Below are 47,068 nucleotides of genomic sequence, written 5' to 3' on the forward strand. Positions count from 1 at the left end.
AGCCTCCTCGGCCCCTGCGGCTCCCGATTCGCTCGGATCTCGAAGTCCATCGCACCCCTTCAGCTGGGGTGTTGCGACGACCGTTAGAACCCAAGGGGTGCCACGGGGGTCCCCGTTTCGCCGCCCTCCTTCTGGCGCTGCCGGTGGACCGTGTGCAGACCATAGACCTCGATGCCGACACTGTCACCCGGTTTGACGAGAAAAGACATGTTTGGGACCGTCAGCCGGGTGCCATCCGCGTGCCCTGAGGCCGGTGCAGAAGAAGCCCGGCCCCGCCGGATCCCAGCGCACCATAGGGGAGTTCGCGGCCATGATTGCGGCATCCGCGGGGGTGCTGGCCACTCTCACCCGGGCGAGTACGGCGCGGCTCCTGCGGTGCCGATGGTGGTGGGGAGGGCGGTGTCGAAGACCAGCCGCCCGCCCGGCTTGTTGAGGACGGGGCCGGTAGGAAGCCCCAGGTCCGGGGCTGTGGCGGGGTGGACGGTGAGGCGGGGGTAGCCGCGGTTGCGCAGGTGCCGATCCCAGTGGCGGATGGCGGCGGCCATCCGCTCGGCCAGGGCGGGGCCGCGCTCGCCGATGGCGTGGACGGTGAATTCGGCCCCGCCTTCGGTGGGTTCGGGGACGAGGTAGGCGAGCGAGCCGTAGGCGATGAGCGCCGGGGTGGTGTGGCCGCCGGGCAGCCGGGTCAGGCCGGACGGCTCCTGGTCCTGGAGCAGGCTGCACCCGCCGTGCCCGTGGAAGGTCGTCAGCAGGTGCAGGTGCAGCGAGTCGTACGGCTCGCCGGATCTGATCCGTACGCCGGTGCGCTGCTCATGTCCGGCTCCGCGCAGGGCCTGCGCCAGGCCAGCGGTGTCGGGGACGGGGCCGTCGGCGTGCCACAGCAGTACGTCGGCGGCGAGGCGGGTGTGAGGGATCGGGCCGGCGGTGGTGTCGGGGACAAAACCGCAGGAGACCCAGTCGCCAACGCTGAACAGGGTGTCGCTGCGCCGCTGCAGGGCGATGGACCAGGTGAAGGTGTGGACGTTGAGCGGCAGGACCAGGCGGCCGCCGTCGGCGAGTTGCTCGTGCCAGGCGGGGGCGAGGTCGCGGGCGGCGTGGGTGACGACGATCGCGTCGAACCCGCCGCGCGGCACCAGGTGGGCGGGTGCTCCGTGGTTGCCGTCGCCCAGCAGGGCGGTGACGCCGGTGGTGCCGGTCTCGGCGAGGGCCCGGCGGGTGCGGTGGACGACATGTGGGTCGAGGTCGACGGTGACGACGTGACCGGACGGTCCGATGAGGTGGGCGAGGTAGGCGGCGTTGCAGCCGCCGCTCCCAACCTCCAGCACCCGCGCGCCGGGGCCGACCGCGGCCTGCGCGAGCATCAGGGCCTGCATGTCCGCCGCCGAGACGGAGCTGGTCGCCTGTCCCTGCGTGCCGCGGCGGGTGACGTAGGCGCGGTCGGAGGCGTAGGCAGCGTCAAGGCTGGCCTCGGGTAGGAAGCGGTGCCGCGTGACGGTGCGCAGCGCGTCGAGGACCTCGGCAGGCAGGTGCGGGTGGGCGGCGGCGACCTGTTTGGTCATCGCGGTGCGGCGCCGGGCGGCCTGCGGGCTCTCGCCCGGCACGGCCGGTGCCGGGGCGTCGTGCGGGTAGGACGAGATGGCGGGCAGGCGGTTCACCGTGCCGGGCCACACCGTGTTCAGGGCCTGCGCGGCGGGTGCGAACACCGGCCCGAGGCAGTCCAGGGCGTGCAGGTCGAACCACTCCCACCTGGTGAACTTCCCCGGTTCCAGCACCGTCGGGGTGCCGGTGACGTCGAAGGCACGCACTGCCGCGGTGATCCGCGGCACCCGCTGGGCGTGGTCGACCAGGATGGCGACGACCGCGGCGCCGTCGGCCTGCAGCCCGGTCTCCTCGGCGAGTTCGCGCACCGCGGCCTCCTCCAGGCTCTCGGCCCGCGCCCCGCCGGCGCCGTCCTCCACCGTGTCGATCTTGCCGCCGGGCAGCTCCCACATGCCCCGGGTCGACCAGCCGAGCAGGACTTGGCCGCGGCTGTTGGTGACGACGGCCAGCGCACCGGCGACCGCGACGTTGCCGGTGGCCGGCGTGCTGCGCTCGGTGGCGACGGTGTCCCGGCACGGGCCGCGCAGGACCAGGACGGCGAGGTTCCCGGCGTTGACGCGTTGCACGTCCGTCCAGCCGGAGGTCAGGGCGGCGATCTCGTCGTCGGCGAGGGCGATGTGCCGCTTCTCGGCGGGGGTGGTGTCGGCGAGCGGGGTGGTGATCAGCAGGGTTCCGTCGGGGGTCAGCAGTCGGCCGAGCCGGTGCAGGGCGTTCGCCCTGCTGTGCAGGAAGGCCACGGACAGGCGCATCGTGACCAGGTCGTAGGGCGTGTCACCGAGGAGTTGCTGCAGGTCGGCGTCCTCGATGTCCGCCTCCAGCCACCGCACCGCGACGTCAGGGTGGGCAGTCCGGGCGCGCTCCAGCGCGGCCGCGGACAGGTCGAGGGCGTCCACCGCGTAACCGGCCAGCGCGAGGTGCGCGCCGAGGTCGCCCAGGCCGCAGCCCACCTCCAGGGCCCGGCCGCCACCGGCGGGGACTGGCGCGTACTCAGTGAGCGCGGCCGCTTCCTGCGGACCTAACGGGCTGTAAGAGACGCCGGCCTCGTAGTTCTCGTTCCAGTGGGCGGCGGTCGACTGGGGGACAGTCATGGATCTCCGTGAGGGTGCGTCGGGCAGAAGCAACAGGGATCGAGCGGTTGGCGGCGCGGGAAGGCCCAGTGCTCAGAACAGGGCGTCCTGTTCCGCGGGCGGAGGGCGTTTGGGCTGTAGTCCGGCGGCAGTGTCCAGGTCGCGCAGGGTGCTCCACTGCCCGGCGGCATTCCCGTTGGTGAGCAGGCGCTCCAGCAGCAGGGCGGTGACGGTGACGTCCGGCATCGCCCGGTGGCGGTCAGCTGGTCGGGCGATGCCGTAGTGGGCCAGGAGGTTGTCCAGGCTGTACGAGCCCAGGCCGGGGGTGAGGGCCTTGGCGAGGCGGATCGTGTCGAGCAGGGGCGTGGCGGCCAGGGTGGGGCAGTGTGCGGCCTGACGGGCAATCATCCCGGCCTCGGTGGGCGCGTGGTGGGCCACCAGCCGGTAGGGCGGTGCACTCAGGTGCGCGTCCAGGCGGGCCATGACGACGGCGGACGGGTCCGCACGGGCAAGCATCTGGGCGGTGATGCCGGTCTGTGCGGCGTTGCGGGCGGTGACCGGGACGTCGGTGGGCGGCCGGATCAGGGACTCGAACCGGCCGACCTCCACCAGGCGCCCGTCTTCGGGACGTAGCGCGAGCGCGGCGACCTCGGTCGGCTCCGCCGGCCGCCCGGTGGGGGTGAGCCCTTCGAAGTCGATGACGACCAGCGTCAGGCCGCTGAGGGACGGATCGCGGAGCAGGCCCGTCACGTCGTGCCCTCTTGTCGTGCCGCCGCCCTGGCCGTGGTGCGGAGTCGGGCGAGGGTCCGCAGGCCGCGCTCCAGGACTTCGGGATCGCCTGTCGCGGCGCCGTACCGGATACCGGACACCGCGTCCAGGGCCTCCAGCACCGTCAGGTACTCGAGTTCCGCAGCCGTGAAGGGGCGGCCGTAGCCGGCGGTCAGCGCCTCCAGCAGGTCCGGGCGGCCTGCCCAGACGTCGGCCAGGCGGACGAAGTCGCGGACGGCCGGGCCTGGTTGGGCGCGCTCGAAGTCGATCACGTACAACTCGCCCGACCCGTCGAGCAACAGGTTCCGCAGCTGCAGGTCCCCGTGGGTGAACACCGTCTCGGGTTCCTGCAGCAGTTCGGCGCAGGCCGCCAGGGCACGGACGAAGTCCGCGTCGCCGGGCGCCAGGTAGGCGCGGGCGGCGTCCAGGTGCCGTTCGACCTTCTCCAGCGCGTCGTGCAAGGTGTTGTCGAACCCGGTGGAAGGCCGACGGTGGATTGCGGCGGCGAGAGCCCCGATCCGGCGGAAGACTGCGCGCTGCTGCTCGGGCGGGTGAACGGCGCCGTGCAGGGAGCGGCCAGGCAGCGCAGTGACGACGACGGTCCACAGGTCGGCGTCGGCCGCCACCAGCCGGGGCGCCGCCGCCCCGAGGCCAGGCACCCAACTGCGGTGGGCGCCCACCTCGCGCTGGTGGAAGCGCGCACCCCGATGGACCTTCACGTACCACTGGCCGCCCTCGGTCCCGATGGCGCGCCACACCCGGCTGCCCGGCCGGGCCCAGGAGACATCCGTCCAGGAGGCGATGCGGCCGACCGCCCGCTCGGCGAACTCCCGCACCGCCGGGCCGGGACCGTCCGCATCGGCGCCGGTGTCGGTGGAGGGCAGGGTGTGCAGCCGGTCGGCCGCCGGGTCGAACGCAACCGCGTCGCCCGGCTCCTGGAAGTGGACGGCGAAGTGGCGGCCGTCGCGGTAGGCATCCAGGGCGGCCCGGCAGTAGGCCACCACCTCCGCCGGAAGGTCGGCGAGCGGGTACCACCCCATGGCGTCGCACAGGTCGGGCTCCATGATGGCCGGCTCCCCGCGCCAGCGCCGGACCTCGAACACCAGGCCGATCCGCGCTGCGCCGCCGGGAGACCTGTGATGGACGGTGACGGCGTGCCGCACGTCGGTCCGGTCGATGAGGATGCCGGTCTCCTCGTCCCCCTCACGGAGCAGGGCCTGCACGGCGTCCTCGTGGGGTCCGTCGATGTGTCCGGAGGGGAGGTGGAGGAGTCCTGTGGCGTAGACGGCTCCGGAGCGCCTGGACAGCAGGACCTCGGGGCCGTCGGGGCCGTCGCGGCGCAGGAGCAGGTGGACGTCGATGGGCTCCTGGTGGCGGGTCGGTGCGGGTGCGAGCCAGGAGGCGGCCTCGTTCAGACGGTTCGGGTTGAGGGGGATGAGGGCAGGGTCGTCGCGGTGGCCGTCCAGGGCGGTGACGAGGATGCCGACCTCGGCCGGGTCGCCGTGGTCGAGGGCGGCGACGTGGCTGCCGCAGCGGGAACAGAAGCCGCGCCGGGTCTTGCCGGGGTGGGTGTCGTACCAGGTGGGCTCGCCGTGCTCACCGGTCCAGGACAGGCCCGTGACTGGGAACGATGTCCACCACTGGAACGGGCTGCCGGAGCGGCGCGCACAGTGGGCGCAGCCGCAGACGTGGGGGTCGTCCGGTTCGCCTGCCACGGTGAACCGGAGCGCCCCGCACAGGCAGCCGCCGGTGCGCACCGCAGTGTCGGCGGTGGGATCGGGCAGGTCGAGGTGCTGCATGGGACGGTCCTCCTGGGGCGGTGGTGGTGTTTCCCTGCGTTCGAGGCGGCACTCGGGCCGGCTGGGGCGGGCTCGGTGCTGATGGCGCGCAGCGCGGCGGTGGGAGCTTTCGGTGACGGATAGTCAGCGGGGTGCTGTTCTCGGAGCGTTGTCGGTCGTCCCAGGTACGAGGGGCGCCGGAGCCTGATCGGTGGCCTGGCGCGGCAGCAGGCCGGTGGTGCGCTGCGCGGTGAGCAGGACGGCCGCGAGGGTGCCGGCCTCGGTGATCCGCCCGTTGGCGCACATGGCCACCGCGTCCTCCAGCGGGACCCAGCGCAGTTCCATGTCGGCTTCGCTGGCCTCCCGTTGGTGATCGCCGACGGTCAAGCCGGTGGCGAGGTAGAGGTGTTCACGGGTCCGCGCACCGGCGGGCATCCGCCACATCGTCGTCAGCGGCTCGATCCGGGCGGCGCGGATGCCGGCCTCCTCCAGCAGTTCGCGCCGCGCGGCCTCCGCCGAGTCCTCGCCCGCCCCGCACCCGCCGCCGGGGCACATCAGCAGCCGCAGGCCGCACACGTAGACGTTCTCCTCCACCAGAGCCACGCGGCCCCGGCCGTCGAGGGCCAGGACGCGCACCCCGTCGACCGACTCGGTGTACTCGTAGGTCCCCGGACTGCCGTCGGCCCGCTGGACCGTGTCGCGGCGCACCACCACCCGCAGTCCGCGGTAGACCTCGGTCGACGACTTCGTAGTCCAGCCTTCGATCATGTCGTCTGCTCTTTCTTCTTCCGGTCGTGTTGCAGAGGCAGGGGGTGGTTCGGTGTTCGGCGCGCGGGGTGGGGGTGCAGAGGTAGGGGCGGTGCTGCCGTCGAAGACGACGACGCCCTCCTCGCGGCGGGCTGTCCGGTACCGACGGCGTGCAGCAAGGCCGCGGCGCGCTTCGGCGGTGGGGGCCCCGGTGGCGGGCGGTGACGGCCCGTCACCGCCCGTTCGCTTCCGGACCGCCATCGGCTGACCGGGGTTCGAGGAGTGCCGGCGTCCGGTCGGCGACCTGACGCGGCGCGAGGCGCGTGGTGTCGACGACCTCGGTGTCGGCGGCGAGCCAGGTGGCGAACGCCTCGGTGTAGCCGGGCAGTTGCCTGTAGCGTCGATGCGGGCGGCGACTGTTTCAGGGGCGGCGTGGAGCAGCAGGTGGCTCAGGGGGATGCCTGCGGCGCGGACGGCGTCGTGGATATCGGCGGCGTAGGTGCGGTGCAGCAGCGTCTTCGGGACGAGTACCTGGTGGCCGTCGTTCTCGTGGTGGCAGTGGGTGGCGAGTTGGGCGGCCAGGGGGCGCCATGCCGGGTTGTCCGGGAAGTCGCGGTACTTGTCGGGGAAGACCTGGCGCAGGATGAAGCCGATCTGCTCCAGGTCGGCGACGACGGTGCCGGGCAGCTCATCGCGGAGGATGGTCTTGCCGGCATCGAACACCCCGTTGATCCAGCCGATCACCGAAGGCTCCCTTCGTCGCCGACTGCTGGAGAGGACGGTTCGGGGCGCGGGCTGGGGAGCCGGGTGGCGTATTGCCGGGCCTGGAGGAGGTAGGCGGCGCGGTAACTGCCCGCGGCCAGCTGGTCGTCGTCGGCGCCGGCGGCCATGAGTTCCTGGTGGGTGCCCTGTTCGACGAGGCGGCCGTCCTTGAGGACGTAGATGAGGTCCGCGGAGGCGCTGGCGGCCAGGCGGTGGGTGATCAGCAGCACGGTCGCCCCCTGGTCCGCGAGGCGGCGCAGGTTGTCGAAGGCCCGCACCTCCGCGGCCGGGTCGAGTGCGCTGGTCGGCTCGTCGGCGATGACCAGGAACGGGCGCCGGCCGTCGGTGCCGGACGTGGTGGTCCGCAGGTAGGTGCGGGCGGTGCCGATCCGCTGCCACTGGCCGCCGGAGAAGTCGACCCCTCCTTCGAAACCCCTTGCCGCCAGGGTGTCCCAGCCCCGGTCCTGTTTGTGGAGCAGGGCCTCCATCCCGGCGAACTCGGCCGCCTCGGCGAGGGCCCGGGCGTCGTCGTGGTGGTCGGGGCGGCCGGTGGTGACGATCGCCCGCAGGGTGAGAGGCCAGCGGAAGAAGTCCTGCGGGAGCAGCACGGTGGAGGCGAACTGCTGCGCGCGGTCGGCGGTCGCGGTGTCGACGTCGTCCCAGCGGATGGTGCCGCTGTCCGGCTGGTACAGCCCGCACAGCAGCCGGGCCAGGGTGGATTTGCCCGCGCCGTTGTCGCCGACCAGGGCCACGATCTTGCCGGTGGGCACGACCAGGCTGACCTTGTCCAGCGACGGAGTGGTGCGGCCGGAGTAGGTGAAGGAGACGTCCTCGACGTGGATCGCCGCAGGGCGTTCGGGCAGGTCGGCGCCGCCGGAGGGGATGGCGAGCGTCTCGGCCTCGGTGGCGAGGGTCTGCAGGTCGCCGACGTAGAGCGCTTCCTCGAAGAGCTGGTTGACGCTGCTCAGGAGACCGACGACGTTCGCGGCACCGGTGCGCACCGCGACGACGGCGGTGCCGGCGGCGGCGAGCGTCAGATGCCCGGTGGACACCAGCAGGCCGAGCAGGCCGAAGGTGGCGGTGAAGGCGAGGCCGGAAGCGGCCGCCGCGGCGATCTTGGTGCGGGCTCCGGCCGAGGCCAGGCGGGCCTGCTCGGCGTCCGAGGCCAGGGCCATCTGCTCGAAGTGGTGAAGCAGGAACGAGCCGACGCCGTGCACTCGGATCTCGGCACCCGTGTGGGTCTGGGTGAGGAGCTGGGCGATGACCTGGGAGGCCCGCAGGTGCTGGATCCAGGCCATCACCGAGTTGCGCCGCCGCCTGGCGGTGACGGCCGCGCCCCACGCGCGGGGGGCCGCGATCAGCACGAGCAGCGGCAGCAGCACCGGGGACAAGGTGAACAGCACGCCACCGGTGGCGGCCATGGACAGCAGGGTGCCGAGCACCGCGACGGACTCGTTGGTCAGCCGGTGGACCGACTGGATGCCGAACCGGGCGGATTCCAGCAGCCGGTTGAACGCCGGATCTTCCAGGGAGGCCATCTCCACCCGCTGGGCCCGCTCCAGCAAGGCGACGGTCGCCGTGCGCTGAATGCGGGGACTGAGCCGGTCCGACCCCCAGGAGGACACAACCGCGAGGACGGCACCGGCACCGGCAGTGGCGCCGGCCGTCAGCACGGAGGGCAGGACCGCGCGCAGCGCACCGGACTCCCCGGCGGAGGCGAACAGGTGCCCCAGGGCGGCGTTGACGGCGACCAGGGACAGCGCCGCCGCACCGGCGCGGCCGACCTCGGCGAACACCACCCCCGCCAGCGCCGTGCGGTCGGCCTGCCAGGCCAACTGCCACGCCAGGCGCAGCATCCCCGGGATCTGCCGCACGACCGTCCACAGGCCCGCTTGCGCGCTGGCCTCCTCGTGACGGACGAACCCGCCGTCGTAGCGCATCGGCCCGCCGAACAGCAGCTGCTCGCTCGGGGACGATCCGTCCGCCGCGGCCGCCTTGTGCCGGGTCCGCTTCACGCCGCCCCTCCTGCGGCCGCGGGCCGGGCGGCGGCCGCCGCCAAGGGCCGGCGAAGCGTCAGGTAGTGGGCAGCCGGGTCGAAGTCGAGTTTCTCGTACAGCGGCAGCAGCTGACGGGCGAGCGCAGCGGCCGGCAACTCGTTTCCGGCCGGACCGCCGGGCAGGTCACACTCGCCCTTCGTGCCGCGATCGAGGATCAGCAGCAGCCCCTCGGCATTGCGCAGCTGGGCGTGGACTCCGAGCTGAGGGGCCGCAGGAGCCTCCGGCAGCTCGCGGACCCCGGTGGCCGGGCCGTGCTCGGCCTGCTGCTTGGCGTGCGTGGCGGGGTGTTCGTCGGTGGTGGACACCGGTCTCCTCCTCGAAGGCGGACGGGTGGTGGAAGGGCGGCGGTGCGGGTCAGGAACGGAACGGATGAGCAGCCATGCGGCCGAGGGCGAGGCGTCCGCGCTCCTGCAGGTCCACTCGGCCCTCGCGCAGGCCGGTGCACAGGTAGGAGGCGCCGAGGCGGACCGTCAGCAGCAACAGCAGCCGCTCCTCCACGACGTCGAGCGGTCGGCCGTAGCCGGTGAAGAAGGCGTCCCGCAGATCGGGGTGCTCGGGCCACAGTGCCCCCAGCAACCAGACGAACTCCTCGACGGCCAGGCCGTAGCGGGTCTGCTCGAAGTCGATCAGGGCGTGCCGGCCGGTGGCGGTGTCGATCAGCCAGTTGCGGGTCGCGTAGTCGCCGTGCAGGAAGAGCAGTGGCAGTCGGTCGGCCAGGTCGGGGGTCTGGGTGGCCGCGGCGCCGACGAGGGCGAGCACGTCGTTCGGCACCCGCCCGGCCAGCGCCTCCCGGCACTCGGCGGCCTCCCGCGCGTACGCGCCCATCGCCGCGCGCACCGCCACCCGGTGGGCGGCGCTGCCCGCGTCCGAGCGGTCGTGCCAGTGCCGCAGCAGCCGCCCGGCGTCCTCGTGCAGCCTGAGTTCCGCGCCCCGTTCCAGCGGCAGGTCGCGTACGACGCGGCCGGGCAATGCCGTGCTGAGGAGCGCGCGCAGCCTCGGCTCGCTCGCCAGCAGCCGGGGCACTTGTCGCTCGGGCAGGAAGCGCGCGGCGTAGGCGTGGCCGGCGACCTCCCGGGCGAACATGTCGTCGTCCGGGCTGATCTTGAGGAACGCGGCGCCGCCGTCTGGGCTGCTGATGCGCCACACCCGCGAGGTGGCCCTGGGCCAGGAGCAGTCGGCCGCCGTGGCCGGGCCGGGCAGGTGCTCGGCGAGCCAGGCGAGCAGGTCGGGCGGCGGGGAGTGGGTCATCGAGGCGGGTCTCCGAACGGGACGAGCCGGGAGTGCGGCGGGGGCGGGCCGGTTTCAGCGGACGACGTGGACGGGCACGCCGGTGCGGACCGCGTCCAGGACGGTGAGGGTGAGCTGCGCGCGTCGGGGGTCGTTCAGCGCGGCGAGTTCGTCGCGGGTCAGGAGGACGACCTCGGTGTGCTCGGCCGTATCGAGGCGGATCCCGGCGACCTGCTCGGGGGTCAGCGTGCCGCCGTGGAAGGCGAAGCCGACCTTGGCGGGCCAGCCGCCCCTGGGCTGTTCGAACACGGTGGCCAGCAGTGGCAGCCGCTCCGGGTCGGGCGGCAGGAGGATGCCGGTCTCCTCGTAGCACTCGCGTACCGCGGTGTGCAGCGGACTCGGGTCGGTGAACTCGACGTCGCCGCCTGCCCATTGGAGGCCCTTGGCCGGGTCGGTGGCGCGCAGCAGCACGGCCTTGCCGTCCTCGGTGGTGAAGAAGACGGAGCCCCACATCGGGGCGGCGGGGATGGTGGGCAGGTAGGCGGGCAGCGGCCGGTGCCCGGGCAGCGCGGGCGGCGGCGCGGTGTGACGGCGGATCAGCTGCGCGTCGTGGGCGGCGATCGGTGCTGGCAGGTCGGCGGGCAGGGCCCAGGCGTGCCGGTCGTGCTCGGGCGACAGCCGCACCTCGCGGGAGTGGTCGAGGTGGGCGGCGATCACGAAGGCGCGGGTGCGGGCGCCGCGCGAGTTGGTGTAGTCCTCGTGCCCGAGGTGGGCGGTGACGCGGACGCCGGTGAGGCCTGCCTCCTCGCCCAGCTCGCGCAGCCCGGCCGCGACGAGGTCCTCGTCCGGTCCGATTCCCCCGCCGGGCAGCTCCCACAGCCCGGCCTGCAGGGTGTTGGGCGCGCGGCGCAGCAGCAGGACCCGCCCGGACGGGTCGGTGAGCATGACGCTGGTGGAGGTGCGCTCGATGCCGTCCGCCCGGGCCCGGGCCAGCGGGTCGAACAGCGGGTGGGCGTCGGTGGTCATGGGGTGCTCCAGGCGAGGGGGATCGGTCCGGCGGGGTCCGGGTCGGTAAAGCCGAGGTCGCGGTAGAGCCGTTCTCCGTCGGGGGACGCGGTGAGGTGGACCTGCCCGCAGCCGACGTCGGCGAGCCACTGTCGGGCGGCGGCGACCGCCTGTCGGGCGTGGCCGCGGCGGCGGTGGGCGGGGTCGGTGGCGACGGAGGCGATGACCCCGATGTACGGCGCCTGGCCCGGGCGGGGCAGACAGTGGTCGTACTGGGCGGCCGCGCACGACACCACGGTGCCCTCGCCGCCGTCGACGACGAACGCCGCGAACGCGCCCTGTTCGGTGAGGCGTTCGCGGAACCAGGCGGCGCAGGTCTTCTCCCACCCGGGCGGCGTGGCGACGTTCGCGGAGTGCAGCATCACCAGGCGCAGGCGCGCCAGTTCCTCGGCGTCCGCCGCGACCGCCCGGCGCACCGGTCCGGCGGTGGGCGGGGTGCGGGGTGCGGGTGGCCGGGCGGCGGTCTGGGCGGCGGCGTGCTCCTGGATGAGGCGGCGGGTGGAGTCGCGCAGATTCAGGCGGTGCAGGTCGTCGGGGTGGAACCAGTGCAGCAGGACGCCTTCGCGCAGGCCGGCGTCGTCGGGGTGGCCGTTCCAGCGGGCGGTGAAGATCTGGATCGGGACGGCCAGGCCGTGGCGGTCGGTGGTCCATTCGACGGTCAGCGGCTCGACCGCGCCAAGGTGCAACCCGGGGGCTTCCTCGGCGAGTTCGCGCCGCAGTGTCGCCTCGATCGTGGCGTCTCCCGCCTCCTGGCCGCCCCCGAGCAGGCTCCACTCACCGGGCGCCCAGATGCCGGGGTGGTTGTCGCGCAGGTGCAGCAGGTACGCGCCGCGGCCGTCGTGGACGAGCGCGGAGGCGTTCACGGGCTCCGGCCGTCCGGTCAGGCCCGCCGCGAGCAGCTTGGCGCGCAGCTCGGGCGAGGAGACTTCGGCCAGCGGGCGCCACTCGGCCCCGGTGACCTCGTCCTGCTGGAGGTCCACGGGCGGCGGATCGCCGTCGGCGAGGTGGAAGACGAAGCGGAAGTCGTAGTGCTGGTGGGCGACTTCGCCCTTGGCTGGGTTCGCGTCGATGTCGTTGACGTCGATGTCGACGGGCGCGTCCAGCAGGCGGGGTGCGAGGCAGAGCGCTCCGGCCGGGATCCCGGCTTCCTCGGCGACCTCTCGGATCGCGGTCCCCAGCAGGGTCTTGTCGGTGGCCTCGCCGTGTCCGCCCGGGCACAGGACCAGTCCGGTGGCCCGGTGGTGGATGTGCAGGACGTGCAGGTCGCGGTCGGCGACGACGCCGCTGCAGGTGACGTGCGCGGGCAGGGTGGCACGGTCGGTGGGGTCGGGGACGGTGGCCAGCAGGTCCAGCAACGGCTGGAGGCGGGCGTGTTCGCCGGGGTGGCGCTGGAGGTAGGCGCGGGTGGTGGCGGCGATGTCCGCGGGGGTAGCAGCCAATCGGGGCTCCGTATCCGGTGTCACGGGCGGGTCCGGCCATGCGGGTCGGAACGGCAAGTCTCAGCGTTTGACGGCGTGTTGGGGGTTCGGTGGGAGTGGCCAGGGGTCTGATGCTCGGGGATCGGGCGGGCGTCGTTCAAGTGGGTTGCCTCCGGGCGCGCCTGGGTCGAAGGGGACGTTTTCGAGCACCCGGGCGGCGCTGTTCACTGCGGCGTCCAGTTGCCTGCGGGTGCCCTCGGGCAGGGTGCCGCTGCCCAACGCGCAGGCGGCGAGAGCCTGTTCGAGGGCGGCTGTTCGATCTTCGTCCAGAGCGCTGCAGGTGGCGGGGTGGGCGAGGAGGCCGCGCAGGGCGTAGCCGTCGCCGGATTCATCCGTTCGACTGATGGCAGCTCGGACGAGGTTTCGGGGCTGCGGCGGTCGGTGGTGTCGAGGACGGTGAGGCCGAGGCGGGTGGTGAACACCGCGAGACCGCCGCCCGGTTCGAGGGCGGCCCACAGGCCGGCGGCGTGTTCGGCGCTGTTCTGGTCGCCGGGGCGGCACAGGGCGGTGAGGGCGGCGGTGACAGCGCTCTCCCATGGGTCGCCGGGTTCTGTGTCGCGCAGGAGTGCGAGGACGGCGGGGTGGTTGCCGGTGATGGCTGCGGCGAGACGGCGGTCTGGCGGCCGTCGAGGTCGAACTCGTTGCCGATGGCGGCCGTGGCGGCCTTGGTCTCGACCGTGATCGTCTGGGCCATGAGTTCCTCCTGTGGGTTTTCCCCGTGCGGGACCTGGTGTCGGGGCGCGGGATGCGCCCCGCATCGCCAGGAGTCGGTGAGCCCGGGGTCGATCGCAGGGCCGCCCGGTGGGCTTGTGGACGGGCAGCCGCCCGGCCGTTGTCGCCGTCAGCCACGTCCCGCCGGCGCGGAGGCGGGGGCTGGCCAGGGGGCCGGGAATCCGGGGTCCAGGCCGAGCGAGCAGTGAGCCTGCCCGAGTGCCCGGAGCAGGAGCCGTTCCCCGGTGAAGCCGGTACGGCCGTGCAGGAGACGGTGGTTGTCCAGCACGAGGCCTTGTCCGCAGGCCAGGCGCATGCGGATGGTGTGGCGCTCCACGGCGCGGTGCAGGGCGGGCAGGTGAGCTTCGGCCTCCGGCGAGAATCGGGCCAGTTCGTCCTGGCGCAGCCGCAGACGCCATCGCCCCTCGGGCAGGTGTTCCAGGACGGGGGCGAAGTGTCCGTCCGATCCGCCAAAGTAAGCGGCCCGGGGCGCCGAGAGGGCCTCCAGAGCTGCCGGGTGGAAAGTGGCCAGTTCGGCGAGTACGGCGCGGCCGTCCACCACCAGGCTCTCGCCGCCCTCCTCGGCTGCCCGCGCGCAGGCCAGCAGCATCAGCCGCGGCGGCCGGGGCAGCTGGGCGCACTCGGTGTGCAGCGCGAGGTCGCCGCGTCCGAGGCCGGCGAATCCCACCCGGCCCTCGTGGCGGCCGGTGTCGCGGATGACGGTCAGCCCGTCCGGATCGGCATCGCGATGGTGCCACAGCGCGGGCATCAACAGCGCGGCTGTGTCGAGCACATCGCTGCGACCGCCGAGGCGGCCGAGCCGCACCAGGCCGTGCTCGCGCAGCACGGACGCGGCCCGCTCCGACCCGTCGGCGCCCAGGGCACCGAGGGTGAACTCTTCGTCCGCGGTGGGCAGCGCGGTGCGGGAAGACGACATGGAGGATCCCCCTTGTGAGAACGGGCGGACGGGAGAGGACACACTGTGGCGGGTGCACCCGCCACGAGTGAAGTGACAGATTGTCAAAGCCCGATCCCTGCGCTGTGCGAGCGTGCGTCGGCAGCCGGCTGCTACGTTCGACGGGCCCGTGCCCGTCCGTGCGCCGTGGAAGTAGAGATGACCGGACCCTCTGAACTGCCTTATGTCCCGCCAACTTTCCCGATTTCGATCAAGGGCGTCGTCCTCGACCCACAGCAGCGGGTGCTGCTGCTGAAGAACGAACGCCAGGAGTGGGAGCTGCCCGGCGGAAAGCTGGAAGGAACAGAGACCCCCGAACAGCGGGTGGAGACCGAGATCCGCGAGGAGAGCGGCTGGACGGCCACAGCCGGCGCGCTGCTGGACGTGTGGATGTACGAGCCGATCCCCGGTCGCAAGGTCTTCATCGTCACCTACGGCTGCACAGCCACCGACGCCCACCGGCCACCGGTCGTCAGCCACGAGCACAAGGAAGCCGCGCTCTTCCACCGCGACGAGGTGCCCGGCCTGGTCATGCCCCAGGGCTACAAGGACTCCATCGCCCGCTGGTACGAACTCCAGGACCAGGCCTGACCGGTGGCGCGCCGAGACCCGCACGGCGGCATCCGCTGGCACTGGACCACCCCGCGCGCCCAGGACATCCTGCGCCGCCGCAGCCTGCCCGAGATCCTCGTCTTCTACCGGCAGTTGAACGGCCTCCCGCAGGAGGAACTCGGCACCCTCCTCGGCTACTCCACCAGCTACATCTCCCGCGTGGAGACCGGAAGCCGCACCATCACCGACATCGGCGCGCTGCGGCACATCGCTCAGTGCCTCGGCCTGCCACCCCACGTCTTCGGCATCACCGACGACGCCGACGGAGACCACCACGCCATGATCCAGTTCGGTGAGAGCGTCCTGCGCCTGGCCGAGATCGCCCGCCAAGCCGGACAGGCCGCCGCCGCCGTCGACGAACTGTGGCCCCTCGTCGCCCGCCTCGAAGCCCGCACCGCAGACGGACACACCGACAGCGACGTCCTACGGCTGCTCGCCCGCGCCCGCGTCGGCCTCGGCGTCGCCCTCGGCCACGTCCTGCCCGAAGAACGCCTCGCCACCGCAGCCCGCTGGACCGGCAGAGGCGTCGCCATCGCTCGCCGACTCGACGATCGGACCCTGCACGCCCACGCCCTGCGCCACCACGGCAACGAACTGCGCAAGGCCGGCCTGCACCACGCCGCCCTGGAACGCCTCGGCCGCGCCCGCGACCTCTCCCGCACCCCCGACGACCGTGCCGCAGCCGTCATCCTCCTCGCCCGCGCCGCCGGAACCGCCGGCGCAACGACCGTATTCGACGACGCGGTCGCCGAGAGCCGACGCCTCCTCGACACCGCCAACGTCACCCCGCTGTTCTCCGAATTCACCCTCCACGAAGTACAACTGCGCGGCCTCGCCGCGACCGGCCGAGTGCCACGCGCCGTCGACCTCCTCGAACACGCACCCACCCCAGGACTCCAGACCAGCCCGCAGTGGCGCATCATCTCCGCAATCACCGCAGGCCAAGTCCTGCTGCGCCGCGGCGACCGGGACGCAGCCGGCGAACAGCTGCGCGCGGCCCTGCACGGCGCCGAACTGCACCGCCTGCCGCATCAGGTCCAGCGGGTCATCCGCGCCAGCGACAGACTCCCCGACATTCGCGAGCAGGCACAGGGCGCCCTCAATCGGCTCCGGGCGGACATAGCGGCCTGACGCAGCGCGGGCCCGTGACGGTCTGCCCCTGGAATTGCGCATCGGGCGCTCGGCGCAGTCGTTCTGGTGAACCGGCGGCCAATAAGGCCAATTCGAACCAACACGACTGTGGCCATCGGCGCCGCAGGTCCGGCTGGAAGTGACCCGCGTCTGCCTGCAGGACGCGGTCGAACTTGGAGCGCCTGCGGTCCTGGGGCCCGTCCGACACGCGCACCTGACTGCCGGGCCGGCACCGGACCGATTCCCCACCGACGAGACTGTGGCGGCCACCGCGCTGAGCGATACGGGGTTCGCGGGCCTTGCCGAGCTCAAGAACGGAGCGCCCTCCACACGCGGCACCCGCAGTCGGGAAACCTGGAGGCTGAGGAGTCCACGCAGGCCGCCATGCTGCGGCCACCCGACAGTGGGGCGCCGGTTGCCGAGCAGGCCCGCCTCCCAGGACCGCGAATGCGAAGTCGACGGCGACAACATCCAGCAGAAGCGGGCCGTGAGGACGAAGGGCCGAAGAATGTGCACCGCCCGCCAGGCCCTACCCCAAGAGGAATTCATCTGATTTAGCACATACTGTTCGGATGCCCTCTTCTGGCCCCAGGGTGCGTCTCGGGAGGGAGGTATCGATCCGTTTCGGACAGTGCCGAAGCGATCCACAGTCGGCTTGCCGAACTCGCCGCTCTAACGGCCAGCGGCCGGGTGATCGATCTCGGGTGCGGCACCGGGCCCACGCTCCTCGCGCTGAGCCGCCTCGCGCCGGCTGTTCGTCCACGGCGAAGGCCTCACCCGCGAAGGGCTCGCCGTGGCCACTGCCCGAATGTGTGACCAGGCGCTCTCCTGGTCCGACCGCACTAAATATCCCGCCCCCCTGCACGCGGCACTCCAGATGGACCTCGACCACCCGAACCTTCGCCGCTCGGCCCCTCGGGAGTACGAAGACCGCGCGATCCTCGCCGAGGCAGTGGACGGCATCGACCTGGCCGACGACAACTGACCAGTGGCCCGCCGCCTATCGCGCAGTCGGACGGCTCGGTTGCGCGAGCAGGCTGTCGAGGGACAGCCCCGACTCCTCGGTGTCGAGCAGAGCGGCGCCCAAGGCGCTGTCGGAGTTCGAGACGAGTTGCTCCGCGACCAGGTGCGGGACGAGCAGCGCCACCCTCCCGGCAGTCCAGTCAGCGGCTACCTGGTAGGTGGCGACAACTCCCGCTTCCCACTGGCTCAAGGGATCTTGGCTACAGCGGGCGTAGCTGTCGAACGATGTCGGTGGAATCGACACAGCGACCAGCCGACGGCGCGCGGACCGATGAGCGGCGACGACGGCGCGCGCCTGCGCGCACCAGAAGCCGACCAGGTCGTCGAGCGCGGCGTAGGCTTCGTCGCGGCCCTTGCGACGTCGGCCAAAGGCGTGGTGCAAGGCCAGCGACGCGGAAGTGGAGCTGCCCTCCAGCGCTTGCCACGACCGCGATGCGTCCTCGGCCCACTCGCTCCACGCACCGCGCAGCACCGAGGCGGCCTGATCGCCCAGGCCCGAGAAGCCCTCCTCCGAGCCGAGCCCGTCGGGCATCTTGAGCAGGGGGACGGCCGCCGAATCGAGCAGAGCACCGGGAGGAAGAAGCGCAGCGAAAGCACGCCGCTCGGACTCGATCACGGCAGCGAGCGCATCCTGGATCGGCCCCGCCCACTCGGCAAGCCAGGGATGAGCCGCCACGGCTGAACTGCTCTCCAACATGAGACCGTGCAGGTGCCGCCAGTGCCCGTGGTGGCGCTCGCGGATGAAACGGGCGCGCTCGTACCGCTCCTGATCCGCCCGGTCGTACTCGTCCTCCAGGGGGTAGTCGCCTTGGAGGAGCGCGGCGGCGGCGTCTGCTTCCTCGGAGGGGTCGAAGTCCACGTCGGGGTGGTGATCGGGCTCGGTGTACGAGGTCGCCTGCAGCACGTCCCGAACCGCGCGGGTGAACGCGACCAGGGGGTGGTCGGTAGCTATCCGCCACGAGCATGTGCCGCACAACTTTCCTACTGCCTCGCCCAGTTCCACCGTCACCGCTTCGACGGCACGGGAGGAGCGGAGCGATCCGCAGTTCTCCTCCCCGTGGAGCTTCCCGCTCCCGGACGAGGCCGTGAAGCACTCGAGCGACATGCTCGCCAGGGGACCCAGGGGGGTGTTCGCGTCGAGGACTCGGCCGGCATCCAGGCGGTAGCTGCGGGGGCTCAGGGACATGGGCGAAGACTAGCGAACGGATCCGACGGCCTGGCCGGCGCGCACTCAGAGAAGTCTGTAACGCGCGCAGGTCGGCCCCTATCCGGCTCGTCGGGATAGCTCGTCGGTGAGGGAACGCCCGCACTCTTGGTATGCCGAGGACGGCTCCTCTCCGGTCGGCCGGTGCGACAGGTCTCGGTCGTTCTGCCGACTGCGGTCGAAAGCGGAGAAGACAAGGGTGGAGATGGCGACGGCCGCGAAGGCCGTGGCGATCGGCCCGATGTGCGGGTGGCTGCCGCAGCGGCTTTCGCGGCCTGTGCGCGGACACGGGCAGCATTGGTCCGGACACGGAATCCTGTTCCTGCTGGTTACTGTCGGATGTGTGTTGACGGGGACGAGCGAGATGCCCACCACCTGCGCGTGAAGTCGTCCTCCATGTTGCGGCCCTTTGGGACCTGATGGATGGTCAAAGACAGTGCATGCTCCCGGCCTTGCCGGTCACCTGGAGCGGTGCGGGAAGCTCGACGGGCGGGTAGGGCGCGGCACCGCGCAAGGCGTCTGCGCCGTGGTGGCTGCAGCCACGCGGCGGTGGTCAGGGGCGTTCCCGGCCACACCCACAGGTTCCTGCGGTCGTGGGCGGGCTGGTCGTCCAACTGGATCTGCTGGCCGGCGAACTCCTCTATGCTCTGCGGGCCCGGGCCTTGGATACGGCGGCTGCTCGGACGCTTGCGAGGGTGGCGAACAGGTTCGGGGTGAAATGAGTGGGTGCATTCGGCGAATGCCCGGCTGCGCCTACTGATCTTTTTGATGTTGGGCGGGCGTTGATGGACGAACAGCAGTCATACCGGGCCACGGCGATCGGAGCCGGCCTGCGTGCCTTGCGACGCCAGCGTGGAGTGAGCCTGAAGAACCTGGCGCAGCAGACCGGGATCTCGCAGGGTTACCTGAGCATGATCGAGAACGGCAAGCGGCTGCTTGACAGCACGGTGCTCATCGACTCGATCGCTGACGCCTTACGGATCTCTCCGGCCGAGTTGACCGGCCAGCCGGTCGCGCCGATGGACCCGAGCGCTGGCGGCGCGCACGCCATGATCCCCGCACTCAGGCTCGCGCTCATGGGACTGTCAGTCCCGACCGCATCGGGGGACCGACTGCCAGACGACCCCGTCCAGTTGCTGACGGCCCGGGTCGCGCGGGCCAACAATCTGTACCACGCCTCCGAGTACGGCACGCTCGCCGCCGAACTACCGACGCTGCTGTCGGACTTGCGGACGGCGGCCGACACCCGGCACGGCTGCGTGCGCCAGCGACTGCTGCAGTTGCTGGCTGGCACCTACCACCCGGCCTGTGTGCTGCTGCTGAAGTACCTCGGCTACCCCGATCTGGCCTACGTCGCGGTCACGCGCGCCGCCGAGGTGATTGCCGAACTCGAGGATGCGCAGTACGGGGCCTTGTCGGACTTCTTTACCGCGCACGTGCTGCTGGCGGCCGGCAGCCCCCAGCAGGCCCTCGCGCACACGGCGAGAGCCATCTCCGTTCTCGAGGGGCAACTGGGAAGTGGCCGCGCCCCGCAGGCGCTGCTGGGTGAACTGCACCTGATCTCGGCCACTGCCATCACCCGGGACAAGAGCCGTCCGGGCGAGGCGCGGCGCTTCGACGCCGAGACCCACCTCGCGGAGGCCCGGCGGTTGGCCCAGTTCACCGGCGAGACCCGGGACTGGCACCTCAACTTCGGGCTCACCAATGTCGCCATCCACCACGTGAGCCTGAACGCCGCCCTTGACCGGTACGGCGCCGCCGTGCGCGCTGGGGACGCGCTGAACCCCGAGGTGATCACCGCGCCGGGACGCCGCATGGTCTACCACGCCGACCTGGGCCGGTCCCTGGCGCGTCTACGCGGCCGGGAAGGCGACGCCACCCGCGAGTTGCTGCTGGCCGAGCAGGTCGCGCCGCAGCGGCTGCGGGTGGACCCGTTGGTGCGGGACTGCGTCACGTACCTCCTCAGACGGCCGGTGCCCTCTCACACCCGTCGTGATCTGCGGGGCCTGGCCCACCGGGTCGGCGCCCCGCACTGAACCTGGATCGAGTCGGGGCGGGAGCGGAGTGCACCCGGTCGTGGGTTCACCACGGTGAACCCCGGGCGTGAACGAATGACTACGTTCAGTTCCTGCACTTGTGGGGGTCGGACGGGTCGGGGCGGTCTTCCCGCGCCGCCGATCTCCTAGGGGTTTGTGACGGCTGCGCCGCGCTTCCGGTCCGCGCGCACGCCAGGCTGGCCGACCGGGGAACGAGGGGGACTTCCATGTCCGAGCACGCGCTCGACCCGGTGGTGCAGATGCCCTATCTGCGCCGACGGATCGGTGACTTGTCCCTGCGGCTGCGCACCTCCGGGACCCAGATCAGGCCGGCCGAGCCGCGGTTCACCGACTACGACAGTATCCGGCTGCCCGACGGTGAGCTGGTCGGCCGTAAGAAGGTCATCATCATGTCCGGCGGCTGCAGCGTGCCGACGTGCACGATGTGCCCCTTTACCAACTTCAACAACTACGGCATCGACGGCGGCACGTCTGGCGAGAGCTTGCTGGACCAGGTGCGGCGCACGCTGGCCCGGACCGAGGACGAGCCAGCGTACGACGTGCTCAGCCTTTACAACGACGGCTCGTTCTTCGCGCCGCGTGAGATCCCCCGCAACGTCCAGGTGGAGATCGCCCGGCTGGTCGCGTCGGCCGGGGTGAAGCGCCTCGTGGTCGAGTCGCTGCCGCAGTTCGTCACCGCTGCGGTGCTGGCCCCGTTCGTGAAGGCACTGGGCGATGTCCGGCTGGAGATCGGGATCGGTCTGCAGTCCGCCGATGAGCTGGTGCGCGAGACGCTGGTGAACACCCGCATCTCCCAGAAGTCCTTCGAGCGCGCGCTCGCGGTGATGTCCGACCTCGGAGTCGACCCGAAGATCTACCTGATGATCAAGCCCCCGTTCGTGAGCGAGGGCGAGGCGGTGACCGACGTCGTGGAGTCGGTGGACTATCTGACCGGGCTTGGCGTGCGCGGGGTGACGTTGTGTCCGACGCGGGTGTCGCGCAACACGGTGGCGTGGGAGCTGTGGCAGGCCGGCCAGTACACGCCGCCGAATCTGTGGACGGTGGTGGAGGCGGTCCGCCGCGTCCACGAACGGCTCGCGGTGCGTGTCGCGTGCGTGAACCTGCGCGGCACGGACTTCGAGTCCGTCTTCCCCGACGCCTGCCCGGCCTGCGCGGACGGGGTGGTCGACGCGTTGATGCGGTTCGGAGAGAGCGGAGCGGCGGCCGACCTGCCTGCGGACTGCTCCTGCCGTCCGCCTTTGGAGGTTACCGCGCTCGATCGCGCCGTCATCACCGCCCGCGCGGCGCAGCAGCTGAACGTCCTGGAGCGCGCCGGTGTCTGACCCAACCACCGCGGACGACTCGGCCCCTGACGCCTTACCACCGCTGCACGCGGCAGGCGGCTTCGACACCGAGCCGTTCGCCGTCTTGGAGGAGGGCCATCGCCGGTACGGTCCGGTGTTCCGGATGCGGGTCGACGGCGTGGAGACCGTGCTGGTCGGCACCTGGGCGGGGCTGGGCGAGTTGTTCGCGGCCGAGCGCGGCCGTTTGGAGGTGCTCAACACCCCGCTGGTGCATGACCTGTTCGGCCGTGCCCTGTTCGACCTCACCGGCAATGGGCATAGCGAGGCCCGACGCCGGCTACGCCCCGCGCTTTCCGGACGGGCACTGCCCGCCTACGTGCCGGCCCTGCTGGAGGTGATCGCCCCGGTCACCGACCGGTGGGCGCAGGCCGGCACCGGGGATCTCCACCATGAGATGCGGGAGCTCACCGGGACGATGAGCGCCCGCGTCCTGCTCGGCATCGCCCCCTGGGAAGCGGACGCGGCGGTGTTCGCCTCCGCCTTCGAGACGTTCGTCGCAGCGACCACGGCGCCGCCGGGACCGGCCCGATTCACTGCTGTTCGGTACTGGGCCGGACGATCGGCGCGCCAGCGTCTGCACGCGCTGTTTGCCCGGCGGGCCCGGATGTCCGCTGGGGGAGTGCCCGAGGGTTCGGCGCTGCCGGGACTGGTTTCCGCCTTCGCGGACGCCCCGCGCCAGGCGGGGCCGCTGGCGGACCATCTGCTGGCGCTGCTGATCGCCGCCCGGGAGACGACGGCAAGTCTGGTCACCTGGTGCCTGATAGGGCTGGCCGACGACTGGGAGCACGCCCGGCTCGCGGCGGCAGAGGCCCGCGCGGTCGCGGCCGAGCCGCAGCTGCTGGTGGCCCGTGAGGCGCTGCCGGTGCTGACGTCCGTGCTCGCCGAGACCCTGCGCCTGCACGCGCCGAACCTGCTGTCGATGCGGCAGGCGGTCTGCCCCGTGGCGCTGGGCGGCCACCGGATCGAGCCGGGCACGCGGGTCGCGTACTCCCCGTCCGCCGGGCATTTCGACCCCGACACCTTCCCTGAGCCCGATGTCTTCCGACCGCAACGCTTCCTGGCCGGGCTGGCGAGCCGGTCGAGGCTGCGGGCGTTCGGCGGGGGCGCACACGCGTGCCTGGGGCGGCCGCTCGCCGAGCTGATGGCACTCGCCGTCATGGCCTGCGCCCTGGACCGCGGGCAGCCGCAGCTGCCCGCCGGCCCGCCGACGCGGATCAGTTACCGGCCCGCCAAGGCCCCCATTGACCCACTGCCGTTCGCCCTGGACCAGGAGCCCACTTCGTGACCCGCACCCCGCCAGAGGCACTCGCCGTTCTGCGGCAGGCCGCCGCCCAGCACGCGGCCGCCCGACACCGGCTGCACTTGGTGCCCAGCGAGAACCGGCTGTCGTTGGCCGCCCGCCTCCCGCACCTGATGGACGCCGCCGTCCGCTACGCCTTCCCCGGCCCCGAGGACGGTGACGAGAACTGGGCGTGGCCGGGCCGTACGGACCTCGTCGCCGTCGAACGCACCGCCGCGGCGCTCCTCGGTGCGCAGCTGGGCGCGGAGTTCCTGAACCTCAAGCCGGTTTCCGGGGTCTCCGCGCTGACAGTCGCGCTTTCCGCCCTCGCCGGCTCCGGTGCGAGCGTTTTCAACCTTGCGGAGCGGGACGGCGGCCACGGCTCGACCCGCTTCATCGGCACCCGCCTGGGCCTGCGCATGAAGGACCTTCCCGTCGACCCGGCCACCTGCACCCTCGACCTGGACGCCCTCGCTCGCGCACTCGGCGCCGGGCCGCGTCCGGAGCTGGTGTACCTGGACGCGTTCATGTGCCTGTTCCCGTTCGATCTGCCGGGACTTCGCGAGGTTGTCGGCCGGCAGGCGGTGATCCACTACGACGCCTCGCACACCCTGGGCCTGATTGCCAGCGGCGCCTGGCAGAACCCTCTGACCGAGGGCGCCGACACCTTGGGCGGCTCCACCCACAAGACCTACCCAGGCCCGCACAAGGGCGTGCTGGCCACCAACGACCAAGGTCTCGCGGCCCGGTTGGACGAGCACGCCTCGCACTTCGTCTCCCACCACCATCCGGCCGGCGTCGTCGCCCTGGCCGTGGCCGCCGCCGAAATGGACGCCCGCGGGCACCAGTACGCGCACGCCACCGTCTCCCACGCCCGCCGCCTGGGCACGGCGCTGGCCGGGCGCGGATTCACGGTCTGCGGGGAGAAGGCCGGGTTCACCGCGAGCCATCAGCTGTGGATCGACATCGCCCCGATGATGGACGCCGAGCAGGCATCGCGCCGCCTGTTCGAGGCCGGGATCGTCGTCAACGCGATTCCACTGCCGCACATCACCGCGGATGCCGGGCTGCGTCTGGGCCTGCAGGAGGTCACCTGGGCCGGGATGCGCGAGGACGGCATCGACGAGCTGGCCGAGGTGTTCACCGCCGTCCTGCGCGACGGCCAGGACCCGGCCGACGTCGCACCCCGCACCCGGGCCCTGGCCGAGGTGTATCAGCCGGACGAGGGCACGGACGAGCAGATCGTGCGCATCGCGCTCGCCGCGGCCGGGATCGGAGGCGACGCGTGATTCCCGATCAGATCCCGGGCAGGGGCGCCTTCCACGGCCCCGACCACACGCTCGAGACGTTCGAGATACGGCCGGACTGCCGGCACTTCGCCGGCGGGATGCCGTGCCGGTTCTGGCGGCCCTGCCACGGGTGCCCGCACCACGACCCGGTCGACTTCCGGGTGCTGATCGTGATGCTCGGCCTGCTGGGGGACATGCTCATCGCCTCTCCGCTGCCCAAGAAGATCCGCGACGAGCACCCGCACGCGCACGTCACCTGGCTCGTAGACGACGCGAACGCGCCGATCCTGCGCATGAACCCCTACGTGGACGAGGTCCTCGTCCACGACTGGGAGGCCGCCGCTCAGCTGCCCTCGCGCCGCTTCGACGCGGTGTACTCCTTCGAGCGGACCCCCTCGGCGGCGGCCCTGGTCGACCGGATCGAGGCCAGGCACAAGGCCGGGCTCGCCTTCGGCGGACCCCACCACGGCCTGTATCCGATGGGCGAGGCCGCAGAGCAGTTCTTCCGGCAGAACACCTGGAACGACTACCGCACCACCACCAACGCGCAGACGTGGACGGAGTTGTACTTCCGGGTTGCCGGATACGAGTACGCCGGCGAACCGTACGTCCTGGCCGTGCCGGAAACGGCACGGCGGCGGGCGGTCGGGCTGCTCGGCGAGCGCACCGGCCCGCGGGTCTGCCTGAACCTGGGCGGGTCGCTGCCTACGAAGCTGTGGCCGGCACGCCACTGGGCCGACCTCGCCGACGCGCTCCTGGACCACGGCGCGCAGCTGGCCATCCTGGGCGGCCCGACCGACCGGCAGGCCTGCGAGGCGCTGGTCCGGCACCTGCGACTGCGCGGCACCGACGAATCCCAAGTCGCCTACGCGCCGCTGACCCTGGAGGAGGCCTCCGCCCTGCCCGGCCTGGTCGACACCGTGGTGACCGGCGACAGCTTCGGCTTCCACCTCGCGCTCGCCCACGAACGGCCGACGGTTCTGCTGCTCGGGCCGTCCAACGGCGCCGAGGTCATCCCCAAGCACCTCACCAACATCACCGCGCTGCGCTCGACGCTGCCGTGCTCGCCGTGCGCCCACCAGGTCGCCTGCGGCGGTGTCGGCGGCTGCATGGACACCATCGACCCGGCCGCCGTCCTCAAGGCGACCCTCGATCACCTGACCTGACCACCCGCCTCGCCTCGCCCGGCACCGCGCGAGGCGACCTGCAAGAAGGAGTGATCCCTGTTGGGAATCGTGCTGGGACTGGGCGGCCCTTACTACCACGACGCCTCCGCCTGCCTGGTCATCGACGGCCGCATCGTCGCCTTCGCCGAGGAGGAGCGGTTCTCCCGCCGTAAGCACCACAAGGACTCCCGCTCCTGCGCGGTGGCCGCGGCCTACTGCCTGGCCGACGCCGGTATCACCCTTCAGGACGTGGACGAGATCGCCATCGCCTTCAACCCCACCTGGCCCACCCCCAGCGACACCTGCACCGACGCCGACCTGATCTCCGAACTCCTCGACCCCGCCCTGTTCGGTGGCCACCGGCCCCGCGAGGTCACCGTGATCGAGCACCACCTCGCGCACGCCGCCTCCGCATTCCACCCCAGCGGGTTCGACGAAGCCGCCGTCCTGGTGGTCGACGGCTCCGGCGACGGCGTCTCCGCCACCCTCGCCCACGGCACCACCAGCGGCCTGAAAGTCCTTCGCCAATTCCCCTTCTCCCAGTCCCTGGGCTGGTTCTACGAGACGGTGGCCGAACACCTCGGGCTCGGCGACTGGACCAGCTCCGGCAAGCTCATGGGCCTGGCCGGCTACGGCGACCCCGACCGCTACACCCTCGACTTCCTCACCCCCAGGGCCGGCGGCTACCACCTGGACCTGTCGAGCTACGGCATCCGCCCCGACGAGAGAATCGAGGACCAGTACACCGACCTGCGCTACTACCGCCGCCTCAAAACCGCGTACGCCGCCGCCTACACCGACCTCGGCATCCCGCCCCACCGCCGCGCCCGCACCTACAGCGGCGGCCGGATCATCCCGGACACCGGCTACCTGCCCGAGCACGCCGACCTCGCCGCCTGCGCACAGCGCCTGCTGGAGCAGTGCCTGACCGAGCTGGCTCGCGACGCCCTCACCACCACCGGCGCCACCCGGCTGTGCGTCGCGGGAGGTGTCGGCCTGAACTGCTCAGCCAACGGCCGCCTCGCCCAACTGCGCGAAGTGGAAGAGCTGTTCGTCCAGCCGGCCGCCGGCGACGCCGGATGCGCCATCGGCGCGGCCCTCGAGGCCGCGCTGCGCCGCGGCGACCTCACCCTGCCCGGCCCGGCGATGACCACCGCCGCCCTCGGCCCCGCGTTCGCCCCCGGCGCCGTGCGCGCCCTCCTGGACGAGTCCGGCCTGCCCTACCGTGACATGGGCGAGGACCTGCCGATGGCCGCTGCCGGGCAGATCGCGCTCGGGCGCACCGTCGGCTGGTTCCAAGGCCGCATGGAAGCCGGACCCCGCGCGCTCGGGCACCGCAGCATCCTCGCCGACCCCCACCACACGAGCGCCCGCGACCACATCAACCACCGCATCAAGCACCGTGAACCCTGGCGTCCCCTGGCCCCCGCCCTGCTCGCCGAGGCCGGCCAGGACCTGCTCGGCACCGACGCCCCGCACCCGTTCATGATTGTCGCCCGGCAGGCCACCGAGACCGCCCGCAAGCTCATCCCGGCAGCCGTGCACACCGACGGCACGCTGCGCCCGCAGACCGTCGCCCGCGACGACACCGACCCCTACGCATGCCTGCTGGCCTCGTTCGCGGAGCAGACCGGCCGCCCGCCCGCGCTGCTGAACACCAGCTTCAACCACGAGGCCGAGCCGATCGTGTGCACCCCGCGCGACGCGGTCGCCACCTTCGCCGCCGGGCCGCTCGACGCCCTCGCGATCGGCCCGTTCCTCGTCCGCAAGGAGCACGCCAGCTGACTGTCCGACACTGAACGCTCACAGCCGGTACGTTGACTCCGGCCCTGGCCATCATCCACAGCAAGCCGAAGGATCGATTCCCGCGATGACCAGCACGACCCCTCCCGCCACCCCGAGCGTCGCCGAGAGGCTGCGCGCCGAGTACGGCGCGGCGCTCACCCTCGGCGCCGACTGCGACCTGCCCGACGACCTCGTGGTCGAAATCGACCAGGGCGCCCACCTGACCCTCGGCGACCGGGTCTTGATCCGCCGCGGCTCCACCATCCAGGTCCACCGCGGCGCCACCGTCGCCATTGGCGACGACGTCGCCATAGGAGAGCACGCCTTCATCTCCGCCATGGCCGGTATCCATATCGGCAACGGCGCGGCGCTCTCGAACATGGTCGACCTGCACGACCACAACCACCGCCCCCGCACCCGGGCGAACGTGCCCACCGGGCAGCTCGTGCCGTGGGCATCCGGATTCGACGCCGCGCCGATCATCATCGAGCCCGGCGCAATCCTCTCCAACAAGGTCACCGTTACCGGCGGGGTCCGCATCGGAGCGAACGCGCTGATCGGCGCGAACGCGGTGGTCTCCCACAGCATCGCCCCCGACACCATCGCCACCGGCGTCCCGGCCAGTGCCCGCCGTACCTTCGACGGAGCGCCCGCACCGCGCGAGGACCGGCGCTCCTTGATCGTCGGCTTCTTCGGCACGAGCATCATGGAGCACCTAGAGGCGGTCAACGCGCAGATGACCACCCAGGCCAACCTCCCCGAGGTCGGCTCCAAGGTCACGGTCGAGGCTTGGACCCCGCGCGGCTGGGTCCACCGCCTCAGCCTTTCCCTGCGCGCCGCCTTCCCGCACGCCACCCTGGAAGTCCGCAATCACGGCGAGGGCGGCGCCACCAGCCGCGACATTGCCAGCACCGTCGAAGGCGACCGGGCCACCAGCGGCACCGACTACGACCTGGTGTTCCTCGGCTGCGGCATCAACGACGTCTGGCGCCGCTTCCAGAACCGGATGTCCGAGGCGGTCGACCTCGCCGAATACACCCAGCACATGCACACCATGCTCGGCCAGCTCAGCGGCTACACCCGAAAGATCGTCGTCGTCTCCGAGACACCGTTCGGCCCCATCGACGACCCCGGCACCGTGGCAGAGATGAACGCGGAGCTCTCCCGCTACAACGAGGCCGCCGCCAAGGCCGCCGCCGCCCACGACGCGCTCTTCCTCGACATGTGGGCACCGTTCACCGCAGCCGCCCGACACCTCGCCCCCGCGAACACCGACGACGGCGCAGCTGGCCTGTGGAGCGACGGCGTCCACCTGACCGAGCTCGGGGACACCGTGCTGCTCCAGCAGACCGAGAAACTCCTTGCCGAGCACCGCATCGTCGAAAAGCTCCTCGACTATCCGTTCCTGGAGCGAGACGCCGCCCTCGCCGCCTACGGGCCGATGTTCACCCGATTCCGGCCGGCCAACAACTGAAGCCCCGGGGCGTCCGGCGCCGGACGCCCCAGCCATCCTCACCCGACCGCTTCGTTCGCCGAGGGAGCCCCGTGACCCACCCGGGCCGCGCACACATACAAGCGCTCACCGCCGCGTTACCCCTGCTCGACGCCGGCCGCCTGCAGGACTGGGGCCTCGCTCTCGCCGAACGACTGCCCGCAGGCGGCCGGCTGCTGGTCGCGGGAAACGGCGGTTCGGCCGCCGAAGCCCAGCACCTGACCTCGGAGCTGGTCGGCCGCTTCCGCGCCGAGCGGCCACCGCTGTCGGCCATCGCTCTGCACGCCGACTCCTCCTCGGTCACCGCCATCACCAACGACTACGGCCCCGAACAGGTCTTCGCCCGTCAGGTTCGCGCCCACGGCCGCCCAGGCGACGTCCTGCTGCTGCTCTCCACCTCCGGCACCAGCCCGAACATCCTCGCCGCCGCCCAGGCCGGCCGGGAGACGGGCCTGACCGTCTGGGCACTGACCGGGCCGGCCCCGAACCCGCTCGCCGTTGCTGCCGACCAGGCCGTGTGCGTGGACGCCGCCCAGGTCGCCACCGTCCAGGAATGCCACCTGGTCGCCGTACACCTGCTGTGCCAGGCCGTCGACACACACCTCACCGAACCGGCCGCGGCCACCGGAGCGCAGCCGGACGCCGCGCGAAGGCTGGTGGTCGTCGGCGACGTCCTGCTGGACCGTGACATCACCGGCATCGCCGACCGGCTCTCGCCGGAAGCCCCCGTGCCCGTCCTCTCCGGCGCCCAGAGCGCAGACCGGCCGGGCGGCGCCGGGCTGGCCGCTGTCCTCGCCGCCCGGGAACCCGGCTGGAAGATCACCCTCGTGTGCGGCATCGGCCAGGATGAGGCCAGCGGCCGGGTGCGTGCCCTCCTTGACGAAGCCGGCATCGAGGTCATCGATCTGGCCGTCAGCGGCACCACCCCGGTCAAGACCCGCGTTCGCGCCGCCGACCGTACCCTGCTCCGCTTCGACACCGATGCCGACCCGCTCCCGCTCGGGCCGCTGCCCAACTCGGTCCGCGACCGGCTCGCCGAGGCCGCAGCGGTCCTGGTCTGCGACTACGGGCGCGGCATCACCTCCCACGAGGAACTGCGCCAGGCCCTCACCAGCGCGGCCGCCGACCGTCCGCTGGTGTGGGACCCGCACCCCAAGGGGACAGATCCGGTCCCCGGTACGGCACTTGCCGTCCCGAACAGCGACGAAGCCCTTCTGTTCACCGACCGTGTCGGCACGTGCGACCTCACGGGCGACACCGCCCGCGCCCTCAAGTTGCTGACCGCCTGGCCCGTCAAGCAGGTTGCCATCACCCGGGGCCGCGACGGCGCCGTCCTGGTTGCGGATGCTGAGGGCCACCCTCTGGCCGTGCCCGGCAGGCCCACCGCCGGAGACACGTGCGGAGCCGGAGACCAGCTGGCGGTCACCGCGGCCGTGACGCTCGCTACGGGACGCCTGCCCTCCCACGCCATCGCCACGGCCGTTGAAGCCGCCACCGGCTACGTCGAAGCAGGCGGCCCCAGCTCCCTGACCACGCCTCACGCCCCGCGCAGTTTGGACCCGCTGGACCTGCTGGACCCGCTGGACCCGCTGGACCTGGTGGCTCGCGTACGGGCGCGCGGCGGGAAGATCGTCGGGGCCGGTGGCTGCTTCGACCTCCTGCACGCCGGGCACCTCTCCCTGCTGGAACAGGCCCGTCTTCTCGGCGACGCCCTGATCGTGTGCATCAACAGCGACGCCTCCGTACGCCGACTCAAGGGCGACGACCGGCCAGTCATCGGCGAACGCGAACGCGCCGCGCTGCTGACGGCGCTCGACTGCGTGGACGGCGTGATCGTCTTCGGTGAGAACACCCCTGCAAGGGTGCTGACAGAACTCCGCCCCGACATCTGGGTCAAGGGCGGCGACTACGCCGGTCGGCGGATCGCCGAGGCTGACCTCGTCGAGAGCTGGGGCGGCGAAGTCGTCACCGTGCCCTTCCTGGACGGCCACTCAACCACCACCCTGATCCAGCACGTCGCCCAGCAGGCAGGCGCCCGATGACCCGCATCAGCCGCGTCCTGGTAACCGGGGCAGCCGGATTCATCGGCCGCCACACCGTGACCGCCTTCCACCATGCCGGCCACAAGGTCACCGCCGTCGACCTGCGCCCCACACCGACCCACCTCGCCGGAGCGGCCCGCTGGCGGCGAGGCGACTTCGCCGACCCAGCGCTCCTCGCCGAGATCGCGGCCGGCCGCTTCACCACGGTCGTCCACCAGGCCGGCAACAGCGACACCCGAGCCCCAGCCGGCCCCGACCTGGACGAGACCAACACCCTCGGCCCGCTCCGCCTGGCCAACGCCTGCCGCATCGGCGGCGCCCGGCTGATCTACGCCTCCTCCCACTCCGTCTACGGCACCCTCCACCACCGAACCCCCATCGCCGAGAACGCCGACACCGACCCCAGCTGCTGCTCCGGCCCGCTCAACCCATACGCGGCGTCCAAACTCGCCCTCGACCAGCAGATGCGCACCCGTCACGCCACCGGCCTCGACTGGATCGGGCTGCGCTACACCAACGTCTTCGGGCCCGACGAAACCGACAAGGGCCCCATGGCCTCGATCCTGTCCCAGCTCCTGCGCCAAGCTGCGAACACCGGCCGCATCCGCGTGTTCGACGACTCCCTCACCGCCGCCCGCGACTACATCCCCGTGGAGACCGTCGCCACCACCATCGTCCAACTCGCCACCACCCGACCCTCGGTACCTGCCGCGGTCTACAACCTCGGCACCGGGATCGCCGTCTCCTTCGCCGACATCGCCCAGCGGTGCGCCCGGCTGCACCGCGAAGCCACCGGATACACACTGCATCTCGAGCTCGTCCCGAATCCCGTGACGGCCGCATATCAGTACTTCACCTGCGCGGATATGGCCATGCTCGACAAGGCCCTGCCCAGTAGGCCAGCTGCTTCGGCTGCCTCCGTCGAAGCCCGTGCCGCCGAGCTGTTCGGGTCCTTCCATAACGATGCATCCGGATGAGGAGCGACCGAAGGAACCCTCAGCGGGCCGTGTTCCTCGACCGCGACGGCACGGTAACGCAGCCGCGCCACTACCCCTCCCGGCCCGATGACCTTGTACTGCAAGCCGACATCGGGCCGGCCCTGCACTCTCTTCAGAAGGCGGGCTTCGTCCTCGTTCTGGTCACGAACCAAAGCGGAGTGGCCCGTGGGTTCTTCACCGAGCACACCGTGCACACCATGCACGAACGACTCGGCGCGATGCTGGCCGACCACAACGTCCGCCTGAACGGGATCTACTTCTGCCCTCACCACGTCGAAGGCAGCGTGGCCCAGTTCCGAAGGCTCTGCCAGTGCCGCAAACCCGCACCCGGCATGCTCTATCAGGCCGCCCAAGACCTCCGACTCGACCTCGCTCGATCATGGATGGTCGGCGATTCCCCCTGCGACATAGCCGCCGGGCACTCCGCCGGAACACGCACCGCTCTTGTCGGCACTTCGTCAGATAGCCTTCCACCCCCGGACATCTGCTCCGCCTCGGTGGCCAAGACACTCCTCGCGGTGCTGCGCACCTCCGGCCGCGAAGGAAGTCCACCCGGCGGGGACGATGGTGGCCAAGGTGTCGTCGATGAGGACTCCGGGGGCGGGATCGGTGGCTGCTGGTCACGGGCCTGATGGTGTCCAGCACAGGGCCCCGGGGCGTCGTAGACACGACCGACCGCCTGCACGTTCAGGTTGCCCATCGTCCGGTGGAACGCGATGGACCGACATGATCAGCCGGCAGCTCCCGGGGGCGGCCTGGCTAGCTCTCCTCGTTGCTCTGCATTCGCCACAGCACCAGTTCCGGCAGCATGCCAGCTGTGGGTGGCCACGGTGCGGCGGGCTTGCGTCCGGCAGCGGCACCCACGTCGTACACGGCTGCGCCGGGGGCGCTTGCGGCGGCCAGAGCGCCTGTGTACCAGCCCATGTACCTGGACATTTGAAGGAACGTGTCTTCGCCGGGCAACGGCGGCACCGCCCGTCCGGCAGCCCGGTCGACCTCGTCGTAGTGCTGGCCAGTGGCCTTGACTGCTTCGGTGAGGTTCTGGCCGTCCGTGAGGAACAGCGTGGTCTTGATCAGGTCTCGGAAGCTGCGCCCCCGCTCCCACTCGTCGCTGATGAGGACCAGTTCGGCGTCATCACGGCCGGCGCGCTGGTTGAGGTAGGCGAGGGACACACGGGTTTGAGTGCCGTCCTCGGTGACGATGCCGATCCCTCGCACCGGCAGGTTGAAAAGCTCTCGCACCGGAACCTGAGCGCTGGGCGGCAGGGCGTAGCGGGGGCCGCCGTGCAGCAGGACGTGGCGTCCGCCGCTGCGCCAGGCGCCGATGGCGGCGATTCGTTCGGCGTCTCGGAATGCCTGATGCCTGGGGGTGTGCCATTGCTGGATGAGCCAGTGGGCGATCTCGCCGACGGGCATCCAGCACCACGGTTCCCATGTTCCGTGGTCGCGGACCCGTAGTTCTTCCAGTTGTTCCAGGATTCCGGGGTACTGCTGGAAGATCTCCGTCTCCCGCCGGTGGCAGCGGTCGGCGACCTCGCGGTAGAGCTGCGCGGCGTGGTGGAGGTCCGGGGGGAGTTGGTGGTCGAGGTCTTCGGGGAAGGGCCCGTGGGACAGCCGGGCCGGTGGCGGGGTGGTTTCCGGGTCGATGCCGCCGATCTGCGGGCCGTAGGTGTCGAAGAGCCAGGAGTGCTTGGTGGTGGCCCGGGTGAGGATCGCCTGCCGGGTTGTGTCGGCCGAGACGGTGGTGGCTACGCGGACGGTGCGCTGCTTGGCCTTCTGTGCTGCCAGGGCGCGTCCGATGACGGGTGAGGGCCGCTGGTCGGAGAGTTCGGTGGTGGGGTCAGTGAGTGCGTACCAGGCTGCGACGACGGCCCGAAGGGGCTCGGCGGAGTAGGTGAGGTCGTCCGGCAAGGTCGCCTCGGTCAGGCGGGTGTCGAGGAGGGGCGCGTAGGGCAGGTGCAGCTCGAAGTCCCGCATGAGGGGGATGACGCCGTTGTTGACGCTTCGTCCGTCGGACCACCAGGTCAGGTGCACGCCGGGGCCGAAGCCCTCCATGGCCGGACCCCAGGAGGCGGCCACGATCGAATATGTGCCGGCGTCGTACAGAGGGGCGGCGGTGACGAGCAGTCCGGACGAAGCGGGCAGGACGTCCTCGGTGAAGATCAGCGGCAGCGATCGGTCCGAGGCCAGGGCCCGGACAGCGTCCACCACGGGGGTGTCGAGAACGAATGTCGCGCCCCCGGTGACACGGCGGTCCTCGGCCGCCAGGACCCGGTCGATTCTCTCCCTGCGGGGGAGGTCCGCCCAGCGGGCCGGGCACAGAAGTGGGTGGCCCTCGGACTCGAAGTGGCTGTACAGCATCCGGCTGTCCGCCGACCGCAGGAACCTCAGGTGATCCGAGCGGAGACCGCCGGCCAAGTCGGAAAGCTGACGCTGAGACATGACCGGAACCGTAATGCGTCACTGACCCGCGGCCAAGCGGTCGAGCTCACGACGGATGCGAGCCTTGTGTGTTCACCGTTCGGCGGTGCTGCAACGGTCAGGGCGCGTCGGTGTGCTCGTCGAGCAGGAGGAGCATGTCGGCGGCGGTCGACGCGACGTGGTGGACTGGCGTGGGGTCGTCGGCGTGGCGGGTGAGGATGAGCTCGTACAGGTCCGCGACGGGGTGCTGCGGCAGGGTCGGCCACGAGGTCGCCAAGTAGGTGTGGCAGACGACGTGCCAGGTGAGCCGGCGGGGGTGGGGCGAGGCGCCCCATTCCGCTCGGGTGGAGGACCAGCGGGCGGCTCCGGCGATCGCGTCGCGCAGGTCGTCAGCGACGGCGAGGGGGGTCGTGGCCCGGGCGAGAAGTTGGTCGAGGTGGTCGGCGCAGGACTCTGGCGCCTCCGGGGAGGGCCGGTGGGAGAGACGGGCCCGGTCGGCCTTGGGGGTGTCGGCGGGGCGTTCGGGCCAGGCCAAGTCCTCAGTCGCGCGGACGTGTTCGGCGGGGACGTACTGGTCCTCGGCGACGTTGTCGAGGTCGAGGATGTAGCCGGCGGGGCCGTCGATGCTCCGGTCGGCGTCGTCGACGTCCCACGTGGTGCTGCGGACGTAGCCGCGGTGCCCGGTGAACTCGCCTGCGGTGACCTCGGCCCGGTCGTGGCGGTGAAGGCCGCTGCAATCGGCGGCGAGGGCGTCCTCAACGACGCCGGCTGCCCATCTGGTGCAGATCTCGATCGCGGGGTCCGGCCCTCCGCCGATGCCCCTGTTCATCCCGTCCCACCGGCGCTTCGGGCGTTCGGTGTTCAGCCGTTCGGCGGGCGCGGTGTCGCCGGCCAGCAGCGCGACGGTGTCGCGCAGACCGAGTTCTCCGGGCAGGTTCGGGTCCCAGGTCCGGGTGAGCCAGCGCCAGCAGTCGGCCACCGGGTCTCCTCCCGCGGCGGTGTGCGACAGGTCGTGACCGTGGCGCGGAAGAATCTCCGCCAGGAACGCCTGGAGGGCCCGGTCGTCCTGCAGTAGCCACAGAACGTCCTGCCAGCGGATCTCCTCGACAGCGGCGCCGTCGCGCAGGTGCACCGCGTACAGCGCCATCGCGACGATGCCGCGCATCGCCACGTCGTCCCAGCAGTTCTCGTCGACACGTTCCCCGACGGTGCTCCGCGATGCCGCGGTCGCGTCGGTGGCACGCCGCCGCGCGGCGTCCCAGATCTCGCCCTGCCGGGAAGTGGGTGGCATCACGGGGCTCCTGGTGCTGGTCGGGACGTCGGCGAAATACGGGAGTGACGGGAGTGGCTCGTGCAGCGTAGCGGGGCGGTTGGCCCGGGCGCGGAGACCGGCCCGGACCGGAAGGCAAACCGAAATCCGGCCCGGGTCAGGTTGGTTGACTACTCGTCGGAGCGGACCGGCGCGAGGGACGCCAGCACCTTGTCGTCGGACAGCTTGTAGCGGGGAAACGCGCGGCCGTTCGGGTCGCGCTGCTCGATCAGGTGGACATCGTCGACCACGGCCTGCGGACCGCCCTTGGTTCGGCAGGCGGCGGCTATCTTCGGCCAGGTGTACAGGCGGTAGTCGTCGACCGCACTGGAGACGCCGTCGGTGGCGATCAGGATTTGGGCTACGTCCGCGAGCGGCCAGGAAGCGGTGCGCGCCTGGTGGCCGGCCTCCGGCACGGCCTCGGCCACCCAGTAGCCGCCCGGCTCGTTGATCCAGGCCATCTGCTCGTCGCGCAGCTCGCGCAGGAGCTGGCGGTGCTGGTCGTCGAAGCCCGTGCCGTCGGCCAGGCGGCGGCGGTAGAGGGCGGCCTGAGGCCAGGACTCGACGAGCGTCGCCAGGCGGGTGTCGGTGTGCACGTCCTCGTAGCCGTCGTGGCCGATCACCACGACGGGGCTGTCGCCCAGAACGGCGGCCTCCACCTGCTGGCCGCGGACGCGCACGATCGACACCGTCGCGGCCGGCGACGCGCCCGGCGACAGCCCGTACGCTCGGGTGATCTCGGCGATGGCGTCGTGCAGGATCTCGGGCAGCTCTGCATCGGCGCCCGTCGTGAGCCGGTCGATCAGCAGGCGGCCGAGGGTCTCGGCGTACCAGCCGCCCCGTGGCTTGTCGTCGCTGAGGGTCGAGACTCCGTCCAGGACGACGACGGCGTCACCGGAGGGGGTGGAGAGGATGCGGTCCTCGCTGGGCCGGTCGGTCCGGCCGGCGCGCTCGCCGGTCTGGACGTCGAACAGGGCAGGGGTGGTCACGGGCAGGGTCCTTAGGGGTCAGGGGTGTCGGGTCCGGCGGAGTCGCGGTCAGGTGCTGCGGAGGGCGGCGGTGATGAGGGCACGGGCGTCCTCTCCGTACACCGCGGACCGGCAGAGCCGGTCGAATGCCCGGTGGAAGAGGGGGACGCGGTTGTCGAGGATCGTCTCGCTGCCGCGGTAGCCCTCGACCTCGACGCGCTTGGTGTCGAAGATGCCGAAGCTGCCGCCGGGGTAGACGTCGAGCGGCGCGCGGGCGGGGATGACGCCGAGGGTGAGGCCGGGCACGGACAGGGCGTCGAGGAGGTGTTCGAGCTGGGGGCGCATGACGTCGGGACCGCCGATGCCGGTCAGCAGGGCCTGTTCTCCGAGTAGGACGTGGTAGATCCGTCCGTCCTGGCCGAGGTACTTGGCGCGGGTGAGGCGTTCGGCGGTGCCGGCCTCGATGTCGCGCGGGATCTGGTGCAGGTCGACAACCAGGCGCAGGACCTCCGTCGCGTAGGCACGGGTCTGTAGGTTCCCCCAGACGATCGCGGGGCTGTAGCCCTCGTAATGCCGGGTCTGCTCGTAGAGTCCGCGGAAGGCGGCCTGGGTAGGGCCGGTGCCTTTCTGGAGCAGCGCGGACCGGGCGGACCGGGAGGCGGCCGGGCCGGTGGAGGCGCGCTCCGCGTCGGGGGTGGTGGGGCTGTTCATGGTCTCCTCCATGTGGGCGTGGTGATCGGCGGGTTCGGCCGGGCGGGCGCCGTCCGGCCGGGTCGGACGTCGGCGTTCCCCTACCCGGCGGTGGCCGGAGCGGTCGCCGGCGGGACGGAACTGGAGGGACTGGCGGGGGCCGCAGGGGCACCGGTGCCGAAGTGGTTCGCCAGCCATATACCGGCGATCAGGCCGATGACCCCGACCGCGACGACAGTGTTGCTCGTCCATCGCCGGCCCTCCGGAGCCTCCGGCTCGGCGGTGATCGTGTACCTGAGAGTCATTACTTCTGCGGTCCTTCGAGTTCGGTGGTGCCGTGGCTCGCCGCCCGGGCGCAGTCCGGGCGGGATGAACGTCCATGCAGGTTGCGGCCGGACTGCGCCCGGGCGGAAGAGACAGGTCGGGTCGGGAGTCGTCCGGTGTCAGGGCCGGGCGAGGTGGATCTCGTGGATGCGGTCGAAGGTGTAGCGGGGCAGCGGTTCCGGGTGCTGGCGCTCCCACACCAGCCAGATGCTGGAGACGGTGGCGCTGGTGCGGATGCCGGGCCTGATGCTGCGGCCGAGCGCGTTGGCGAGGAGGTCGGACCGGGCGGCCAGTTCGGGCGTGTCAGTGTCCTGGACGCTGTAGCCGCAGGACATGTGGGGCCAGAAGTGCTCCTCGGCCGGGGGCAGTTCGAGTCCCCCGGCGGTGAGGCCGGCGCGCACGCGCCGGTACAGCTCGGCGACGTTGTCCTCGGGCCAGATCTCCACGATGCCGGCGGCGCGGGCCGCTCTCGCCGGGCCGATTTCGATGCGGAACGGAGGCAGGTCGGCGAGCTGTCGGCGGAGGGCGTCGGCGGCGCGGTCGAGCAGCGCGTCGTCGACGCGGGTTCCGTCGGCTGTGTGGGGCCGGATCTGCTGGATCGTCATGTGGAGGTCGGGGGCGGGGATCGTGGTGATGATCTCCGGATACTGGCTGGTGATTTCCGCGATGCGCGCGAAGTAGGCGAAGACCTGCGGCTCCTTCGGCAGCCACAGCACGTGCGCGCGCACGAAGTCCTCATCGGGGCTGTCCGTGGTGCCCCACGCTTTTCCGTTCATGAACTTTCGCACGGTGCCTCCTTGTCGGTTCGGATGTCGGCCGGCCGGAGGTCGACGTAGACGGGCAGGTGGTCGGACGCCGCGGTGCTCGCCTCGGTGGCGTGGACGCTGTACGAGATGAGGGCGCGCGCGACGGGGCGGGTGGCGAGGATGAGGTCGATGCGGCGTTCGCCCCACGGGGACGGGTCGCCCGTGCCGTCGGGCCAGTGGCCGGACACCGGCTTCCACGGCGCGCCGAGGTGCGCAGCGGCGTCCACCGCGAAGCCCCCGCGCAGCAGGACCTCGCTCTGCCGACGGTCTGCCCGGTTGGTGGTGCCGATGGTCTCCGGGACGCACTGGTACTCCAGGTCGTCGTGGGTCTGGTCGGCGTACGGTTCGCCGTCGTAGTAGGCCGTCCGCCCGTCCGGACCGATGACTTGGGCGGCCGAGAGGCCGTTGAAGTCGCCGGCCTCCACGGCGGGCCGGGCTCCGCCGGTGCATCGCAGGAAGCCCTTGATGCGGATGGCTTCGTTCGCGCGCTGGTCCGGGCGGAACGGGTCGCCGTGGTACGAGAGCACCAGGAGCGCTTCGGCGGCGCCGACGTCGAATTGGAGAGTGGTGAGGCCGTGGTGGAAGTCGGGTGCGCCGAACGCCCGGAAGGTGCCCGGCACCGGCTGGACCGTGGTCGGGTCCCACAGGATGGCGGTGTACCAGAGGTGGCCGACTCCCGGGGCCATGGCGGTGTCGGCGGTCCCGTCGGAGATCGCTGCGCTCAGGCCGCAGTCGGCGGCGAACCTTGCGATGACGGCGGACGCTTCCCGGTCGCGCCGCTCGGCCGCGTCGGCGGCGCTCTCGTGCTGCCGCCGGGCGCTGGGGACGAGGACTTCCTGCAGGCACAGGACGTCCGGGCCGATCTCGCGGATCGCGTCCACACGGGCCTGCCAGCGGGGAGTGCCGAACTCGCCGGTGCCGAGCTTGTAGGCGTTGTAGGTCGCCAAGCGGATGGTCTCGGGCGGGCGGGTTTCCATCAGTGCTCCTTCGAAGCGGGCAACATGTGGCTGGTGGGGGCCTGGTCCTGGGCGGTCCGGGGGGCGCCCGCCTGTCGCGATGAGTGCCGTACGGCCCGCAGGTAGATGCGGTCGTCGAAGCTGACGTTGCCCGGGGTCACGCCCTTGGTCGCGGGATGCGTGCCGATGCGCAGGGGGTCCGCGAGCAGGGAGGCGCGCAGCTGCTGCTCGGCCTCGGCCAGCGTGGGGTGCGGCGCGAGGTAGCCGTCGGTGGCGAGGACGACCTCGTCCGCCCCGGCGGTGTCGAAGACCTCGACGAACTCCGGCGGCACTTCGGTCCTGCCGTCCAGGACGCCGAACGCCAGCGGGTGGCCGCCGGGCCGGTTGGCGAACAGGTGCTGCTGCACGAGCCTGGGGAGGATCAGTTCGCGGCCGGGGTCGTTGGCGGCCAGGTCCGCCTCCGGTGTGCCGCCCAGAATCCACCTGGTCAGGTGGGCGGCGCGGATGTGGGCCGCCTGGTCGTCGATCTCCTTGTGCGCGGGCATCTGCTGCCAGGCGTCGCCGCGGCGCAGTGCGAGGTGGACGTCGCCCACCCTGACGACGATTTCCTGTTCGGGGAGGAAGACGGCGGCCACGGCGCTGGGCGCGACGGGGTCGTCGGGGTCGACCCCGAAGGCGTGGCGAGTCCGGGTGAGGCCCGCGGTGATCGCGGCCACCAGGCCCGCCGGGCCCCCGGCAACGGGCAGGAGCGCATGTCGGAGGGTGTCCTCGACGCAGTCGGCCGCCAGTTCTCCGCCGGTGCGCCCCTCGTAGCGCCGGCCGGCTTTGTCGGTCGCGCCGTCGATCACCGCGACGAGCACGAGGCCGTCGTCGTCGCGGACGAGCAGGCGGTCCTCGCCCGGGCCCGTGTCCGGTCCGGTCTTCGGGACGGATGCGCTCTCCGCGATGCTCCAGTCGGTAGCCATGCGGGTCACGCTCCGATCCGGAACGGCGGCGCGTCGGGGGTCCACAGCGGCTTCCGGTAGTCGTGTTCGGCGTGGAGGTGGAGGCCGGTCTCCAGGCCGTCCGGGTCGACGTCGGCGACGACCAGGGCATGGTCAGTGCCTTCCAGCGCGATCACCTCGACCTGGACGATGGCGGGCAGCAGAGCGCGGGACATCTTGATGCAGTCGATGCGCTGGGGCGGTCCCTGCCGGGCGTTGGTGGCCGCGTACATGCTGGCGGTGGGCGCGGTGGCGTTCGCCTGGCCGAGGTGGGTGGCGGCGTACTCGGCGGCGTCGTGCAGGCCGGCGGCGGTGAGGATGTCGTGCGGGGTGGTGTCGGAGGTGAGGCCGTCACGGGTGCGGTGCGCCCGGTGCGTGGTGTCCGGGATGTTCGGCCAGTCGGGCAGCGGGTTGTGCTCGACCGCGGAGAAGAGGTTGGAGTTGCCGTCCATGCCGGCCATCACGGCCTGGCCCTGGGTCTGCCAGGTGGTGATCATCCGGGCTTCCGCAGTACGCATCTCGGGGCCCTGGTAGCTGAGGTGGGCTGAGGCGAGCTGGAGGGTGGACGGGGCGTTGCGGTAGCGGACGCTGATCGCGGCCGGGGGCGTGTACCACCCCCTGCGCTGCGGCCACTCCCCGACGATCTCGAAGACGCCGGGGCGGATGAACAGGCCTGGAGGGTTGACGCGTTCGCCGTCGGCGTGCGCGGGCGTAGGCGAGAGGAAGGAGCGCATGCCGAGCGTGTTCTCGGCGGCGAAGCGCAGGCGTCCGCCGTTGCGGTGGCGGAAGGTCATCTCCTGGAGGAACAGGACGTCCAGGTCGAGCTTGGCCAGCGTTCCGAGGATGGACCAGAAGCGGTCCGTGTTCACGTTGCCCTTGCTGTCGGTCTTCTGGCCGAAGTGCTCCATGTTGAGGGTGCCGGCCCTCATGGGCTTCTTCTTCACGGGTTCGGTCTCCTTGTCGCGGGTGTGTGGGACGGCGCGCCGGGGGATGCGCCGGGCCGGCTGCGGGGGTGCTCGCGCCGGCGGCGGGCAGGGGCGGGCGCTCATGGCCGCGGTGGCGGGGAGGTCCGGTCGCCGGCGACGGCGGCGGTGATGGCCGCACCCGCCCGGAGGACGGCGGCGGTGATGCGTTCGTCGAGGTCGGGCGGCACGGCGGTGGCGCGCAGTCCGGCGCGTTCGGTGATCGCGGTCAGCTCCCGCCAGTGGCCTTCGGGAAGGCCGGCGGCCAGGTTGTGGTCCAGGACGCTCCGGGCGCTGTAGCCCTCCTGCGCGGCCAGCGCCCATTCGGTGGCGACCTTGTAGTACTGGCGGGCGGGCCCCGGCCTGTCGGCGGCGGCGAGCAGATCGACGACGGTCAGCGTGAGTTGGGTGTCGAACAGGGGGTCGCCGCTGGGGTTGTAGGGGTCGTGCGTGTCGCACATCGCGACCAGTTGTTCGTAGGTGGCGCTGCCGTCGGCGATCAGCGCGCAGGAGACCTTGAGCACCTCGGCCACCACGTGCTCCCACAGCGTGGAGACCGGTGCCTCGTCGATCAGCGTGAGCGCCGACACGTGCTTGCCGTCGAGGGCCATCGCGATCACGGCGATCTGCTGCGCGTCCCCGAGGGCGGGCTGCCACATCCGGTCGGTCTCGGTGTGGCGGCGGGCCTGCGCCCAGCGGCCGTCGGCGAGCAGGGCGCGGGTGCCGTGGGCCAGGCGCACGCCGGCCCACCACTCGCGTACCTCGTCGCGGGCGGACCGGTCGGTCGTGAGGCCGGCCAGGAACAGGCTCCGCCCCGGCAGCGCGGCGTCCTGGTTCCCGGCGATCGCCCTCTCCACCTCGGCCAACAGGGAGAGCGCCTGCTGCGCCCTTCCTTCGCGAACGAGGAGGTCGGCGGCGGTGGCCTGGAGCGTCAGTGCCTGAACGGCGCGCATGCCGTCCAGCGGCTTGCCGGCCAGGAACAGGTGCGTGTGCAGATCGCACAGCCCGTACGCCGCGCCCGCATGGCCGCGGTCGAAGGCGAGGACGGCGGCGCGGTGGTGGATGGCGGTGGCGAGGTCCGTGTCACCGGTCTCGGCGGTCTGGCGCGCGAGTTCGTCGAGCTCGGCGACGCGCTGCTCCAACCGTGGAGCCACGGGGGTCGGGCGGGCCACGAGGGGCAGGCGTGCGAGCGCGTCGGCGAGCGGGCCGGACGGAGTGGTGGTGGCGGTCATCGAGGCGCCGTCTCCTTTGCCGCGGTCGGGTCGACGGTCGTCGGCGGCAGGACGGCCAGGTAGTGCGGGCGCGGCAGGGGCGAGTGGGGCACAGTGAGTTCTTTCGGCGGCAGGGGTGGTGGGCGGTCAGGTGTCGGACCGGTGGGCGGTGTGGGTGCGCGTGTTCCGGTCGACGGCGGTGAGGAGCCGGTGCAGCGGTTCGTCGTCGGCGGCCAGTTCGGGGGCGTGGACGGCGAGGAGTTCTTGAAGAACGTGGGTGTGGTGGCGGATCGAGGCGGTGATCGTGGTCGCGCTGTCAGGTGGGGCGACCGCCGCGAGGCGCTCCAGCCACGTGTTCCACTCGGGGCTGCCGTGCCGGTGGTGGCGGGTGCCGGTTTCGCGGTCGCGCAGGATCATGGTTGCGACGAGCAGGTGCCGGGGGAGCTGGAGCACGAGGTGGGCGCCGATGAGCAGGTCCTGGCGTGCGGTCTTGAACGCGGCGAGGACGGCGTCGAAGCGGTACTCCGCTGCGATCCGCGCGAGAGGGCCGCCGGTGTCGGGCAGTGCTGGCGGGTTCGCGGTGGCGCGGGTGGCGCGGACCGTGAGGTCGATGCGCCGAAGGTCCGCGAGGACCAGCCGCACGCCGGCTTCCTGGTCGCCGACGGATCGGCTGCTGGCGTACAGGGGGCCGAGTTCGGCGGTCACGGCCAGTGCGAGCCGGTCGGCGATCGGCTGCGGGTCGCTAGTGGCGGTCACCAGGACGTCCAGGTCGGACCAGACGTCGAGCGTCCGCTCGTCGCGAGCGGATCCGGCCACCTCCAGCTTCTGCGCTGAGGGCTCGTCGGCCGCCAGCGCCCGGAGCACCGGCAGAGCCTCGTACTGCCAGCCGACCGGGGGCATTCCTGCGACGAACGGGTCGGGCGGGCCGGTGTTCGGGTCCGGTCCCCGCAGCGGTTCCGTCATCGTGTCTCCAGGAGAGGAAGAGGGGAGCACCGGCTGATCTGGTGCTCCGATCGGGATCAGTGGGTGTCGGCGCCGTCGCGACCGCGGGTCTGGTCGGGGACGGTGGTCTCGTACTGGCGGGCCTGCAGCAGGTACGCCTCGCGGTAGTGCGTGGCGGGTCGGCAGGTCATGAGGTCGGCGTGGGTGCCTTCCTCGATGAGCCGGCCGTGGTCCAGGACGAAGATCTGGTCGGCCTTGGCCGTGGCGCCGAGGCGGTGGGTGATCAGCACGACGGTGACGCCGAGTTTGGTCAGCTGGCGGATCTGTTCGAACGCGGCGACTTCGGCCTGCGGGTCGAGGGCGGATGTGGGCTCGTCGACGACGACCAGCGCAGGCAGGCGGCCTTCCTGGTCGGGCGTGGTCAGGCGCAGGCGGGTCCGGGCGAGCGCGATCTTCTGCCACTGGCCGCCGGACAGCTGGACGCCGCCTTCGAAGCCCTTGGCCAGCAGGGTGCTCCACCCGCGGGGCGGCTCGTCGAGTACAGGCTGGAGGTCGGCGTAGTCGGCGGCGGCGTCCAGCTGCTCCTGCCCGAGGGGGACCTCGGGGCGGCCGAGGAGCAGGTTGGCCCGCAAGGTGAAGATCCACCGCTGGAAGTTCTGCGCGAGCAGGGCGACGCTGCGGAACTGCTGGTGGCGGTCGCCGGCGGCGGTGTCGACGCCGTCCCAGCACACCCTGCCCCGGTGGGGCTGGTAGACGCCGCAGAGGATGTTGGCCAGGGTGGATTTGCCGGAGCCGTTCGATCCGACCAGGGCGACGACCTTCCCCCGTTCGATGCTGAGGCTGACCTTGTCCAGCGCCGGAACGTCGCGGCCGGGATAGGTGAACGACACCTCCTCGACGGTGATCGTCTCGGGGCGTTCGGGAAGCGGGGCGCCGCCGGTGGGGATCGCCCGGCGGTGGCCTTCGCTGCGCAGTTGGTCGAGGTCGCGGACGAACAGCGATTCCTCGTACAGGTGGTTGATCTGGGAGACGAGTCCGCCGATGCTGGCCGACCCGGTGCGGATGGCGACAACGGCGGTGCCGGCGGCGGCAAGCGGGATGGAGCCGTCGACCACGAGCCAGCCGAGCAGGGCGAACGCCGCGGTGGTGGCGAGGCCGGACAGGGCCGCGGTGAGCAGGTCGGTGCGGGCGCGGGCACCGGCGAGTCGGGCCTGCTCCTGCTCGGCGGAGGTGGCCATCCGCGTGTAGTGGTGGAGCAGGAACGGGCCGCTGGCGTGGACGCGCTGCTCGGCCGCCGAGTAGGGGCGGATCATCATGTCGGCAAGGGCAGTGCTTGCTCGGGAGTGCTGGAGCCAGGCGCGGGTGGATGTGTACTGGCGGCGGGCGGTGAGGACGGCGCCCCAGCCGCGCGGCGCGGTGATCAACAGCAGCATCGGAAACAGCGCGGGGTACAGGACGGACAGGACCCCGGCGGCGGAGGCGAGGGAAAGGGCCGCGGTGAGGACGGAGGTGGCCTGGCCGATGATGTTCTGCAGCGACATCGCGCCCCAGCAGGCGCTGTCGACCTCCGCCAGGAACTCGGGGTCCTCAATAGCCTCCAGCTCGGACCGACTCACGATCCCGAGGAACTCGACGGTGGCCCGCCGGAACACCGCCGGCTCCAGGCGTCCGCCCGCCCAGGAGGACGCCGCGGACAGGACCGAGGACAGCGAGGCCAGCACGCCGACGACGACGACGGCCAGCAGCGCCGCGCGCAGGACCTGTCCGACCTCGCCTGGCGCGAGAACCGCGGACAGGGCGCGGTTGGTGGCGATCAGTGCGGCAGCCGCGGCCAGCCCCCGCAGTACCTCGGCGCCGACCAGTGTGGCCAGGGCCCGCCGGTCGGCCTGCCAGGCCATCCGCCCGGCCAGGCGCAGGAACCGGGGCATCTGGCGCGCCACCGCCCAGAACGTCACCGTCCCGCTGGCCATCTCGTGTTTGGCCCACCCGTAGTCGTAGCGCATCGGACCGCCGAACAGCAGCTGTTCGCTGTCGGAGACCTCCCCGGCGGACTTCGGCGTGCTGCTCATAAGGCTCCCTCGGTCGAGGCCGGGCTGAAGTCCAGCACGAGGGCGATATCGGCCGGTGCGGCGGGCGCAAAAACGCGGGCACCGGAGCGGGCTGGGGCGCTCGTCGGCCCGGCTCCGGGCGCGAGTTGGGCGATCCGGTCGTCCAGGCGCATCTTGTCGCGGGTGCTGACCAGGCCCGCGTAGTGGTTGCGGGCGGAGGTGTACCAGCCGACGGCGATCTCCAGGTTGCCGGCGCGTTCGGCGGCCTGTCCGAGGAATTCGGTGGTGTGGGCGATCCAGTGGCGGTCGCCCGCGTCGGCGGCCTCGCGCCGGGCCCGGGTGAGCGCGGCGACGGCGGCGTCGTGGTGGCCGGCGATCGAGTACCCCTCGCCGAGGCGGGCCAGCGCGCGGGCGGCGTTGACCGGGTCGGGAGGCTGGAGACCGGCGAGCGCGGCGTGGGCGTGGTGAAGGATCGGCAGGGCACGGTCGGTGTCGCCCCGGCGAGCGGTGGCGGAGCCGAGGAGCATCTCGGCGAGCGCGGTGCCCCGGTGATCGCCGAGCTCGTGCAGGAGGACGACGGCTTCGAGGAGGTTGGGCTCGGCCTCGGTGTACCAGCCGGCGTCGTGGAGGGCCGCGCCGATGCCTGTGATGCACTGCGCGACGCCGGCGCGGTCGCCTTCGGCCTGGGCGAGTGTGAGGGCCTGCATGTAATGGTCGCTGGCGTCCATGTGTCGCTCGCCTGCGACCAGGCTCTGAGCGAGGGCGAGGGACATCTCGCGGACCGCCGCCGCGTCGCCCCAGCGGTGCGCGGCGCGCAGACCCTCCTCGTGCACGGCGATCCGCATCTCCACGTCCGGCACCAGGTCGAAGAGCGGCCGCAGGTCGCTCACGAGGGCGCAGGTGACCGCCGGGTGGTGGGAGACGGCGGCGTCCAGGGCGGGCCTGACGGCGGGGGCGACGGCCTCCAGCCAGGCCAGCGCCTGGTGGCGGCCGTTGAAACGGACCGGCGCGAGGGGCTCACCGAGGTCGGGGCGGGGCAGGACCGGCTGGTGCGGGGAGAGGATCTCCGCGCAGGCGCGGGCCGCCTGCAGAAGGTGCGCGAGGTAGCCGGCGGAGGTCTCGATGGCCGCCTGGCTCGCGCGTCCCACGCCCTCGGCCGCGGCGGCGCGGACCGCGGGCCACAGCGTGAAGACGTCTCCACGGCCGGCGACGCGGAGGGTGGCGGCGACCAGCCCCCGCCCGACAAGCTGGGCCAGGTGTGCCTGGGCCTGCCCGCGGGTGGTGCCGGTGGCCGCCGCGGCGGATGCGACGTCGACGTCCGGCGCCGGTATCAGGGCGAGCCGTTGCAGGAAGCGGGCGTCGTGCGGCGGTAAGACGGAGAGGGCCGTGGTGGCGGCGGTACGCACGGGATCGTCCGATCGCATCGGTCCGACGGGCGGAGACAGTTCAGGCAGGGCGGTGCGCAGCGGCAGGTCCAGCTGCAGGACGAGTTCGCCGGCGGCGAGCACGATGGCCAGCGGCGTGGCGTCGTAGGCGTCGACGAGCGCCGCCGCTCCCGCGGGGTCGCGGCGGGTGCGTTCCTCTCCGACGATCCGCGCCAGCAGCTGGATGCCGTGCGTGGGCGGCATCGGTCCGAGGCGGTGGTGGACGGCGCCGACGGCCTCCAGGGCGGGCATCGGGTCTCGGCCAGTGACCACGACCAGGCAGCCGAGCGCCTGAGAAAGTGTTGGGTAATCGGGTGATCACTCGTTCTTGAGGTCGTCGGCGAGGCGGCGGGCTGCTTCGGTCTCGATGGGGCCGTGCGGTTCGATCT

36 protein-coding genes and 1 pseudogene are annotated in these 47,068 nt (G+C 72.1%); 14 read left to right on the forward strand and 23 right to left on the reverse strand.

Translation table 11 applies throughout. The annotated features are described in order from the left end of the window. Positions 1-344: 344 nt before the first annotated feature. The 10 genes from fxlM to ACIHEI_RS34685 all read right to left on the reverse strand — a co-directional run bounded on the left by fxlM (position 345) and on the right by ACIHEI_RS34685 (position 14,196). Positions 345-2,687, reverse strand: coding sequence for a methyltransferase, FxLD system (fxlM, locus tag ACIHEI_RS34640; RefSeq protein WP_396609535.1), 2,343 nt, complete (start codon positions 2,685-2,687; stop codon positions 345-347). 72 nt (positions 2,688-2,759) lie between these two features. After that, positions 2,760-3,416 carry a PolC-type DNA polymerase III gene (locus ACIHEI_RS34645; protein ID WP_396609536.1) on the reverse strand — a complete coding sequence of 219 codons (657 nt, stop codon included), beginning with the start codon at positions 3,414-3,416 and terminating at the stop codon, positions 2,760-2,762. Continuing rightward, a complete protein-coding gene (locus ACIHEI_RS34650; protein WP_396609537.1) occupies positions 3,413-5,233 on the reverse strand; it encodes a phosphotransferase in 1,821 nt (606 codons plus the stop codon). The genes ACIHEI_RS34645 and ACIHEI_RS34650 overlap by 4 nt, the downstream gene beginning before the upstream one ends. A 123-nt stretch (positions 5,234-5,356) precedes the next feature. Next, a complete protein-coding gene (locus tag ACIHEI_RS34655) occupies positions 5,357-6,703 on the reverse strand; it encodes an NUDIX domain-containing protein (protein WP_396609538.1) in 1,347 nt (448 codons plus the stop codon). Further along, positions 6,700-8,736, reverse strand: a complete 2,037-nt coding sequence (locus ACIHEI_RS34660; RefSeq protein ID WP_396609539.1) for an ATP-binding cassette domain-containing protein — start codon at positions 8,734-8,736, stop codon at positions 6,700-6,702. Before ACIHEI_RS34660 ends, ACIHEI_RS34655 begins: the two co-directional genes overlap by 4 nt. Beyond that, positions 8,733-9,083 carry a hypothetical protein gene (locus ACIHEI_RS34665; protein ID WP_396609540.1) on the reverse strand — a complete coding sequence of 117 codons (351 nt, stop codon included), beginning with the start codon at positions 9,081-9,083 and terminating at the stop codon, positions 8,733-8,735. Before ACIHEI_RS34665 ends, ACIHEI_RS34660 begins: the two co-directional genes overlap by 4 nt. Before the next feature lie 49 nt (positions 9,084-9,132). Continuing rightward, a complete protein-coding gene (locus ACIHEI_RS34670) occupies positions 9,133-10,026 on the reverse strand; it encodes an aminoglycoside phosphotransferase family protein (protein WP_396609541.1) in 894 nt (297 codons plus the stop codon). A gap of 54 nt (positions 10,027-10,080) precedes the next feature. Next, positions 10,081-11,031 carry an NUDIX domain-containing protein gene (locus ACIHEI_RS34675; RefSeq protein WP_396609542.1) on the reverse strand — a complete coding sequence of 317 codons (951 nt, stop codon included), beginning with the start codon at positions 11,029-11,031 and terminating at the stop codon, positions 10,081-10,083. Further along, a complete protein-coding gene (locus tag ACIHEI_RS34680) occupies positions 11,028-12,509 on the reverse strand; it encodes a GNAT family N-acetyltransferase (RefSeq protein WP_396609543.1) in 1,482 nt (493 codons plus the stop codon). The genes ACIHEI_RS34675 and ACIHEI_RS34680 overlap by 4 nt, the downstream gene beginning before the upstream one ends. An 880-nt stretch (positions 12,510-13,389) precedes the next feature. Beyond that, positions 13,390-14,196 (reverse strand): TauD/TfdA family dioxygenase, encoded by an 807-nt coding sequence (locus tag ACIHEI_RS34685; protein ID WP_396609544.1) that lies wholly within the window; start codon positions 14,194-14,196, stop codon positions 13,390-13,392. 177 nt (positions 14,197-14,373) lie between these two features. Between ACIHEI_RS34685 and ACIHEI_RS34690 the strand changes: the two genes are divergently transcribed. The 3 genes from ACIHEI_RS34690 (at position 14,374) to ACIHEI_RS34700 (ending at position 16,942) form a co-directional block, all read left to right on the forward strand. Then, positions 14,374-14,805 (forward strand): NUDIX domain-containing protein, encoded by a 432-nt coding sequence (locus tag ACIHEI_RS34690; protein WP_396609545.1) that lies wholly within the window; start codon positions 14,374-14,376, stop codon positions 14,803-14,805. A gap of 3 nt (positions 14,806-14,808) precedes the next feature. Beyond that, the gene (locus ACIHEI_RS34695; RefSeq protein WP_396609546.1) at positions 14,809-15,957 is read left to right on the forward strand and encodes a helix-turn-helix domain-containing protein; all 1,149 of its coding nucleotides are present in this window, start codon (positions 14,809-14,811) and stop codon (positions 15,955-15,957) included. Positions 15,958-16,708: 751 nt separating this feature from the next. After that, positions 16,709-16,942 carry an RNaseH domain-containing protein gene (locus ACIHEI_RS34700; protein WP_396609568.1) on the forward strand — a complete coding sequence of 78 codons (234 nt, stop codon included), beginning with the start codon at positions 16,709-16,711 and terminating at the stop codon, positions 16,940-16,942. A gap of 15 nt (positions 16,943-16,957) precedes the next feature. Here the strand turns inward: ACIHEI_RS34700 and ACIHEI_RS34705 are convergent, their stop codons facing one another. Beyond that, on the reverse strand, positions 16,958-18,166 hold the full coding sequence (locus tag ACIHEI_RS34705) for a hypothetical protein (protein WP_396609547.1): 1,209 nt from the start codon (positions 18,164-18,166) through the stop codon (positions 16,958-16,960). Between the two features lie 803 nt (positions 18,167-18,969). Between ACIHEI_RS34705 and ACIHEI_RS34710 the strand changes: the two genes are divergently transcribed. The 11 genes and pseudogenes from ACIHEI_RS34710 to ACIHEI_RS34760 all read left to right on the forward strand — a co-directional run bounded on the left by ACIHEI_RS34710 (position 18,970) and on the right by ACIHEI_RS34760 (position 32,267). Continuing rightward, a complete protein-coding gene (locus tag ACIHEI_RS34710; RefSeq protein ID WP_396609548.1) occupies positions 18,970-20,220 on the forward strand; it encodes a helix-turn-helix domain-containing protein in 1,251 nt (416 codons plus the stop codon). 227 nt (positions 20,221-20,447) lie between these two features. Then, positions 20,448-21,563, forward strand: a complete 1,116-nt coding sequence (locus ACIHEI_RS34715) for a radical SAM protein (RefSeq protein WP_396609549.1) — start codon at positions 20,448-20,450, stop codon at positions 21,561-21,563. After that, positions 21,556-22,869 carry a cytochrome P450 gene (locus tag ACIHEI_RS34720; protein WP_396609550.1) on the forward strand — a complete coding sequence of 438 codons (1,314 nt, stop codon included), beginning with the start codon at positions 21,556-21,558 and terminating at the stop codon, positions 22,867-22,869. Before ACIHEI_RS34715 ends, ACIHEI_RS34720 begins: the two co-directional genes overlap by 8 nt. Continuing rightward, positions 22,866-24,152 carry a hypothetical protein gene (locus ACIHEI_RS34725; protein WP_396609551.1) on the forward strand — a complete coding sequence of 429 codons (1,287 nt, stop codon included), beginning with the start codon at positions 22,866-22,868 and terminating at the stop codon, positions 24,150-24,152. The genes ACIHEI_RS34720 and ACIHEI_RS34725 overlap by 4 nt, the downstream gene beginning before the upstream one ends. Then, entirely contained in the window at positions 24,149-25,318 is a 1,170-nt protein-coding gene (locus ACIHEI_RS34730; RefSeq protein WP_396609552.1) for a glycosyltransferase family 9 protein, read from the forward strand. Before ACIHEI_RS34725 ends, ACIHEI_RS34730 begins: the two co-directional genes overlap by 4 nt. A gap of 69 nt (positions 25,319-25,387) precedes the next feature. Beyond that, positions 25,388-27,103 carry a carbamoyltransferase gene (locus ACIHEI_RS34735; RefSeq protein WP_396609569.1) on the forward strand — a complete coding sequence of 572 codons (1,716 nt, stop codon included), beginning with the start codon at positions 25,388-25,390 and terminating at the stop codon, positions 27,101-27,103. A gap of 85 nt (positions 27,104-27,188) precedes the next feature. Next, complete coding sequence (locus ACIHEI_RS34740; protein ID WP_396609553.1) at positions 27,189-28,577, forward strand: GDSL-type esterase/lipase family protein; 1,389 nt, start codon at positions 27,189-27,191, stop codon at positions 28,575-28,577. 71 nt (positions 28,578-28,648) lie between these two features. Next, positions 28,649-30,061 (forward strand): annotated as a pseudogene (locus ACIHEI_RS34745) (PfkB family carbohydrate kinase); the annotation flags it as partial. A 132-nt stretch (positions 30,062-30,193) separates the two neighbouring features. After that, positions 30,194-30,637, forward strand: a complete 444-nt coding sequence (gene rfaE2, locus ACIHEI_RS34750) for a D-glycero-beta-D-manno-heptose 1-phosphate adenylyltransferase (RefSeq protein ID WP_396609570.1) — start codon at positions 30,194-30,196, stop codon at positions 30,635-30,637. Beyond that, positions 30,634-31,614 carry an NAD-dependent epimerase/dehydratase family protein gene (locus tag ACIHEI_RS34755; protein WP_396609554.1) on the forward strand — a complete coding sequence of 327 codons (981 nt, stop codon included), beginning with the start codon at positions 30,634-30,636 and terminating at the stop codon, positions 31,612-31,614. The genes rfaE2 and ACIHEI_RS34755 overlap by 4 nt, the downstream gene beginning before the upstream one ends. Positions 31,615-31,643: 29 nt before the next feature. After that, positions 31,644-32,267 carry a D-glycero-alpha-D-manno-heptose-1,7-bisphosphate 7-phosphatase gene (locus ACIHEI_RS34760; protein WP_396609555.1) on the forward strand — a complete coding sequence of 208 codons (624 nt, stop codon included), beginning with the start codon at positions 31,644-31,646 and terminating at the stop codon, positions 32,265-32,267. A 127-nt stretch (positions 32,268-32,394) separates the two neighbouring features. Here ACIHEI_RS34760 and ACIHEI_RS34765 read toward each other — a convergent pair whose 3' ends face one another. The 12 genes from ACIHEI_RS34765 to ACIHEI_RS34820 form a co-directional block, all read right to left on the reverse strand. Then, positions 32,395-34,077: a hypothetical protein gene (locus ACIHEI_RS34765; RefSeq protein WP_396609556.1), complete on the reverse strand. Its 1,683-nt coding sequence runs from the start codon at positions 34,075-34,077 to the stop codon at positions 32,395-32,397. 97 nt (positions 34,078-34,174) lie between these two features. Beyond that, positions 34,175-35,347 (reverse strand): hypothetical protein, encoded by a 1,173-nt coding sequence (locus tag ACIHEI_RS34770; RefSeq protein ID WP_396609557.1) that lies wholly within the window; start codon positions 35,345-35,347, stop codon positions 34,175-34,177. 149 nt (positions 35,348-35,496) lie between these two features. Beyond that, entirely contained in the window at positions 35,497-36,354 is an 858-nt protein-coding gene (locus tag ACIHEI_RS34775) for a PP2C family serine/threonine-protein phosphatase (protein ID WP_396609558.1), read from the reverse strand. Between the two features lie 48 nt (positions 36,355-36,402). Next, a complete protein-coding gene (locus ACIHEI_RS34780) occupies positions 36,403-37,044 on the reverse strand; it encodes a DUF5753 domain-containing protein (protein ID WP_396609559.1) in 642 nt (213 codons plus the stop codon). Positions 37,045-37,466: 422 nt separating this feature from the next. Continuing rightward, complete coding sequence (locus ACIHEI_RS34785) at positions 37,467-38,135, reverse strand: 2'-5' RNA ligase family protein (RefSeq protein ID WP_396609560.1); 669 nt, start codon at positions 38,133-38,135, stop codon at positions 37,467-37,469. Then, entirely contained in the window at positions 38,120-39,130 is a 1,011-nt protein-coding gene (locus ACIHEI_RS34790) for an endonuclease/exonuclease/phosphatase family protein (protein WP_396609561.1), read from the reverse strand. The genes ACIHEI_RS34785 and ACIHEI_RS34790 overlap by 16 nt, the downstream gene beginning before the upstream one ends. Next, entirely contained in the window at positions 39,130-40,074 is a 945-nt protein-coding gene (locus ACIHEI_RS34795) for a protein phosphatase 2C domain-containing protein (RefSeq protein ID WP_396609562.1), read from the reverse strand. Before ACIHEI_RS34795 ends, ACIHEI_RS34790 begins: the two co-directional genes overlap by 1 nt. 5 nt (positions 40,075-40,079) lie before the next feature. Beyond that, positions 40,080-41,036 carry a hypothetical protein gene (locus tag ACIHEI_RS34800; RefSeq protein WP_396609563.1) on the reverse strand — a complete coding sequence of 319 codons (957 nt, stop codon included), beginning with the start codon at positions 41,034-41,036 and terminating at the stop codon, positions 40,080-40,082. A gap of 101 nt (positions 41,037-41,137) precedes the next feature. Then, a complete protein-coding gene (locus tag ACIHEI_RS34805) occupies positions 41,138-42,286 on the reverse strand; it encodes a hypothetical protein (protein ID WP_396609564.1) in 1,149 nt (382 codons plus the stop codon). 126 nt (positions 42,287-42,412) lie between these two features. Continuing rightward, a complete protein-coding gene (locus ACIHEI_RS34810) occupies positions 42,413-43,228 on the reverse strand; it encodes a hypothetical protein (RefSeq protein ID WP_396609565.1) in 816 nt (271 codons plus the stop codon). 56 nt (positions 43,229-43,284) lie between these two features. Next, complete coding sequence (locus tag ACIHEI_RS34815; RefSeq protein ID WP_396609566.1) at positions 43,285-45,276, reverse strand: ATP-binding cassette domain-containing protein; 1,992 nt, start codon at positions 45,274-45,276, stop codon at positions 43,285-43,287. Continuing rightward, positions 45,273-46,952 (reverse strand): hypothetical protein, encoded by a 1,680-nt coding sequence (locus ACIHEI_RS34820; protein WP_396609567.1) that lies wholly within the window; start codon positions 46,950-46,952, stop codon positions 45,273-45,275. The genes ACIHEI_RS34815 and ACIHEI_RS34820 overlap by 4 nt, the downstream gene beginning before the upstream one ends. Positions 46,953-47,068: the final 116 nt, after the last annotated feature.

Origin of the sequence: Kitasatospora sp. NPDC051984 (genome assembly GCF_044593455.1) — a bacterium.
In the GTDB taxonomy this organism is placed as follows: Bacteria; Actinomycetota; Actinomycetes; order Streptomycetales; family Streptomycetaceae; genus Kitasatospora.

Excerpts from the sequence above, each read along its gene's own strand:
- fxlM (WP_396609535.1), bottom strand. The coding sequence starts at position 2,687 with ATGACTGTCCCCCAGTCGACCGCCGCCCACTGGAACGAGAACTACGAG.
- ACIHEI_RS34650 (WP_396609537.1), bottom strand. The coding sequence starts at position 5,233 with ATGCAGCACCTCGACCTGCCCGATCCCACCGCCGACACTGCGGTGCGC.
- ACIHEI_RS34670 (WP_396609541.1), bottom strand. The coding sequence starts at position 10,026 with ATGACCCACTCCCCGCCGCCCGACCTGCTCGCCTGGCTCGCCGAGCAC.
- ACIHEI_RS34675 (WP_396609542.1), bottom strand. The coding sequence starts at position 11,031 with ATGACCACCGACGCCCACCCGCTGTTCGACCCGCTGGCCCGGGCCCGG.
- ACIHEI_RS34685 (WP_396609544.1), bottom strand. The coding sequence starts at position 14,196 with ATGTCGTCTTCCCGCACCGCGCTGCCCACCGCGGACGAAGAGTTCACC.
- ACIHEI_RS34690 (WP_396609545.1), top strand. The coding sequence starts at position 14,374 with ATGACCGGACCCTCTGAACTGCCTTATGTCCCGCCAACTTTCCCGATT.
- ACIHEI_RS34705 (WP_396609547.1), bottom strand. The coding sequence starts at position 18,166 with ATGTCCCTGAGCCCCCGCAGCTACCGCCTGGATGCCGGCCGAGTCCTC.
- ACIHEI_RS34710 (WP_396609548.1), top strand. The coding sequence starts at position 18,970 with ATGGACGAACAGCAGTCATACCGGGCCACGGCGATCGGAGCCGGCCTG.
- ACIHEI_RS34715 (WP_396609549.1), top strand. The coding sequence starts at position 20,448 with ATGTCCGAGCACGCGCTCGACCCGGTGGTGCAGATGCCCTATCTGCGC.
- ACIHEI_RS34740 (WP_396609553.1), top strand. The coding sequence starts at position 27,189 with ATGACCAGCACGACCCCTCCCGCCACCCCGAGCGTCGCCGAGAGGCTG.
- ACIHEI_RS34755 (WP_396609554.1), top strand. The coding sequence starts at position 30,634 with ATGACCCGCATCAGCCGCGTCCTGGTAACCGGGGCAGCCGGATTCATC.
- ACIHEI_RS34765 (WP_396609556.1), bottom strand. The coding sequence starts at position 34,077 with ATGTCTCAGCGTCAGCTTTCCGACTTGGCCGGCGGTCTCCGCTCGGAT.
- ACIHEI_RS34770 (WP_396609557.1), bottom strand. The coding sequence starts at position 35,347 with ATGCCACCCACTTCCCGGCAGGGCGAGATCTGGGACGCCGCGCGGCGG.
- ACIHEI_RS34780 (WP_396609559.1), bottom strand. The coding sequence starts at position 37,044 with ATGAACAGCCCCACCACCCCCGACGCGGAGCGCGCCTCCACCGGCCCG.
- ACIHEI_RS34790 (WP_396609561.1), bottom strand. The coding sequence starts at position 39,130 with ATGGAAACCCGCCCGCCCGAGACCATCCGCTTGGCGACCTACAACGCC.
- ACIHEI_RS34795 (WP_396609562.1), bottom strand. The coding sequence starts at position 40,074 with ATGGCTACCGACTGGAGCATCGCGGAGAGCGCATCCGTCCCGAAGACC.
- ACIHEI_RS34805 (WP_396609564.1), bottom strand. The coding sequence starts at position 42,286 with ATGACCGCCACCACCACTCCGTCCGGCCCGCTCGCCGACGCGCTCGCA.
- ACIHEI_RS34810 (WP_396609565.1), bottom strand. The coding sequence starts at position 43,228 with ATGACGGAACCGCTGCGGGGACCGGACCCGAACACCGGCCCGCCCGAC.
- ACIHEI_RS34815 (WP_396609566.1), bottom strand. The coding sequence starts at position 45,276 with ATGAGCAGCACGCCGAAGTCCGCCGGGGAGGTCTCCGACAGCGAACAG.